Source organism: Croceibacterium ferulae (genome assembly GCF_003660445.1).
Classification (GTDB): Bacteria; Pseudomonadota; Alphaproteobacteria; order Sphingomonadales; family Sphingomonadaceae; genus Croceibacterium; species Croceibacterium ferulae.
The window spans coordinates 225,437-275,863 of the sequence record NZ_QZVQ01000008.1 but is presented as its reverse complement, the minus strand read 5'-3'; the positions used below and the strand labels follow the sequence as shown (position 1 = coordinate 275,863).

Sequence of the window (50,427 nt, the reverse complement as noted above, 5' to 3'; positions counted from 1 at the left end):
GCACCGCGTCCGATCGGCTGGATGTCGACGGTGAGCGCCGGGGGCGTACGCAATCTGGCCCAGCAGCTTTGGGGAGTCTACGTCAGGTAAGCGGACCCTCGCTCAGTCGGACCATGGCGTTTCTGATCATCTCATCCTGGCCCTTAAAGGCCCGTTTTGCTGATCGTAGGAGACGCTGGGCTTCTACGATGGGCCGGGCTAAGATCACCGGATGCGTCGTGTATTCCGTCTCCTGCTTGCCGTGGCAGTGCTCTGGTGCGGGCTACACCTGTCACCGGCGGAGGCAGACGGCGGGGTTTGGACCGGCGCGGATGCCGTCGCACATATCCACCCAGCGGATCATGGCTCGGATAGTCACTCCCAGAGCGATGTCGTGCATGGATGCCATAACCACTGCCCGGTCTCGCCCGAGATTGGTCAGAGTCCGGCAATTGGCGGCCAGGGTGATGGACCTGCATTGCTGTTCACATTGCCCAGCAGGCCGCTGACACCCGCGGAACAAGCCCCACCGCCCGAGCCACCTGCCGCCTGAGCACTGCATGCCGCAGGCCCGCGCCTGCTTGCTGACCATTGTGCTCAGGAGTTCCAGAATTGCCTATCAGCTTACGCTACGCCCTGCTTGCGGGCGTTGCAGCGCTCATGCCCGCTGCCGCTTTCGCGCAAGTGGCTCAACCGGATCCGACCACGCCTGAAGAGGGCGAGGACGAGATCATCGTCCAGGCGACCCGCTCCGGTCGACGGGTCCAGGACGAACCCGTCCGCGTCGAGGTACTCGGCCGGGAGGAGATCGAGGAGAAGATCCTCATGCGTCCCGGCAACATCGCGCTGATCCTCAGCGAAACTGGCGGCCTGCGCGTGCAGATCACCTCCCCCGCGCTCGGTTCGGCCAATATCCGCATCCAGGGCATGGAAGGGCGCTACACGCAGCTGCTGGCGGACGGGCTGCCTCTGTATGGCGGCCAGGCATCGTCGCTCGGTCTGCTGCAGATCCCCCCGACCGACCTCGGCCAGGTCGAGGTCATCAAGGGGGCGGCCTCTGCCCTCTACGGTCCATCGGCGCTCGCCGGGGTGATCAACCTCGTGTCCCGTCGGCCGGGCGACACGTTCGAGGCAGAGACCCTGCTCAATGCCACCTCGCGCAATGGTCAGGACGCCACCGCCTATGCCGCGGCGCCGCTGGGTGGCGGTCTGGGCGGCTCAGTCACGGGCGGCTACCATCGCCAGAGCCGGCAGGATCTGGATGGTGACGGCTGGGTGGACATGCCGGGCTATGAGCGGTGGACGGTCCGACCGCGTCTGTTCTGGGAAGGCGATGGCGGCGCGGAAGTCTTCCTGACCGCCGGTGCCATGACCGAGAAGCGGACCGGCGGCACGCTCAGGGGGCGGGCGACGCCCGATGGCACGGCCTTTCGCCAGGCGCAGGATACCGAACGCTTCGACGTCGGGCTGGTCGCGGAGGTTCCGCTCAGCGACACGATGAGCGTGCATCTGCGCGGTTCGGGCATGACCCAAGGGCACCGGCACCAGTTCGGGGAGGTTGTGGAGAACGACCGGCACGGCACGGTCTTTGCGGAAGCATCGCTTTCGGGCGCCGCGGGCGGCACCTCCTGGATCGGCGGGCTGGCCTATCAGCGCGACACTTTCCGGTCGCGGACCTTCCCGATCTTCGACTACGCCTACGAAGTGCCGGGTGTCTTCGGCCAGCTGGAACAGGATCTGTCGCCGGATCTGACGCTCGCGAGCAGTGCTCGGATCGACTTTCACAATGAGTTCGGCACCCGGTTCAGCCCGCGTCTGTCGCTGCTCTACCGGCCGGGCTTCTGGACTGTTCGCTTGTCCGGCGGACGCGGGTTCTACGCGCCCACGCCGTTCGTGGAGGAGATCGAGGCGGCGGGTCTGTCGCGCCTTGCACCGATCGAGGGTCTGGAGGTGGAAACGGCCACAAACGCGTCGGTCGATCTCGGCTACAGGCGCGGACCGCTGGAAGCGAACGTCACGCTGTTCGGCGCCAATATGCGCAACACGACCGAACTGGTGCCGCTCGACGCTGTCAGTGGAGCAAGCCGGGTGCGCCTGATCAACCTGCCCAGCACCACGAAGACACGGGGGACGGAGCTGCTACTGCGCTATCGCTGGGCGGATCTGAGCCTGACCGGCAGCTATGTCTTTGTCGATGCCGACGAGGAAAGACCGGATGGATCAGGCCGACGGCGGGTACCGCTTACACCCAGGCACACGGCCGGGCTGGTCGCCATGTGGGAGCAGCACGACAAGGGGCGCCTTGGCCTGGAGGTCTATTATACGGGTCGCCAATCGCTTGACGACAATCCGTACAGGACGCGATCCCGGCCCTATTTCGAGGTCGGCCTGATGGGTGAGATCGCCGTCGGGAACGCCCGTCTGTTCCTCAATGCCGAGAACATCTTCGGCACCCGGCAGACGAAGTACGAGCCGCTGCTCCGGCCTGCCCGAGCAGCCGATGGGCGCTGGACAGTAGACGCCTGGGCACCGCTTGAAGGCTTCGTGCTGAACGGCGGCGTGCGCCTCAAATTCGGCGGTTCCGAGTAGCAAAGCAGCCTGAACGAAGGGCTGGTTCCGGAGAACAGGAACCAGCTGCGGATGGCGAGAAGCAAGCAACTGTCCATGACAGGTCCACCCCGCCGGTGCAGCGCTCACCCCGGCGGGGAGGCACCACGCAGCAGCGCACGGCTGTTCTCCAGCCCGGCGACCAGCGCCTCCTGCACGGCGACGATGCGCGGCGCACTGCGCGTGTCGCGGTGCACGCCCATCCAGATTTCCCGCACGATCGACGGTTCGGCGTCGAGCCGGACCAGCCCCGGCTGACCCTGCGCCAGGTAACAGGGTAGGTGCTCGAGACCGACTTCGGCCATGACGCCGCGCAGTTGCACCTCCCGGCTGTTGGCGAGCAGCGCCGGCCCCGCCTGGCGGGTGCGTTCGGCCAGCCATTGTCCGTCCGGCGTCGCCAGCAGATCGTCCTGCACGCGCACCACCCGTTGGCCGGGGCGCCTGCCGCCCAGTCAGGCCGGCCATGGCTGGCGAGGTATCCGGCGGAGGCGTAGGGGGCGAACGCCATCTCGCCGACCTCGCGGACCACGATCTCGTGCGCTTCGAACCGGCCAAGCCGCACGGCGATGTCCGCCTCCCGCCGCGCCAGGCTGAGCGACCGGTCGTCCGTGATGAGCTCGATCACGATGCCGGGATGGTCGGACTGCAGGGCGGCGAATGCGGGTGTCAGCACATGCCCTGCCAGCGCCTCCGCCGATGTCACCCGCACCAGCCCTTACACGGCGGCGGGGCGGGGCGCATCGCCTATGAGATGGGCATGGTGGAAGGGCTGAAGCGCGGCTTCACGGTCGCCAACCCCGACCTCGGCACCGCGCCCGACATCAGCACCACCACAGAGGCGACAAACCAGAATTCCTGCATGCGAACAGGAGCGCCCGAGTTGCGGCACCAGCGCCTGTCGAGCCCCGGGGACCTGTTCCGCGATGCCGTGTCGCCTGGTTCGGTGTAGCTCGCCTTCTGGCGCCGAAGCGCCATGTCGCCGCCATCCGCGGCCTGCCAATCGCAGCGCGCCCGAAACATGCCGCAACCAAATAACTCCGTATAGCGGAGGTTTGCCATGATCGGCGCAGGAACATGTTGCAGCCCACATGCTAGTTCATCGATCATGCGGCGAACCGTGGAGGAGGACCGCACGCAATGGTTGATCGACGAAGCCTTCTGGCCATCTCCCTTGCCGGGGCAGCGGTTCATTCACTCGCTCCTGTGCTGGCCGCAGATCGAAGCCGACTGACCGCACCCTTCCCCTCCGGTTTTCTGTGGGGGGCCGCGACGGCCGCCTACCAGGTCGAGGGCAACAACGTGAACTCGGACGTGTGGGCGCTCGAACACATGGAGCCGACCAGCTTCGCCGAGGTATCCGGGGATGCGGCCAACAGCTTCGCCTTGTGGCGGGTGGACCTGGAACTGGTGAAGGCGCTGGGGCTAAACACCTACCGCTTCAGCCTGGAATGGAGCCGCATCGAACCTGCGCCCGGCCAGTTCTCGGTCGCAATGCTGGATCATTACAGGGCGATGATCGCAGGCTGCCGCGCCCTGGGGCTGGTGCCGGTTGTCACGTTCAACCACTTCACCACGCCGATCTGGTTCGCATCTCAGGGGGGATGGGCCAACCCGGAGGCTCCGGCCCTGTTCGCCCGTTACTGTCGCCGTGCGGCGGAGCATCTGGCCGAGCATATCGGCCATGCGCTGACGCTGAACGAGCCGAACCTCGTAGGCATGCTGGAGGTCGCGCTGCCGGGCGGCAGGGGGGAACGGTTGATCGTCGCCGACCGGGCGATGGCCGCAGCGGCGGCGCGGCTTTATGGCGTGCCGTTGTTCCTGTCCGGCAACCCGGTCTATGTGCCGGATCGGGTGGCGGTGCAGACCCATCTGCTTGCCGGCCATGCTGCGGGCCGGGAGGCGATCAAGGCGGTTCGCCCCGACCTTGCGGTGGGCGTCAGCCTGGCGATGAGTGACGATCATGCGGCGGAAGGGGGCAGCGAGATGCGCGACACCATCCGCGCGCAGCTCTACGATCCCTGGCTGCAGGCCGCGCGGGGCGACGATTTCCTGGGTGTCCAAAACTATTACCGCGCGATCTGGGGCGCCGGCGGCAAGCTGCCGGCGCCGGAGGGCGCGGTGTTGAATGCCGGAGGCGCGGAGATCTACCCGTCGTCGCTGGCCAACGCCGTGCGCTATGCCCATTCCCGCTGCCCGCAGCCGATCTTCGTCACGGAGCATGGCACTGACGTGACCGATGATGCCCAGCGTGCCTGGTTGATCCCGGCGGCCCTGCGTGAACTGCAGGCAGTGCTGGCAGAGGGTATCCCCCTGCTGGGCTACATCCACTGGTCGCTGATAGATAATTTCGAGTGGTTCCAGGGGTACAAGCCGCATTACGGACTGTGCAGCGTGGATCGAACCACCTTTGCCCGCACCCCGCGTCCCAGCGCCGGGGTGCTTGGGGCGATCGCGCGGGCCAACGCCGTCTGATCGCCCCTGATCCCGCCGATCAGTCGCGCGGCGGCAGCGTGTCCAGATAGGACAGCACCGCCGCTTCGCTCACCACGTCGGCATATTTCGCGTTCATGTCGAACAGGTTCGCGCGGTGCGGATCGGGGTGGCGGTCACCGCAGGCATCTTCCACCACCAGCGTGCGGAACCCGTGCTGCATCGCATCGACGCAGCTCGCCCGGACGCAGCCGCTGGTAGTCAGCCCCGTCAGGATGACGCTGTCGGCGCCAAGCGCGGTCAGTGTCGCGGCAAGCGAGGTGCCGAAGAAGGCGCTGGCATATTGCTTGGAGACGACCAGATCGCCTTCGCCCGGGTCCAGTCCCTGCGGCCAGGCGGCCATCGGATTGCCGCGGATGAAGTAGCGCATCGGTTTGGACTTCTCCAGGAACCGGCCGCCATCCAGTCCGCTGGGGTCGAGCACGACATTGGTCAGGATGACCGGCACGCCCGCCTGCTTGGCGGCGCTACGCAGCCGGAGGGCCGAGGCTAGGGCATCCTCCACCCCGGCGTAAAGGTCGCATCCGGGATCGAAGTAACCCTGCACGAAATCGATCAGCAGCAGGGCCGGCCGGCGGCCGAAGCCGACCTTGCGGCCATAGGCGCGCGCATAATTGGTGGAAAGGTCTTCAGGCGTGCTCACCTTGTATTCCCCTTGGCTTGTTTCAGAGCTCTGACATCAACCGCCCGAAATGGGGCACATGATCGTTGATCCCGCAGGTCCGCAGGGCATGCCAGTATGTCGCCGTATTGATGGCGATCACGGGCTTGCCCAGCCATTGCTCCGCCGCGGCGCAGAAGCGGATGGCGGAGACATTGGTCCCGACCTGGATCAAGGCATCCACGTCGTCCCCGTCCAGCGCCTGGAATGTTTCGCGGATGCGCGCATCGTCGATCTCGGCGATCGCGGTCCAGGAAGGGGCCTGCAGCGGAATGTCGCGCACCGTTTCATAGCCATAGTCCGACAGGAAATTGCGCACCTCCGCATTGGCGGTCGGATAGTAGGGAGAGAAGAACGCGACCCGTCGGATGCCGCCATAGGCGGCCAGTGCGGCGGCGAGTGCCTCGGACCCGGTGCTGACCTTGAGGCCGGAACCCTCCTCGACATTGCGGCGCCACTTCAACGCGCCTTCCGCGCCACCGAAGAACGTCACCGCCGACATACCCATCACCAGGTAGTCCGGCGCGCAGGTCAGCACGCCACGCACGGCGCCGATCGTGTTGTGGCTGATCTCCCACGCGCCTGCCATGAACGTCTCGTTCGATACGGCTTTGGCATTGTCCACCACGATGCGGCTGTAATGGTTGGTCACGCCGTGGGGGCGCAGATCGTCGAAGTCGGGCTGCACGATCGTGTTGGTGGACGGGCCCAGGACGCCGAACTTGTAGCGGTAGCCCTGCACGTCGCGGTTGCGGCGCGCCAGTGCGACGGGCGGCGTGGCGGCGATGTCCGTCATACGATGGCCCTTTCTTCCTGCAGACTGGCGAACATGGACTGACGCAGCAGATGTTCGCGCCGGGCGACCGGATCGGCATGGATGCGGCGCATCTTCTCCTGCTTGGCGCGCAGCACCTCGCCTTCCGCCATTCCCATGTTCTGCATGTTCTCGATCGTCTGGGCCTGGATGAAGGAGCGGGTGACGGCCTGGCGCTGCCGCTCGAACAGGTCCAGCGCCTCCTTTCCGGCACCCTTGCGCAGGACCTGCCACAGCTTGTCCGCCAGGTTCCAGCCATCATGGATGCCGCTGTTCATGCCGAAGCCGCCCAGCGGATTATTGAGGTGCGCGGCGTCGCCCACGATGATCGCGCGGCCGTGCACGAATTGCTGCGCCACGCGCTGGTGCACCTTGTAGATGGTGCGATGCGTGGTCTCGACGTGCCGATCGCCCACGATGCGGCCGAACAGCGCATCCTTGTTCGCATCGCTGATCAGCTCTTCGTCCGAAAGCGCGCCGTCCGCCGGGACCAGCACGCGCCAGACGCTGGGCACCTTCAGCAGCACCAGCCATTCTTCCGGATCGGAGATGTAGTTCACATAGGCGAGATCAGTGATGACCTCGTGAATAGGAAAGTCTGTCGACATGGACACGAACTTCTCCTCGTAGGTGAAGCCGTCGAACTGCGTGCCGATCTGCCTGCGCACGGCCGACCGCGCCCCGTCCGCCCCGATTATGAACCGGGCCGCGATCTCCCGCCGCTCGCCGTTCTCCTCGATAGTGGCGACGGTGCCCTCGCCATTCTCCTGCATCGAGACGAAGCGGCAGCCGAAGCGCAGGTCGACGTTCGGGTGCGCGGCCAGACGGCTGGTGAGCAGGCGCGCCATGTTGAACTGTTCGCACTGCAGGCGGAACGGGAACTTGGTAAAGTTGTCCAACTCCGTCAGGTCGAACGCGAAGAATTCACCGCTGCGCCGATCGCGCATCTGGTAGACAGGCGCCTTCAAGCCGATGGCGATGAGCGGGTCGGCCGCATCGATCTCGTCAAGCATCTCCAGCGTGGAAGCATGGATGGTGGTGGCGCGCAGATCGTGGGTGTAATCGGTTTCCGCCTCGATGATGGTGACCCGGATGCCCATGCTGGCCAGGCGCGAGGCGCAGGTGGTGCCGACAGGCCCCGCCCCAACGACGAGGACTTCACAACTGTTCATATCCGGGGAACTCTCCGTGGTATCTTATGGAACAGGAGCCCGCGATCGGGGCGCCCTTCTTTTGCTCCGGAGGCAACGGACGCGAAATGGCAGACGAGATGTTCCTCCGCCATGCGGAGGTATCGTTCCGGATAGCGGAACGTCGCTCCTTGACTTGGGATCGTTCCGGCCTTCTGCTGCGTGCTTCGGCACCCTTTCTGGAGAAGCATGTATGAGCGGCGGCGAGGGTGTGGCGGGCGAGGGCGACGGCGACCGCAAGGACGTCATTCGGTCGCTCATCAAATCCATTCACGTGATCCAGGCGATCAACCTGCATGGCGCATTGAGCCTGACGGATATTGCGCGCGGGGTCGGGGTGCCGTTTCCGACCGCCTACCGCATTGTCAACACACTGCTGCGAGAAGGGCTGATCGAACGCGAGGAAGGGCGCAAACGGTATCGGCCCACGGCGCTGATCCAGACGCTTGCCTGCGGGTTCCAGAACCACGACCATCTGGTGAACGTGGCGCGCCCCGCCGCCATTGCGTTCACCGACCGGTATCACTGGCCCCTGACTGTGGTGACCCGCGTGGGCGACAAGATGGTCGTGCGCTATTCCACCAACGACCGCACCACGCTGACCTTCAACAATTACTATCCCGGCTGGCAGGTCCCACTGCTCGCATCCGCATCGGGCCAGGTCTATCTTTCCTATGCGTCGGAGACGGTGCAGCAGAGCTTGCTGGATCAGTCCCAGGCACAGGGCGGGGAGGACAACTACCTGCTCCGTCAGTTCCGCGACGGATCGGCCGGGCAACGCATCCGCACCGCGGGCCATGCAGCGGTCGCGAAGACGCTTTATTCCGCCAACCCGGGCAGGACATCGTCCATCGCCGTGCCGCTCTTCAACGGGGAGGAACTGGTCGGATCACTGGCCATGGTGTTCTTCGCCAGCGCCATGAGCCTGGACAAGGCGGTGGCGGACTATCTGGCGCCGCTGAAGGAAGTGGCGGAGCATATCGACGCAGGGCTGCGCGGAGACGCCGTCCACCCGTGATCATCGCGGCAGGCGAACCCCTGCAAGCCGGCCGCGTCCCAAAGCCGCAAGATTGATCCTGTCGCAGACATTCCGCCATGCGGACGTTTGTTGCGTCTGCGCTCGTCAGCAGGACCATTGTTGATAGCTTGCCTGCCAAGCCGCGGAATGTTGCCGGGGCATGACAGGCCAAGATTTCTCGGGGCGATCACGGATGAAACAGCAGGCAGCCGGTGCTTCCGGCCTTCAGGAGTTCCGGCGCGCCTGGCGGCCGCTGATCGCATCCTCCGTCGGGTTGGGCCTGGGCCTGTCGCCGATCCCGCCATATGCCTCCGGCATCATGGCCAGCGCGCTGGAAGCGCAGTTCGCCTGGCCCCGCGCCGACATCCTGGGCACCCTGATGATCGTGCCGGTCGCACTTGTGCTGCTCGGCCGCTTCGTCGGGCGGCTGGTGGACCGGGTCGGCGCGCGCAAGGTGGCGATCGTCTCGACGGCCGGGCTGGGCCTCGCGCAATCGCTGATCGCGCTGATCGGGACCACCCTGCCCGGCTTCTATATCGCCTGGGCCATCATGGCGGTCGTTGCGCTGGGCACCCTGCCCATGACCTACGCGAAGGTGATTAACGGGTGGTTCGTGCAGGCGCGCGGCATGGCGCTGGGCATCTCGCTGGCGGCGACCGGACTGACGGGAGCGTTCCTGCCCTTTGCTCTCACGGAGGCTGTCGCGCAGATCGGCTGGCGTGGCGGGTACCTCGTGCTGGCGGCCTTGCCGCTGCTGGTGGCGCTGCCGCTGCTGCTTGCCTGGCTGCGCGAGGCGCCCGCGGCCGCCGCCGGCGATGCCGCCGCGGCCGGCGGGGGCGCCGGGCTGAGTGTGGCCGCGGCGCTGCGGGGTTATCGTTTCTGGACCTTGGCGGCGGCGTCGATGGCGCTGGCCTTCGGCGTCAGCGGCTTGCTGCCCAACCTGTATCCGCTGCTGCTGGAGCGCGGGCTAGACCAGGGACTGGTCACCCGCGCGCTCGCCGCGCTGGCCCTGAGCGTGACGGGCGGACGCATCCTTTCGGGTTTTCTCCTGGACAGGCTGTGGGCGCCGATCGTCTGCGCCATTCTGGTACTGCCGGCCGTGGTGGCATTGGCGCTGCTGGCCAGCCCGGGCATCAGCCCGGCGATCATCGTGGCGGCCGTGGTTACCCTGGGTCTGGTGGCCGGGGCGGAGTTCGACCTAATCGCCTTCATGACCAGCCGCTATTTCGGGCAGCGTCATTTCAGCGAGATCTACGGCATGCAATATGCCGCCTTCGGCCTGGGGGCGGGGTTCGCTCCTTCGACCTTCGGCGCGCTGCGTGACCGCCTGGGAAGCTACGACCCCACGCTCTGGCTGTCCATCTGCCTGCTGCTGACGGGTACGGCGCTGAACTTCACCCTGGGCCGTTATCCCCGCCGCTTCGATGCGCAGGGGGAGAGCGGCGCGCCAGCCAATGCGGGTCTGACCCGCGCGGAGGCGGCATGATCTCGCACCGCATCGAAGGGCCTTCGAGGGCCGATACTGTCGGACAGACGCCGCGGCGACCACGCGCGCTGCGCCGCCTCCTGCTCGCCGCCGCCGCGCTGTCCACGACTGCGAACGCCGGCCCGCCCGAACAACCGGAGATCGGGGCTCGCAGCAAGCCGGTGATTACGGTGGACGGACTGCGGTTCCACGATCTGTCCGGCGATGGTGCGCTGACCCCGTACGAGGATTGGCGCCTCGCTCCCGATGATCGGGCCCGGGACCTGCTGGCCCGCATGACCTTGCGTGAAAAAGCCGGGCTGATGATGCACGGTACCCCGCCGACCGCGGATGGCAGCTTTCGCGGCGACTGGGATGTCGAAGGCATGCGCGCGCCGATCGAGCAGGCCCAGATACGTTTCTTCATCCACCGCATGACCGGCGAGGCAGGCCGCATGGCGCAGCTCAACAATGCGGCGCAGGAGATAGCGGAGGGCACGCGGCTGGGCATCCCCCTCACCTTCAGCAGCGACACCCGCAATACATTGCGGGAGGTGAACGGCGTCAGCGTGGCGCCGGCCGGCTTCACGCGCTGGCCCGAGGCCATGGGTCTGGCGGCGATCGGCGACCTGGATCTGATCCGCAGCCTGTCGGACATCGCCCGGCGCGAATACCGGGCCATCGGCATCCGGATGGCGCTGTCGCCGCAGGCGGACCTGTTCACCGAACCGCGCTGGTTTCGCGGGAATGCCAGCTTCGGAGACGATGCCGCGACAGTCTCCCCCATGGTGGCCGCCTTTATCGAAGGATATCAGGGTAGCCGGGACGGGCTGCAGCCAGACGGCGTGGCGACCGTCGTCAAGCACTGGATCGGCTATGGCGCACAGGTGGACGGGCTCGATTCCCACAACCCGTATGGCAAGGAAATGGCCCTTACCGAAACGACGCTGGCGGAGCATGTCCGGGCGTTCGAGGGGGCCTTCGAGGTCCGTGCCGCGGCCGTCATGCCGACCTATTCGGTGCCGGCGCCTGGCCTGACCATCGACGGACAGCCGGTGGAGCCGGTGGCCGTCGGCTTCAACCGCCAGCTGCTGGAAGGATTGCTGCGCGACCGGTACGGTTTTGCAGGTGCGGTGATCAGCGACTGGCTGATCACCAGCGACTGCGCCGCCGATTGCCTGGCCGGCACTTTCGATACGAGCAGGCTGGGGATGCCGTGGGGGGTGGAGCACCTTTCCGGCCCGGAACGCTTCGCCAAGGCGATCGCCGCGGGGGAAGACCAGTTCGGCGGGGTAATGGACACCGACGTGGTCGTCGGCATTGTGGAGGAAGGTCTGGTCACGGAAGAACGGATCGATCAATCGGTCCTGCGCTTGCTGACCATAGTGTTCCAACTGGGTCTGTTCGAGAACGCCTATCTCGATCCTGCGAACTCGCGCGCGGCGGTAGGCGCGCCGGAATCGCTCGTGTTGGGAATGGCAGCGCAGCAGCGCTCCATGGTGCTGCTGGAAAACCGCGCAGCGCTGCTGCCGCTGGCGCATTCGCGGGGCATGAAGGCGTGGCTGCACGGGGTGGAGCCGTCGGCTGCTCGGGAAAAGGGCTTCGTGCCGGTGGACGATCTGGCAAAGGCGCAGGTCGCGTTGATCCGGATAGCGGCTCCGTTCACCTCCCATCCCGCATACTTTTTCGGTGCCTCCGCACATGAAGGGCCGCTGGCAATCACGCCTGATAGCCAGGACTACCGTATCATCGCGCAGGCGAAGGCGGCCGGGGTGCCGGTGGTGGTCAACGTCTATCTCGATCGACCGGCTGTGCTGTCGGCAATCCGGCCGATGGCCGACGTCCTTCTTGGCGATTTCGGTGTCACGGATGCGGCCTTCCTCGACATCGTCACTGGCCGGGCAGCGCCCGAAGGGCGCCTGCCGGTCGAGCTGCCGGCTTCCGACCAGGCGGTGGAACAGCAGCGTCCCGATCTCCCCTCCGACACGGAGCGGCCGCTTTATGCCCGGGGCTACGGCCTCCGGTTCACCAGATAAGCAGCCCCGCCAGGATCGTCGAACCCGGACGAGAATGGCGCAGGATGCACGACGCAGACGAAAACAGAACAAGCCAGTCAACCTGCTCAATCAACTCACCATGGGGGTCTTATGCGTAGACTAGGTTCTATACTCGCCGTTTCGAGTGCCGTCGCCCTTTCGACCACCGCTGCCGCACAGACCATGGCGACCGCGGAACCGGCGGCATCCGCCGAAGATGTCAGCACCGGCGGCGATATCATCGTCACCGGCACGCGCCGCAGCAGCAGACTGCAGGACGTGCCCGTGTCCATCACCGCCGTTTCGGCCGAGACGCTGCGGCAGCAAGGCTACAAGTCGCCCAACGAACTCCAGTACGCAGTGCCGGGCCTTACCTACAATCCGCAGCTGGGCGCCGGCTTCCTGATCAGAGGGATCGGCACGCAAGGCTTCGACTACAGCCTGGAACGAGCTGTCGGCGTGGTCATCGACGATGTGGTGCAGGGGCAGCCGCGCAACTTGGGGTTCAACACCTTCGGCGATGTTGACCGGGTGGAGGTGCTGAAGGGGCCGCAGGGCACGCTGTTCGGCAAGAACGCTTCGGCCGGCGTGGTCTATGTGGTCACCCGCCGGCCCGAGCCGGGCATCGCCTCGACCGAAGGCAGCCTGCGTTACGGCGAGCGGAACGAACTGCGCATCGACAACACGGTGAACGTGCCGCTGTCCGACACGCTGACGGCGCGGGTGACCGGCGTGTACCAGCAACAGGACGGCTATCTGACGAACCTGTACGATAATTCGTCCGCCGGCGACTACCGCGACTATGCCGTGCGGGCCAAGCTGCTGTGGCAGCCGACCGCGGATCTGGAGCTCTACCTGATCGGCGCGATCCAGAACCACAAGGATGACGGTCTGGGCGGGCTGGCCACATTCCGTTCGCTGATGCCGTATACCAGCGTGGGCTGGCCGACCGATCCCAACAACCACTCGCTGATGGATTTTCCCGCCCTGCTGGACGAATACGGGATCGAGCTGGGGCCGGACAACACCGAATTCGCGCACAATTCGCGTGACGAGGTCTTCGTGCGTCAGCGCGACATTCAGGCCAACATCCAGGCGAGCCTGGGCGATTTCACCCTGACCTCCGTCACCGCGTACAGCGAATCCGACACGGGATCATGGTTCGACCAGGATTACACCCAGAGCGATTTCTACGACATCAACAACAGCGTGCTGAAAGCGCATCAGCTGTCGCAGGAATTGCGGGTGAATTCACCGGTCGGCGGCTTTCTCGATTACGTCGTCGGCGCGTTCTTCTGGGAACAAGAAACGACCGCCTACGAGCGTTCCGCGGGCAAGCGCGGCTATGATTATCCGGCGGACACCTATTTCAGCTTTAACGGCGCGATGTCCAATTACGAGGCGCGCATCCGCAGCTTTGCCCTGTTCGGAGAAGCGAACTTCCACCTGAGCGACCGCCTGACGGCGATCGGCGGCCTGCGTTTTACCCATGACAACGTATATGGCAGCTACTTCCCCTCGGAAGACATCCGCTACACCATCCTGGGCACGCCGGCGCCGGCGACGGACGGCACGGTGAAGAAGAGCAACCTGTCGGGCAAGGCGACGCTGCGCTACGAACCGACTAGCGAGCTGATGCTCTACGCCACCTATTCGCGCGGCTACAAGGCGCCGGCGGTCGGCACGTCGGGCGGCAATCTGCGGATGGTCGATGCGGAGAGCGTCGACAATTTCGAACTAGGCGCCCGCACGCAACTGTTCGACCGGCTGATGACGGTGAACGTCACCGCGTTCTACGAGAAGTTCAAGAACTTCCAAAGCACTGTCATTGAGCTTGGGGACGATGGCATTTCCCGGTCCGTCCTGTCCAATGCGCCAGGATTGGTGACCAAGGGCGTGGAACTTGATGTGGCAATCCGGCCCGCCGCCGACCTCTCGTTTGGCGGCAGCCTCTCCTATGCCCCCACGGAGTACGAGGACTTCCTGGCCCCGTGTTATTCCGGCCAGGTAGTGGTAGCGGCCGATCAACGCGCCCCGGGCCAGTGCTTCCGCTATGGTTCGGGCTCAGCGCTGGATGTGGACGGGTTCGATTCAATCCAGGCACCCGACACCACGTGGACGTTGAACGCGGCGTACAACCCGCTGATCAGTGACAACCTGCGCCTGTTCAGCAACGCGAGCTACTATCACCGGTCCTCCACCTACGGACAGGCGGGCAATCCGAACTCGATCGTGCCCGGCTATGGTCTCGTCAACGCCAATCTCGGGATCGGCAACGAGGACGGTTCGATGAAGCTGTCGGTCTATGCCCGCAATCTGTTCGACGAGAACTTCGTGTCGCGCATCCACGTCATCACCTTCGCCCCTGCAGGCAGCTACCAGCAGTACTTCTCCGGCGAGGGAAAGCGCACCCTGGGCGTCCGGTTCGACTACGCCTTCTGACCTATCCCGAACGGCGGTCCGGACGGGTCGCCGTTCCTACCTGGAGACTTCCATGGATATCGGACTATTCATTCCCATCGGCAACAATGGGTGGCTGATTTCGAACAGCGCACCGCAGTACAAGCCGAGCTTCGAACTTAACAAGAAGCTGGTGCAGACCGCTGAGGGCTATGGCTTCGACTTTGCACTGTCGATGATAAAGCTGCGCGGCTTCGGCGGCGAGACGCAGTTCTGGGACTACAACCTGGAAAGCTTCACCTTGATGAGTGCGCTTGCCGCGGTCACCAGCAAGATCAAACTATTCGCCTCCACCGCGATCCTGACCCTGCCCCCCGCTCTGGTCGCCCGCATGGCCGTGACGATCGACTCCGTCGCGCCGGGCCGGTTCGGCATCAATATCGTGACCGGCTGGGCCAAGGGCGAATATGAGCAGATGGGCCTGTGGCCTGGGGATGCCTATTTCGGATATCGCTACGATTACGCCAGCGAATATGTGCAGGTCCTGCAGGACCTGTGGGCCAAGGGTCGCTCCGACTTCAAGGGCACGCACTTCCAGATGGAGGATTGCCACCTGCTGCCGGGGCCAAGCAGCACGATCGAGATTGTCGGCGCCGGACAGTCGGCCCGCGGCATGGAATTCGTCTCGAACTACGGCGATTACAACTTCGTCACCGCCGGCGGTTTGAACAGGCCGACCAAGCATGCGCCGACCGTCGCCGCGCTGGTGGAAGCGACCGAGAAGACCGGCAGGGACGTGGGCGCCTACATCCTGTGCATGGTGATCTCGGACGAGACGGACGAGGGCGCGATGGCCAAGTGGGAAAGCTACCGCGCGGGCGCCGATGTGGATGCGTTGGCATGGATGAGCGACCAGGGCGCCGCGGACAAGAACGCGGGGGCAGGCTCCACCGCGCGCCACATCAACCTGCCGGAAGGCGCGGTCAACATGGGGATCGGCACGTTCGTCGGATCCTATGCCACGGTCGCCGCCCTGTTGGACGAGGCCGCGGCCGTGCCCGGCACGAAGGGGATCATGCTGACCTTTGACGATTTCGAGGAAGGCCTGGTTGCCTTCGGAGAGAAGATCCAGCCGCTGATGGCCTGCCGGACAGACCGGATGGCAATCGCCTGACACATCATGCGGGCAGCGCGGTCCTGTGCACGGCCGCGCTGCCCGCAGGTTTCCGGCCATCGCCGGCGAGCCGGTTGGTCTCTTGCGCGGCCTGATACGCGGCAGCCGTCGCGCCGGCGTTAGTATAAGGGACAGATGCGCATCGCGTACGGGGCAACGCGCGCGGTAACCGCCGCTATTTGCCGACGGATCGCCGCCGCGCCATGCGCCCGGCCAGAAGCGCCCCCAGCCCGGCAATCCAGCTGACTGCCAGGAAAGTGGTGCCATAGTCACCGCATGCCTCGTACAACAGTGCCAGGGCTGCCGGGCCGATCATGACGCCAAGGAAGGTGTAGACCAGTACACCGCCGATCACACGACCGGAATCCTGCGGCCCGACATGGCGGGTGCATTCCGCCAGCAGCACGCCGTTCCATCCGGTCATGCAGAAGCCGAACAGACACAGCACCGACACCTGCAGCGCAACCGGCAGATCGTCGAGCCGCCAGATCGCCACCATGCAGCCGGTAGCGATCAACCCGATCAGCGACAGGACACGGAACCCGCCCAGCCGATCACCAATCGCGCCCCAAGAGATGCGCCCGACCGCACCCCATCCCTGCACCGCGCCGGCGACGAACCCTGCGGCGACCAGTGTCCAGCCATGATCGACCAGCATGGAGACGGTGAAGGCGGAGATCGAAAGTTGCAGCGAGGAGTAGAGCATGCCCAGCATGGCCAGCACGCGCAGCGAAGGATTCCCCCACACCAGCCGCTGTTCCGACAGGAAGTTGGCCACCAGATTGCCGCGCACATGCCGGTCCGGTGCCGGCGGATCAGGATGTCGGGCTAGGACCGCGATCATTGCGAGACAAGGGATGGCGGTCAGCGCCAGCGCCAAGCGCCAGCCGATTTCGGGTGCCAGTGCCGGATAGGCCAGGCTGGCTATCACTCCGCCCAGCGGCACGCCGGCCTGCTTGATGGAAAAGATCAGCGATCGCCGGTGACGCGGCGTCACCTTGCCCAAGATCTGCGCGGATGCGGGGTTCTGCACCCCATATCCTATACCGATCACGAGTGATGCAATCGCCGCAATCCACGGGTTCGCGCTGATCAGCATCACCAGCGCGATCGCATAGCAGACGAGCGCCAGCTGTTCGATCCGCACCGGCCCGTAGCGGGCGATCAGCGTCCCGGCAGAAGCCGAAGCGAACATGCCGGAGGCGTATATGGCGCTGATCTGATAGCCGACCCAATGGGCGTCGAGCCCGAAATCAGGTGCAACAAGCGGGGCGATCCCGGTCAGCACAAGCGCGGTGGTCGTGGACAGGATCTGGATCGTGGTCGTGGTGGCGAGCGCATGCGCCACACTGTCGGCCCTTGCTGGCGCCGCTGACGAACTGGTATCCACGTCGCTGTTGGTTTGCATGCCGCTCGGCTCGTCGATTGGTGAACGCCGGGCGGACGGCCATTGCGAGGCCCGGTGCGCAGGTGCGCGCACCGGCCATTACCGCTTCCGGGTGCAGCCACAAACGGCTCGGCACCGTACCTTCGCATCGCGGAACTGACCGGATCGGAAATCCCCGGTCACCCGCAAGCCGGCGCAGCGAACACTTCGTCATTGACGGAGCTGATCCGGGGGTCGGGCTCGCCCGTGGTCGGCCATCCCGCCTGGCAGCAGACGCTTGCGCCAGTCGACGAACCGCACCCGAGCGGCGACTGGCTGCCCGAGCATGGATCACCAGCGCCCAGGTCGCGTTTACAGCCCGATGGCCCCGCCGAAATTGACATAGATCAGTGATCGCCCGGGCGCCGCGAGTGAGTTGAGCACATCGTTCGGGGGGTACGAGAAATATGCGCGCCCGGAAGCCGGTTCGAGGCTGTCGACGGACAGGCCGCCCTCCATCACGAATAGTTCGAGGTAGCATGGCAGCGCTTCGCTGGTGCTCGCCCATCCTGCGGGCAATTCCACCAGCGCCGATCCCTCGCCACTTTGGGGATGGGCGCTCAGCACGCATGCGCGCGCCGGGGCGCCAAGGAAGGTTGCCGGCGCCAGCGCGGCCAGATTGCTCTGCGCGGGGCGCTTGCACTCGGTTCGCGCGGAAGGCGTTTCCGCCACCGAATAGAGGTCGTCCGCGATCGGCTGCTCGACGAAGTTGAAATCCAGGTCGCGCCCTACGCGGGAAATGAAGGTCGATTCCTCCCGAATTGCGCTCTTGAAGCCATGCACCGTTTCCGGCGGGTGGAAGACATAGGTATAGGGTGTCACCCACAGTCGGCTGTCGAAGCTGAAATGACCCGAGACACCGATGATCTCCTCATAGGTGTGATGGTAATGGGCGGTAGCGGGCGGCGTGTAGCCCCGGTCCATCGAAAGCCATTGCAGGGCTGTGCGCGCCCCGGTTTCCGGATCCCGGCTCAGCTCGCGCGAGTACAGCCCGCTCGGCCCAAGCGCCTTCCACGGCATCTGGTCCACGTCGAGATTGACGATGCGAGGCCTCATGCAATGCTCCTGCAGTGACGATTGGAAACTCTGGCGCTTGTAGGGGGAATGAACGGCTATACCAGACGACAGCCACCGTCTTTCCGCTTGGCGGAGATGTCCGGGAAACGCCGTCATTGTCGCCCGCAAGGGCGCCTTGATCGCTGACCGGCGGAGGCCCGCGCTCTGTGGCCCGGGCCATCCTCGCGCCTGGTAAGGTGCGCCTCAGCGCGCCGCCATCCGGACGAACTCACCTTGGTGGAACAACAGCGGCCTACCGGCGTGATGGGTGTCCAGCGTCTCCACCGCCCCCAGCACCAGCAGGTGATCGCCCGCATCCACTACGTCGTGCAGCTTGCAGTCGAACCAGGCGATCGCTCCATCCAGGAGCGGCGCTCCGCCCGGTGATTTGCCATGCGCGATACCGGCAAACCGATCCGGCAACTTGCTTGCGAGAATCTTGCAAAGCTCCTCCTGCGTATCCGCCAGCACGTTGACGCAAAACCGGCCCGTCGCCGCTATCTGCGGCCACGTGCTTGAGCTACGCGCCGGGAAGAAGCCCACCAGAACAGGATCGAGCGAGACCGAGGCGAAGGAGCCCACGATCATACCCAGTGGCATGCCGGCTGCGGTACACGCGGTGATCGCGCAGACGCCGGTCGGGTAGTGGCCCATGATGTGGCGGAAGGTAAGCGCATCGACGGGTTCGGCAGCCATGATCGCAGGTGTTCCTCGGGAAGTGCTTGGATCGCTTCCGGGCATAGGGCCGCCGGCCGGCAGCAACAGGGTGCCAGGTGTGCCGTATTCGCATGGCGGAAAAGGGGGAACGATCGGCATTGGAGCATCCGCCAAGCCCTTGTAGGCGCGAGCGCAGACACTTTTCCCCAGGAGGATACCCGTCATGCACCAGCGCCGCAGTGACCTGCCTGTAAGTCCCACCGTCCTGAAACGCTGGTCGACTCGCGCCTTTGACGGTCGCGAGATGCCGCACGAGGATCTTCTGACCATGCTGGAGGCCGGGCGCTGGGCGCCCTCGGCGTTCAATGCCCAGCCATGGACATTCTTGTACGCCATGCGCGACGACGATCACTGGGCCGATTTCCTCTCGCTGCTGATCCCGTTCAATGCCATGTGGGCCAGCACCGCCTCCGCGCTCGTGTTCGTGGTTTCGGACACGATGCCCGACGTCGGGAAAGGGCCGGCCCCGTCACACAGCCACAGTTTCGATAGCGGAGCGGCTTGGGCGATGGTCGCTTGGCAAGCCGCGGAAATGGGCTACATGACCCATGCGATGACGGGATTGGACTTCGAGCGCGCAAGCGTCCAGCTGGGTCTGTCGCCCACCGTCCGGCTGGAAGCCGCCTTTGTCGTGGGCCGGCAGGGCGATGGTGCCCAGCTCCCCGACTATCTGCTCGCACGGGAGGAGCCAAGCGATCGCAAGCCTCTTGTCGAGATCGCGTTGCGAGGCCCCTTCCCGAACGGGATATAGCCGCGGCTTGCGGCTCGGGATCCGGCCCGGAGGCTTCCGGGGCCGTCCCTCCCTTCCCTCGCCGAGTTGCCGGATTGTGATCTCCATTCGCGAAGTGGTGAGAAGCCAGACGGATCATCGCCTCACCTGCGGGCCCTTACTCTTTCTTCCGTTGATGGGAGGGAAGATGCGCATGTACCTGCGAAGGCTGACGTTGCTCGCGGGATTGATGCTGGCCGTCTCCGCATCGGCGCAGAACGCTCGGCAGGATCGGTTGCCATTGCTTTGCGGAGCCCACGATCAGATGGGTGCGGCCAATCTGCTGGCGCCATAGGCCTCGAGCGCTGGACTCGCGGGTCGGGAAAAAACAGCGTGTGTTCGCCGGAATCCTGGCCTCCGCATCCGGCGCCAGCCAGAACTCCGCCTCTAGCGCCGCCGCCCTGATGGTCGCCTTGGAAACACCGCCAGGCCGCCTGCAGTTAACCCGCCGAGATGATCTTCGTGCGTATGCGTCCATATAGAACGAGCGGGCTGCTCCCATCGGGCGTCCGATCAGCATATCCCAGCCGTTCCCCTTTATAACGATGTGGCGGAAAGAGTGCGTTGCCTGCCCTGATTTCAGGAACGGCAAGGCACTTGCGATCTTGGTCCAGATGATCTTGTAGTAGGCATCGCCCATGGTGCCCTTGCCACTTTCGGAAAACAGTTCCGGGACAGCATGGTCTCACCCGCTCCTCGCAGAGCCTCGTCAGCGGGCGGTGCTTCGATCTTCTCGCCCTTACCTTTGCGCTTGGCGGCCTGCTCGGCACCTCGTTTGGCGCTCTCCACGCGCTTCTCGGTCTCGGCGACGATCTCCCGGATCGTCATGTCGCGGTACTTGGGCGACTTCCGGAACGACATCGTCATCGTCAGGATCGACCCGGGCGACGAGGAATCCGCAACCTTGCCCTGCTTGACCCCCCCCCGCCGCCGGAGCCTTCGCCGGGCCCTCTCTCCCGCCCCCTCAGGCCCGTCCCTCTTCTGGTGAGAAGCGCCTGATGGGATGTGCCGCGCCGCACAAGCTGTGTCCGTAACCGGACGCACCGCGCACGCCTGTTGCAAGTGGGTCAGGCTACTGCTTCCGTCCTGAAAGTTCTTCTCCGTTGTTCATGGGGTGGACGGTCTACCGGGGCTGACGCGAACGCATCAACGCGATCGGGCTGCCCTTTCTCGTAGCTCTCTCCGCCAGTCACCAAAGGCTATGTCACCCGTTTCCGCCATTCTCCCTCGCGATCTGCAAGCGCGGCTCAGGTCGCAGGATCTGTTGCATCTTCAGAACATGATCCTTGAGATGGTCGCGAAGGGGGAGCCGCTGCCCATGACGACCGACAGATTGTGCCGGGAGGTCGAGTCGCGGATCCCGGACGTGATCTGTTCCGTGCTTGTGGTGGACGAAAACGGCATCATCCACCCGCTGTCGGCCCCCAGTCTGCCGGACGACTACTCTGCGCGGCTGGATGGCATCCCGGTCGGCCCGCTGGTCGGCTCCTGCGGTGCCTCAGCCTATCTGCATGAGCCGGTGACGGTGACCGACATCGCGTCGGACCCGCGCTGGGCGGATTTCAAGCACTTCGCGCTGCCGCTGGGGCTGAGGGCGTGCTGGTCGAGCCCGATCTTCGATGCCGACGACCGGGTGATCGGCACATTCGCGTTCTATTACCGGGAGAGCCGCGAGCCGGGGCAGCCGGAACAGGCCATCGTCGACACCTGCGTGCATCTCTGCGCGATCGCGATCGAACGGGACCAGCGCGTGCTCGAGCGGGAGCGCAAGGCCTATGTCGATGATCTGACGCAACTGCATAACCGCGCGGCCTTCAACGCCGCCCTTGCCCAGCTGTCATGCGAGGAGCCCGGATCCTGGGCCCTGCTCGTCAGCGACATGGACAATCTCAAGATCGTCAATGACACCTTCGGTCACCGGGCCGGTGACCGGATGCTGCAGACCGTCGCGCAGAGGATATCGGCGGCGCTGGCGCCGGACCGGGTGTACCGGCTGGGCGGAGACGAATTCGCAGTGCTGCTGGAGCGGCCGGAAGGGTTGGGGGACCTGGACAAGGCCGCATCCAGGATCATGGAGGCCCTGCAGCCCGAGGTGGATGTCGGCGGGCATCTGATCGCGCCGCATGTAACGATCGGCGGCGCGATGCTCACCAGCGCCGATGGCAGCGCGGATGCCGTCCGGCAGAATGCCGACTTTGCGCTGTACCATGGCAAGGAAACCGTCCGCGGCGGCTTTGTGCGCTACTCGCCCGAGATCGGCACAACCATGGCGCGGCGGCTTGCCTCGATCCGCGATGTCGATGCGGCACTGCGCGAAGACCGCATGGTCGTGCACTACCAGCCGGTCGTGAACCTCGACACGCGCGAGATCATCGGCGTGGAAGCGCTGTGCCGCTTGCGATCCGGCGACAGGGTGGTGGCGGCCGGCGAGTTCTTCGATGCCTTGTCGGATGGCCGGATCGCGTCGGAGATCACGACGCGCATGCTTGCCCAGGTCGCTGCGGACATCCGCTACTGGCTCGATCTCGGCATTCCGTTCCAGCATGTCGGCATCAATGTCTCCTCTGCCGACTTCCATGGCGGCAAGCTCGCCCGTGAGGTGAAGGCGGCGTTCGGACTGCATGGAGTGCCTCTCAGGCACGCGATCCTGGAGGTGACGGAGTCGGTATATATGGGCGAACGCGAGAGTGACGTCCGCGAGGCCATTGCAGCGTTGCGCGCCGAAGGGCTGCGCATCGCGCTCGACGATTTCGGTACCGGCTTTGCATCGCTGACGCACCTGCTGACGGTGCCGGTCGACATCCTGAAAATCGACAGGTCGTTCGTCGCCCAGCTCGCGGGCGGAGTGCCGAGCGAGGTCATTGTCGAAGCCATCCTGTCCATTTCGCGGAAACTGGGCATGCGCGTGGTTGCCGAAGGCATCGAGCGCGAAGATCAGGTCGAACAGCTGCGCGCCTATGGCTGTACGATGGGGCAAGGGTTCCTGTTCTCCAAGGCGGTGGACCGCAAAGCCGCAACCGGGTTGCTGGAACGCTTCGCGCAGAAACGCAGCTGGGACAGGCGCGGGCGACAAGGCTGAGGCGCCGCCAGCAGCCTGCCCTGCCCCCTCGCCAGTCGCCCCGAGTGCAGCCTGACCGCCAGCTTCGATCATTGCGGCACCGAAAGACGCGGCGGTCGTTCCCCGGTCATGAATGATCCGCTCGACTGCCTCATCATAGGCGCCGGCCCTGCCGGCCTTACCGCCGCGATCTATCTGGCCCGGTTTCACCTGAAGATCCGCATCGTGGACGCCGGACGAAGCCGCGCCGCCATGATCCCCCGCACGCACAATCACGCGGGCTATCCCGGCGGCATCACCGGGCCGGAACTGCTCGCCCTGATGCGGCAGCAGGCAGGCGAGTTCGGCGTGGAGGTCACCAACGGCGTGGTCGAGCAGCTCGAGCGGACAGGCGACACCTTCGTGGCCGAGATGCAGGAGGGAAGCCTGCGTGCCCGGTCCGTCCTTCTGGCGACGGGCGTCGTGAACAACCTGCCCCCGATCGCGCCCGAGATCCATGATCTCGCGCTGGCACGAGGGCTGCTGCGATATTGCCCGATCTGCGACGGTTACGAGGTGACCGACAAGCGGGTGGCCGTTATCGGGACCGAGACGCATGGCTACAACGAGGCTGTGTTCCTGCGCATGTACACCAGGGACGTCACCCTCATCGCCCCGCATGCCGAACATTCGCTGAGCGACGAGGAGCGGGACAAGCTGGAGGCTCTGGGCATTGCGACGGTGGACGGTCCCTGCCGGTCCTTGCGGATCCATGGCGACGAGATCCTTGTGCCGACCCCAAAGGGCGAGCTGTCGTTCGACACCGCCTACCCGGCGCTGGGATCGGTGATCCGCTCCGAACTCGCCGTCTCCCTCGGCGCGGAGGCGAATGCCGAGGGATGCCTGCTGATCGACGATCACCAGCGGACGACCCTGCCCGGCCTTTACGCAGCCGGCGACGTCGCGAAGGGGCTGGACCAGATCAGCCACGCCATGGGCGAAGCCGGCGTCGCCGCCACGACGATCAGGAACGATCTTGCGCAGACGGCGCCGCTCGTGCGGTGAATGTGAGGGCAGTGCATCAATCTTGCGCAGGAGAAGCATCGGGTCGGGACGAATGAGCCGTTCGCGACCACGTTCTCCAGGCGCAGGCCGCGCATGCCGGACACCTCGGGCGCGCATTACAGCACCGCACCTTCCGCTGCGTAATCCGGGACAAGGCCGCGGCCACCATGCGCTGAGCGGGCCGATCAACTGGCAGGCGGCGATCCCGTCCGGGTTGTCCTGCGCCGCTGCCGTGCGGGCGCGATGACCATGCCGGCCATCACCCCGCCACCAGCAACGTCCGACAGCGGCGCACCGTCCTGCGTGGCATCATGCTCTCTCCGGCCGGCACACTCATGCGCGCTCTTGCGAGGCGGATCATAGCACGGGCGATCCTCCCGCGAAAGCTCAGGCGCGGCGCTGCATTGCTTCCAGCTGCTTCTGGTCGTGGGAGCAGAAGATCGTCACCTCCCCGCCATGCTGCCGCTTCAGCTCACGCAGCCGACCCTGGTTCTCCAGCCGCTTCGCGCGGTCCACTTCCATCATGGTCTGGTAGAACCGCAGGCCCGGCGTGCAGCGATGCCGGTGGGTGTCCATTTCCCCGCGATAGAAGTATGCGTCGCCCGCATTCAGCACCCAGCCTTCGCCGGTCTGCAACGCCACGCCGGCATGGCCCCACGTGTGACCGGGCAGCGGCACCATCAGGATTTCCGGCGGCAGGCCGTCCAGCGCGCGCACGCTGTCGAAGCCGAACCAGCTTTCACCTTTGCCGGCATAGGTGCGCCAGTCGCGCACATCGTCCCACTGCACCGGGCGGTATCGCCGCCGGGCGATGAAGCCGCGCCGCTGGCGCTCGGCCGCGTCGCGCTCCGCCTCCATCACATGGACGCGGGCCTGCGGGAAATCCTCCAGCCCGCCGGCATGATCGAAATCCAGATGCGTCAGCACGATGTGCCGCACGTCCTCCGGCTTGTAGCCCAGCGCGCGCACTTGGTGGATCGCCGTATCCTCCTCGCGGAACTGGATGTTCAGCAGCGCGTGGAAGAACTTGCTCAGCCGCGGATGCGGGCGCCGCACGTCCTGCATGCCATAACCGGTGTCGATCAGCACCAGCCCGTCACTGGTCTCCACCAGCTGCGCGGCACAGGGGATCAGGCCGAGCGGCCCCTTGCTGAACCCGTCGAACAGGGCACCGCCCACGGGACAATCCGTGCCGCAGCGAAGATAATGAACACGCATCGGGGCTGACCCTCCGGTTGAGCACGCCCATCAATCGAAGCGTCAGGCCGGAAGTTCCGCCCTTGCCTTATGTTGGCCCGGCAGGTGGTGGACCTGCAGCCCGTATCCGCCGACCGCGATCGTGCCTTCGCGCAGCAGTCTTACCAGCTCGGACCCGTCGCGATGGCCGGCATCCCAGCGGAAGCGGACCGATGCGGGGGAGAAGTCCATCGCCTTGCCGACCACTTCAGCCTGCTGGTCCGCATAGGTGAGGCAGGCCAGCGTGACCGGCTGCTGCCGGTCCGGCGCCCCGGTGGCATAAAGGTCCTGCCACCGCGCGATCGTGCGTCGGGACTGGATCGCGAAGACGAGATCCTGCACCCGCTCCGTCATCATGCTCAAGGTGTCGGGCCGCTGCCCCTTGCCCGGCAGGAGGTCGACGGCAATGCACAGGGTTGGCCGTTCGGGCGGATTGGACAGGACGGGATCCAGCGGCAGGTTCTCCGCCAAACCGCCATCCACGAACAGGCGACCATCTATCTCGATCGGCGGAAAGGATGGCGGCAGGGCGCCGCTGGCGCGGATATGGTCGATACCAATCCGGCATGTGCGGTTGTCGAAGGTGACCTCCTCCGCCGTTTCCAGATCCACCGCCGTCGCGACATAATGGACCGCGTCGCTGTTCAGCCGGTCCAGGTCGATCAGCCGGGCCAGCTGCGCTGCCAGTGGCCGCGTGTCGTAGATCGCCGGCGGGGCGGGGGAGAAGCTGTTGCTGCCCAGCGGCGCAAACATGCCCGGCCGTCCGGCCAGCAGTGTGCCGAACGTGTCCCAGCTGCGACGCCAGGTGTCGGGCAGGCTGCCCATCCAGTCACCTGCTCCGCCCACAGGCCCCGGTCGCCAGAACTCGGCCAGCCGGGCCAGGCGCTGATCGGGCGCGTTGCCGGCGATGATCGCGCCATTGAACGCGCCGATCGACGCACCCACGATCCGGTCCAGCCGGATGCCGCCTTCGTGCAGCGCCTGGTAGACGCCTGCCTGGTAAGCCCCCAGCGCATTGCCGCCTGCCAGCACCAGCACGACATCGTGGTCGCCCATCGTTTCGGCCAACGTCCCGGAACCGGCTTCGGCATCGTTCATCCGTGCGACTCCCGCGGCAATGTGGAAATTGGCGCGCCCGGCAGGACTCGAACCTGCAACTCCAAGCTTAGAAGGCTCGTGCTCTATCCAGTTGAACTACGGGCGCGCGCTGACCCGGCATTAGCCACGCTTTGCGCCCGCCGCAATTGCGGGCTAAGACCCCCAGTCATGCAGGGGGCACCGCAGCGGCTGGACGGGCAGGCAGGCGCACGCGCCTCGTTCCGCTATTACGACCTGGTGATGGCCGCCTTCGTTGCCATCCTGCTGCTGTCCAACATCATCGGTGCGGCCAAGCCCAGCTATGTCACGCTGCCCGGCGGCACGGTCTGGTCGTTCGGGGCGGGCGTGCTGTTCTTCCCCGTCAGCTACATCATCGGTGATGTGCTGACGGAAGTGTACGGCTTTGCTCGCGCGCGGCGGGTGATCTGGACCGGCACGGCCGCGCTGCTGTTCATGGCGATGATGGCGGCGGTGGTGGTGGCCCTGCCGGCGGCGCCGGGCTGGCCCGGGCAGGCGGCCTACGAATTCGTGTTCGGCAGCACCTGGCGCATCGTCGGCGCCTCGATCGTGGCCTTCTGGTGTGGGGAGTTCGTCAACAGCCTGGTGCTCGCGAAGCTGAAGCTCGCCACCGGCGGCCGGCTGCTGTGGTTGCGCACGATCGGGTCGACGCTGGTGGGACAGGGGGTGGACAGCCTGCTGTTCTACCCGCTCGCCTTCTGGGGCCTGGCCGGCTGGCCGCCCGAGCAGCTGTGGCAGGTGGTGCTGTCGCAATGGCTGATCAAATCGGGGTGGGAGGCGTTGCTGACGCCGGTCACCTATGCCGTCGTGGGCTTCCTGAAGCGGCGCGAAGGGGTGGAGGTGTTCGACACCGGCACCGATTTCTCCCCCTTCGCCCGAGGCTGATGGCGGCTCTGATCGCGGCTCATTTGGCGAGCAGCGCGATCAGCAGGTAGATCAGGATGAAACTGCCGAAGCCGACCAGCGTGCCGGCCACGAACAGCAGGCGGACCCAGATCGCGTCGACTTCGAACCGGCTGGCAAGGCCGGCGCACACGCCCAGCAGCTTGCCATTGGCCTTGTCGAGCCGCAGGCCGGCGCCATGCTGGCGGGGGCCGAGGTCGCTCATGCCTGCACCTCGATGCTGGCGGCCTCGGTGGCATCCTGCGCCGGCGGGGCGAAGCTGCCGAACAGCAGCGTGGCGGTGATCGCCAGCGCGCCGATGGCGGCGAGGGACTGGCGGGCGATATCGGACATCTGCGTCATGGTGGGGTCTTTCCTGTTAGAGGTTCGGGGAGGTCGGTCGGCCGATCAGGCCAGCACTTCGGTGGTGGCGATGCCCTGCGTGGCGTCGGTAGCGGGCGGGGCGAAGCTGCCGAACAGCAGCGCGGCGGTGATGGCGAAGGCGCCCAGGGCGGCGAAGGTCTGCTGGGCGATGGTGGGGCTCTGGCTCATTTTCCGTGGTCCTTGTCTGATCGGCAGCGGGTCATCCGTGCCATGCCAGGGACTTTGCATGGGGCGTGCCAGTTTTGCTTTCGCCAGTATTAACAGCCACTTGCCTTTTCCGGCTCTTCTTGCCCATAGTGCAGTTCGCTCAGCCTTGGTAGAATTCGCCAAGAAGTGGCATCGGCACCTTTGCCCTGTTGCTCCAGCGTGCCAGCCTCTACCGCGGCAAGGTTCATGCTCGACCGCATCGCCCTGACCGGTTTCCGCAATCACCGCAGCACCACGCTGGCGGAGACGCGCCGCATCAACCTGCTGGTGGGCGAGAATGGCGCGGGCAAGACCAACGTGCTGGAAGGGCTGTCGCTGCTCGCCCCAGGCCGGGGCCTGCGCCGCGCCGCCCTGCCGGAGATGGCGGCGGAGGGATCGGGCGCCGGTTTCACCGTCAGCGCGCGGCTGATCCATCCGGCGGGCGAGCCCGTGCAGCTTGGCACCGGCACCAGCCCGGACCAGCCGGGCCGGCGGGTGGTGCAGGTGAATGGCGCCGGGTCCACCGCGGCGCAGCTGGGCGAATGGCTGGCGCTCGCCTGGCTGACCCCGGCGATGGACCGGCTATTCGCCGACAGCGCCGGCGCCCGCCGCCGCTACATGGACCGGCTGGCCGTGGCGCTGCATCCCGGCCATGCCGCCACCGCCACCCGTTACGACCGCGCCCTGCGCGAACGCAATCGCCTGCTATCAGGCCCGGACATGCCCGAAGCCCGCTGGCTGGATGCGGTGGAGGCGCAACTGGCGCAGGCCGGCGCGATGCTGGCTGCGACGCGCGCCCTGCTTGTCGATCAGCTGGACAAGGCGCTCGCCGCTATGCCGGCCACGCCGTTCGCCCGTCCGGAACTCGCCTATGCGCCCGGTGGCGCGCTGGAGGCCGATGCGCTGGCGGGGGAACTTGCGCGCCATCGCCCGCGCGACCGCGCGGCGCAGCGCACCCTGACAGGTCCGCACCGCGATGATCTGCAGGTAATGCATGCGGCCAAGGGGATGCCGGCGGCGCTCAGTTCCACGGGGGAGCAGAAGGCGATGCTGATCGCATTGACCCTGGCGCATGCCGGCCTGCTGACGGCGGAAGCGTCAGGCGGTCGCCCGGGCGTGCTGCTGCTGGACGAGGTCGCCGCGCATCTCGATCCGCTGCGGCGGGAGGCCCTGTTCGACCTGCTGCGCGATTTCGCGGGTCAGGTCTGGCTCACGGGCACGGAGCCGGCGCCGTTCGAAGGCGTGCTGGCGGAAGCGGCCGGCTGGCAGGTCACTGCCGGCGCAGCCGTTCCACTGTAGAGCGGGGCGGTCACCAGAAGGCGACCGCCCTGCCCGATCGATCAGGCGTCGGCCATCGCCGGGGCGCCAACCAGACCCTTGATGTAGTCGACGATGCCCTGGTCGGTGGCATTGGCGAAGAAGTGCTGCTGGAACTTCTCGCCGGCCACAGCAGCCTTCAGCAGGTCCTGGTCGACCTCCTTCAGCACGGTCAGCATGTCCTTGCAGGTGACGTCCTTCAGCTGCTTCAGGATGCCGCGGTTCTTGGCCATGATCTCGGCCCGCTCCTTGGGGTAGCCCAGGCCGCGCTCGCCTTCGAACAGCTTGCGGTACACATCCTGCAGGTTCAGCTCGGCCGCCCAGCCGAAGCCCTTGGCGTAGGGCATGGAGATGGCGTTGCCGTCATTGATCTGGCCGAACAGGAACGCGTCGGTTGGATCGATCACCAGGCCGCAGAACACGCCGGGCATGGAGTTGCAGGCCAGCATCGAACCCATGCCGGTGCCGCAGCCCGTGACGACGAAATCGGCGGCGCCGGAATTCAGCAGGATGCCGGTCAGCAGGCCGTTCATGACATAGGTCAGCGACGCCTTGTCCTCGGCCGCGTACATTCCGTAATGGAACACTTCGTGGCCCATCGGCTCGGCAACGCTGGTCAGCGCATCATGGATGGTGCTGCTCTTGGCGGCCTGGCTGTTCTCGACGATGAGAGCGATCTTCATAGGAAATCCCCTTGGCAGGATGGTTTAGGGCTGTCCGGCGCAGATCGGGCGCATGCGCGTCCATTCAAGGAAACCGGTGTCTAAGGCGCTGATGCACTTTTTCGCGCCATTTCGCAATGCCGCAGGTCGGTGGGCGTGACAGCCCGTGGCCGATGTCAGCCCGTCCGTCAGTCGGGCTGTGGCACTGCCGCCGCGACCTCGTCCACCGTTGCCGCGACCATCGCCTCGATCCCGTCAGCGGTGGGATGCACCCGGTCCTGCTGGATCAGCTGCGGCCGGTTCCAGACCGATTCCAGGAAGAACGGCACCAGTTCCGCGTCATATTCGCGCGCCAGATCGGGGTAGATCGCGTCGAATGCCCCCTGGTACTGCGCGCCCAGATTGGGCGGCGCGCGCAGGCCCATCAGCAGCACGGGGATGTCCCGCTCCTGCAGCTCATCCAAGATCGCCCGCAGATTGGCGCGGGTCTGCGCCGGCGGCAGCTGCCGCAGCAGGTCGTTACCGCCCAGCTCCACGATGGCGAGGTCGTAATCGCCGCCATTGTCCAGCGTGAAGGGCAGGCGCTGCAGCCCGGCCTGCGTGGTGTCGCCCGACACGCCGGCATTGGTCACCCGCGCATTGACGCCCCGCGCCCGCAACGCGATCTCCAGCCGCGCCGGATAGCTCTCCCCCTCCTGTAGCCCGTAACCTGCGAACAGACTGTCGCCAAAGGCGAGGATGCGCCGCTCCGGCCCGGTGATCGCCGGCATCGGGTCGTCGGGGGAGACGCTGGTGGTGGGGCTTGGGGCCGGGGCCGGCTCCCCGCCGCACGCCGCCAGGCCGCTCGCCGCCGCCATGCTCGCCATCCATGCCGTAACCTGCTTCACCATCTGCTGCTCCGCGCGCGCCCGGGGTCTTGGCGAGTTCACCTTGCCCGTGTCCCTTAGCTATGCCATCGCCGGGCCGTGGCAAGTCCTGCACCGCAATCCCCCGCCATTCACGCCCGCGACCTGCGCCTGACCCTGGGCAGCGGGTCCGCCGCGGTGGAGATCCTGCGCGGCATCGACCTGACCGTCGAAGCCGGCACCACGCTGGCGCTGCTGGGGCCGTCGGGTTCGGGCAAGAGCAGCCTGATGAGCGTGCTGACCGGCCTGGAACGCGCCAGCGAGGGCGCGCTGGACGTGGCCGGGGCCGACTTCACCGCCATGAGCGAGGACGGCCTCACCCGTGCCCGACGGGGCCGCATCGGCATCGTGCTGCAGGCCTTCCACCTGCTACCGACCATGAACGCGCAGGAGAATGTCGCCACGCCGATGGAACTGGCCGGCGCAGCCGATGCCTGGGACCGGGCGGCGGCCGAGCTGTCTGCCGTGGGCTTGGGTCATCGGCTGGACCATTATCCCGCGCAGCTTTCCGGCGGGGAGCAGCAGCGCGTCGCCATCGCCCGCGCCCTCGCCCCGCGCCCGCCCCTGGTCTTCGCGGACGAGCCGACCGGCAATCTGGACGCCACCACCGGCGCCGGCATCGTCGAACTGCTGTTCGCCCGCCGGGCCGAGACCGGCGCCACGCTGGTCATCATCACCCATGACGAGGCGCTGGCTGCGCGCTGCGACCGGATCGTGACGCTGGCGGACGGACGCATCGCGGCCGACACTGCCCGGACCACCGCACACCCATGAACGAAGCCGCCGTGCTCCCCTGGGCGGCGGCATGGCGCATCGCCCGGCGCGACCTGCATCGCCGCTTCCGCGGCCTGCGGCTGCTGCTGGTGTGCCTGTTCCTGGGCGTCGGCGCGCTGGCCGCGATCGGCACGCTGACCGCCGCGATCGACGGGCAGCTGTCGTCACAAGGGCAGACCCTGCTGGGCGGTGATCTGGAGGTGGAGGTGTGGCAACGCCTCCTCTCGCCGGAGGAGACCGCCTTCCTGCAGCGCTACGGCACGCTGTCCCCCGGCCTCCGGCTGCAGGCGATGGCCAGTGCCGGCGATGCGACCATCCCGGTCGAACTGAAGGCCGTTGACCGCAACTGGCCGCTTTATGGCGCGCTGACGCTGGATGGCGGGCACCGGGTCGGCGCACCGCCGGCCGGGCAGGCCTGGCTGGCGCCCGGCGCGGCGGAGCGGTTGAATGTCGGCCCGGGCGCAATCCTGCAGATCGGCACCGCCACCGTGCGCGTCGGCGGCATCATCGCGGAGGAGCCGGACCGCCTGTCCGAAGGGTTCCAGCTGGGCCAGGCGGTGATCGTCCCGCTCGACCTGCCGCAGCAGGCTGGCCTCGTCGCCCCCGGCTCGCTGTACGAGAGCAAGACCCGCCTGCGCTTCGACCGTCCGGCCGATCCCACCGAGGTGGAGGAGGCGCTGATCGCGCGCTTCCCCGAGGCCGGGCTCGACACCCGCACACGCGACCGCGCCTCCCCCGGTGCGGAGCGGTTCGTCGGGCGGATGGGCGAGTTCCTGTCGCTGGTCGGTCTGGCCGCGCTGGTGATCGCGGGCATCGGTATCGGGGGCGGGGTCTCCGCCTATCTGGAAGGGCGCCGCGCCGGCATCGCCACGCTGAAGATCCTGGGCGCGACCAGCGCCGACATTGCCCGCATCTACACGCTGCAGCTGGGCGCCGCCGCGCTGGCCGGGGCGCTCGCCGGCCTGCTGGCGGGCGTGCTGGTGACGCCGCTGCTGGCACGGGCGCTGGGCGCGCTGCTGCCGGTCGACACCGGCCTGGTCGTCGCCCCGCTGGCACTGCTGCGCGCCGCCGGCTTCGGCCTGCTGGTGGCGCTGGTCTTTGCCGCGCCGCCGCTTATCGCCGCGCGCGACTTCCCGGCCATGGCGCTGATGCGCGCGCGGATCGATCCGCTGGGCGGGGGACGCTGGCGGGCGGCATTGCGCCCGGTCGGGCTGGGCCTGCTCGGCATTGTCGCCCTGGCGGTGCTGGGATCGCGCCAGCCCGGCCTCAACGCCATCTTCCTGGCCGGGGCGGCCGTGCTGCTGGGGCTGCTGGCGGCACTCGGCTTCGGCATCCGCCGCCTGGCCGGACGCATGCCGCGACCGCGTGACCCGATCCTGCGAGCGGCGCTGGCCAATCTGCACCGGCCCGGCTCCGCCACCGCATCGCTGGTCACGGCGCTGGGCTTCGGCCTGTCCGCCTTTGTCCTGCTGGCCGCGGTGCAGACCGCGCTGGATGCCAATATCAGCCGCTCCGTGCCCGAACGCGCGCCCGACTACTTCGTGCTCGACATACCGCGCGACCGCGTGGCCGAGTTCCGCACCACCGTGGCGGCCAGCGCGCCCGGCTCCGTCATCGAGGCGGTGCCCACCCTGCGCGGCGCGATCCTGGCCTATGGCCCCGCCGGGCGGCAGACCCGCGTGGTCGACATGGAGGAGATCCCCGAAGGCGCCTGGGCGCTGAATGGGGAGCGCGGGCTGACCTATGCGGAGACCCTGCCCGCCGGCAATGTGCTGACACAAGGCGAATGGTGGCCGGCCGGCTACACGGGTGAGCCGCTCGTCTCCGTCGACGCCGATCTGGCGGAAGCGGCGGGCATGCGCGTGGGTGACGTGCTGACGATCGGCCTGCTGGGCGTGGAGCGGCAGGCGCGCATCGCCAGCATCCGCCGGATCGACTGGGAAAGCCTGGGCTTCAACTATGTGCTGGTCTTCTCCCCCAACACGCTGGCCGATGCCCCGCACAACATCGCCGCGACGGTCGACCTGCCCGAAGGTGCCGCCACCGGGCCGCTGCTGCGCCAGCTGGTGCGTGCCTTTCCGACCAGTTCGGTGATCGAGGTGGGCCCGTTGCTGACCCAGGCGCGCGAGATCCTTTCGCAGGTCTCGCTCGCCATCCTGGCCGCCGCCGGCGTGGCGGTGCTGGCGGGTATCGCCGTGCTGCTGGGCGCGATCGCCGCCGCCCGGGCGCAGCGCACCTATGACAGCGTGATCCTGCGCGTGCTGGGCGCCAGCAGCCGGCAGGTGCTGGCGCTGCAGCTGGCGGAGTTCGGTCTGCTGGCCGCGCTGCTGGCGCTGGTGGCGCTGGCACTGGGCAGCGGCCTGGGCTGGCTGGTGATCGTGTGGCAGTTCGAATTTGACTGGCTGCCGAACTGGCCGCGCGTGCTGCTGACGCTGGCCGCGGGTCTGGCGCTGGTGCTGCTGTTCGCGCTCGCGGCCAGCCTGCAGGTGCTGCGCGCCCGTCCCGCGGCGACACTGCGCACGTTGTAGGGGCACATTGTGGAGCGGCACGGCTTTGCCTAAGGCCGCCCGCATGGACATGGCAGCCCTGCGGGTCGCGCTCTTCAGCGGCAATTACAATTACGTGCGTGATGGCGCCAACCAGGCGCTGAACCGGCTGGTGGACTACCTGCTGCGGCAGGGCGCCGCGGTGCGCGTCTATGCCCCCACCATTCCGCAGCCCGCCTTCGAGCCGAAGGGCGATCTGGTCAGCGTGCCGTCCATCGCCTTTCCCGGACGCGGCGAATACCGCTTCCCGCTGGGCCTGTCCGCATCGGTGAAGCGCGATCTTGCCGCATTCGGCCCCACGATCGTCCATGTCGCATCGCCCGACATCGCCTGCCAGCAGGCGGCAGGCTGGGCGCGACGGCACGACCTGCCCCTTCTGGCCTCCGTCCACACGCGGTTCGAAACCTACCCGCGCTACTATCACCTGGGCTTCATCGAACCGCTGGTGGAATCGCTGCTGCGCCGCTTCTACAGCCGGTGCGACGCGCTGGTCGCCCCGTCGGAGGGGATGGCGCAGGTGTTGCGCGACCAGGCCATGAACGGCGACATCGCCCTGTGGCAGCGCGGCGTGGATCGCGCCATCTTCCACCCGGCCGCGCGCGACCTTGGCTGGCGGCGCGCACAGGGCCTTGCCGATGGCGAGGTGGCGATCGGTTTCCTTGGCCGGCTGGTCATGGAAAAGGGGCTGGACGTGTTCGCCGGCACGCTGGCGGAATTGAAGCATCGCGGCATCGCGGCCCGCGTGCTGGTGGTGGGCGAAGGGCCGGCGCATGAATGGCTGACGCAGAATTTGCCGGCCGATACCATCTTCGCCGGGTTCCAGAAGGGCGCGGATCTGGGCCGCGCGGTGGCCGCGATGGACCTGCTGCTGAACCCGTCGATTACCGAAACCTTCGGCAATGTCACGCTGGAGGCGATGGCCTGCGGCGTGCCGGTGGTGGGCGCCGATGCGACGGGCAGCAACAGCCTGATCGTGGCCGGGGAGACTGGTTTGCTGGTGCAACCGGGCGACATCGCCGGCTTTGCCGATGCGGTGGGCCGGCTGGTGACCGATCGCCAGCTGCGCAGCCGGATGGGCGCGGCGGGGGAACGGCGCAGCGCCGCCTTTGGCTGGGATGCGATCAACGGGACGGTGGTCGACACCTATGCCCGGCTGATCGGCGCGCGCGGCGGCCCGGTGCGTCGGGCCGCCTGACTTCCATCACCGCCAGGCGGTGATGCGCCCGCTATCGTCCATGATGTACATCGTGCCGCCGGCCGCGATCGGGTTCAGCGTGACCGCCTTCTCCAGGTCCGTGAACGGCGTCGCTTCGCCGGTGGCGGGATCGACCGAGCTGACCTCCCCACGCGAACTCGCCACCCACAGCTTTCCGCCGGCCGCCAGCGGTCCGGTCCAGAACACCGGCCCCTCGCGGTCCTCCTCGTCACGCCAGCGGCGCAGCTGCGTGATCCACTTCACCCGGCCGGTCGCCTTGGCGATCGCCAGCAGGCGCGAATCGTCGGTCAGGGTGAAGATCCAGTCGCCCGCGACCGTGGGGGTGGAGATGCCCGCCAGGTTCAGCTCCCACACGCGCTGCCCGGTCAGCAGCTCGTAAGCGGCCATGCGCCCGCCCTGCCCCAGCGCGTAGACGCGCCCGGCATCGATGATTGGATCGGCATCCACATCGGTCAGCGACCCGACCGAGGTGGACAGCGAAGTGCGCGCCAGCGCGTCGGACCACAGGGTACGGCCGTTCTCGTAACGATAGGCGACCAGTTCGCCGCTGGAATAACCGGCGATCACCGTGCCCTGCCCGGCGGCAGGAGCCGCCACGCCGAACACGCCCGATTGCCCGCTGGCGGCGACATCGCGCCAGACCGGCGCACCATCGGCGATGTTCAGCGCGTGGATCTGGTTGTCCTGCGTCATCACATAGACGGCGTTGAAGGCCACGGTCGGCGCACCGCGCAACGGCCCGGCCGGCTTCACCCGCCACAATTCGGCGCCATCCCCCGCATTCAGCGCGATCACGTCGCCCGCGCCATTCGTCACGAACAGGCGCCCGTCGAAATAGCTGGCCCCGCCACCATAGGTGACGCCCGCCAGGTTCTGCGGCACCTCGATCCGGTTGGTCCAGCGGACCGCGCCGGTTGCGGCATCGAAGGCATGGACCACGCCGGCCGTGTCTGCCACGAACAGCAGGCCCTGACCTACCACCGGGCTGGAGGCGAGGCGGCGGCGGTTGGTCGAGCCGGCGACCTGCACGCTCCACACCCGGGCGGGCGCGGCGGACAGGGCGGCATGGCCCGCGGCCTTGGCCGCATTGCCGCCGGGCTGCGGCCATTCGGCGGTCGGCGCCTGCGCGGGCAGCACCACCGGCGTGTTGGCAAGCGATTCGTCCGCCTCCACCACCTGGCTCACGCGCGACAGGATCGGGGTACGGTTGCCCACGGTGGGCGTACGCGGACCGTCATCGCCGCCGCCGAAGATGCCGCAGGCAGCCAGCAGCGAGAGCAGCGGCAGGGTCAGGAGAATGCGGGGCTTGCGCAGCATGGGTCAGTCCTGTTGGGGGCGGGGAGCAGCGCCTGCGGCCGGCGGAGTTCCGCCGAGCGACAGGTCGCTGTCATCCACCGCATCGAAGCCGAGCAGCCCGGCGAGCTGCCGGGTGCGGGATCGCAAGGTGGGCGGCACCGCCTCGTCCCGGGCGATCTGCACCAGCAGCGGCCCGGCCAGATCGGTGCGGTTCTGTTTCAGATAGGCCATCGCGACCATTTCGCCCGCGCTGCCGAACCACGGATTGCCGGGCACGGCCAGCGGCTTCAGCCGGTCGATGATGGTCTGCGGGGGCACGTCCTCGAACTCCGCGGCGGCCAGGCGGATGGTCGCGACATCGCGGTATGGCTTGGGCGCGCTGTCATCCGCGCTGATCTCGCGGAAGATGGTCAGGGCTTCGGGCCGCCGCTCGCCACGCAAGGCGAGACCAGCCTGGGCAAGGCGGGCGGACAGTGCCGCGATGCCGTCGCCCTCTTCCGCGATGACGGCCAGTTCCTTGGCGGCCTGCTCGGGCGATCCGCCTTCCAGTTCGTCCAGGGCGGAGACCAGCTGTTCGGACCGGGTCTCCTGCTCCGCCGCCTGGCGGTCCTGCCAGAACAGCCAGCCACCCAGCGCCAGCAGCACCGCCAGCACGCCCAGGCCGACCGGCACGGCATAGCGCCGGGCGATCTCCCCGAACTCTTCCTTGCGGACCGCTTCGTCCACTTCGCGCACCATTACGGATTCTTCCGCCTGCCGGCGTGCGGCCAGCCGTTCGGCGCGGGCGGTGTCGATGTCGGAAGGGAGGGCCAAGGTCGCTCGATCTGCTGCAAGAAGGGAAGCCGGCGCTTTAGCGCAAGGCCGCTGCAATTCAATTCCCGGCGTGAACCGGTGATTAAGCCGGTCCGCTGCGGGACGAACGGCTCAGCGCCGCATCAGCCCGCGATACAGCGCCCGATGCCGTTCGACCATCACGGTCACATCATGCTCCGCCACCGCTTGCGCGCGGTTCGCCTGCCCGATGCTGCCGCGTCGGCCCGCATCGGGTGCCAGCACCGCCACCGCCTCGATCAGGCCGGCCGCATCCGGCGCCAGCAACGGGCCATTGGCGCTGGCTGGCAGGCCATGCACCCCGCCGCGCGGGGCCACCACCGGCAATCCGGCCGCCATTGCCTGCAACACGGTGACCGGCGACAGCGGCCCCGCCGTGGCGAACAGATCGCACAGCGGCAGCATCTGCTGCGCCGGCGCATCCCCGGCGAACAGCACGCGGTGGTCCTGCCCCACCGCCTCTGCCGCCGCCAGCAGCGCCGCCCGGTCCGCGCCGGGGCCCCACACCACCATCTGCCATTGTTCCGGCAGGCGGGGCAGCACGGCGATCAGTGCCGCCGCATCCCCGTCCGCCGGCACGCCCAGCCACAACTCGTCCCGTCGCTTGACCAGGCCGGGCAGCGCATCGCGCTTTGGCTGGCGGCCGAACGGCGCCAGTTCGATGCCGTCGGCGATCATCCGCACGCGGCCGCGTGGCTGCTGCCAACGCTCCAGCGCCAGCTTCTCGGTCGCCGCATCCGGCACCACGATCGCCGCGCTGCGCCCCAGCGCGATGCGCCGGTACAGCGTGCTGCGCCCCGCGCCCGCACCTTCATGGTGAACCAGCGGCGCCAGGCGATAGAAATCGGCGAACAGCGTATGCGCCAGCACCGCGTCCAGCGCTCCCCCGCCCCAGGTACACAGCAGGTCGAAGCCTGCCATCGCCGCCGCCAGCTCCTTCAACCGCCTGGGCCGGGGCCGACCCGCCAGCGGCGGAAGCGTGGTCACCTGCACGCCGCGCATGGTCGGCACCGGCCCATCGCCCGCCAGCACCTGCGGCACCTTCCCGGTCATGGTGGCGACCGCTGTTGCGCAGCGGTCTGGCAGCGCATCGGCGCCCGGCGCCACCCAGTGCAGGATACCGCCCATCAACCCGCCTCCACCACACGGGTGAGCAGCCGGGCGATCGCTGCCTGGACCTCCGGTTCCTCCAGCGTGGGTGCATGGCCGGTGCGCGGCACGGTGACGCTATCCAGACCTGGCACCTCCCGCTCCATCCGCGTCAGGGTAGCGGCGGACAGGATGTCCGACAGCTCGCCCCGGATCGCCAGCACGGGCCGCCCGGCCAGGGCATGCAGCAACGGCCACATGTCGGGCGCCGGCGCCTCATCGGGCAGCGGGGCGGAGAACGGCTCGGCAATCTTCATGTCGTAATCGAAGGCAATCCGCCCGCCGGCGCCCACGCACATCAGCCGCTTGGCCATGCGCAGCCAGTCTGCGATGGCATAATCCGGATGGGTTGCTTCCGACTGTTCGCGCAAGGCCCGGGCGGCATGCATCCAGGTGGGGAAACTGCGCCCCTGCCCGACATATTCGCGGATGCGCGCCAGGCCCACTGCCTCGATATCAGGGCCGATATCGTTCAGCACCGCCCCGGCGATCCGTTCAGGCATCTGCGCCGCCAGCAGCATGGTGACGATGCCGCCCAGCGAAGTGCCGACCGCCACCACCCGGGACAGCCCCGCCTGATCCAGCAGCGCGGCGACATCCGCGACATAGCGCAGCGGCATGTAGCTGGCGGGATCCCGCGCATAATCGCTCTGCCCGCGGCCGCGCAGATCGGCGCACAGCACCCGCCACTCGCCGGCAAAGGCTTCGGCGACCGGTTCAAAATCTCTGGCATTGCGGGTCAGGCCGGGGATGCACAGGATCGGCGGGCGATCTTCCCGCCCCGGATAGTCGCGATAGCGCAGCACCAGCCCGTCATCGCTGGTCCACTCGCCCGTCTGGTAGCCCGCTTCCTGCATCCGACCCGTCCTGTTCCGGCACCGCTTGGTTGCGCGCCGGCCTGCCCGTTCCCACTATTGAAAGCATGCGCGCCGAACCGCAACCCGCCCCCTACCGCCCCGATCCGCGGATCGGCACAATCGCAGCGTGGCTGGGGGACGAGGTCGCCGCGGCCGATTTCCCCCGGGCGACCCTACGCTTCCGCAACCAGCGATGGGCTGCCACCGTCGGTCTTGCCGGCCTGAGCGACAGCGAATGGACCGGCCATTTCGGCCGCTTCACCGCGTTGCCGGGCAATCTGCCCGTGCCGCTGGCCCTGCGTTATCACGGGCACCAGTTCCAGGTGTACAATCCCGACCTTGGCGACGGGCGCGGTTTCCTGTTCGCGCAGCTGCGCGACGGGGCGGACCGCCTGCTCGACCTTGGCACCAAGGGCAGCGGGACCACCCCGTGGAGCCGCGCGGGCGATGGCCGGCTGACGCTGAAGGGCGCCGTGCGGGAGATCTTGGCGACCGAGATGCTGGAAGCGCTGGGCGCCAATACCAGCAAGACCTTCAGCGTGGTGGAAACGGGCGAGGAACTGTGGCGCGGGGACGAGCCCAGCCCCACCCGCTCCGCCGTGCTGGTGCGGCTGAGCCACGGCCATCTCCGCTTCGGCAGCTTTCAGCGCCTCGCCGCGCTGGAGGAGGACGAGCATCTGGCGCAGCTGGTCGACTATGCCCTGCGCCTCTATCCCGGCCCCCCGCCCCCGGAGGACGCGCCGGGATGGGACGAGCCGGCGGTGATCCTGCTGCACCAGGTCGTGACGCGCATGGCGGACCTTGCCGCCAGCTACATGGTGGCCGGCTTCGTGCATGGCGTGCTCAACACCGACAACATGAACATCTCGGGCGAAAGCTTCGATTACGGTCCGTGGCGCTGGCTGCCACAATGGGACTCCACCTTCACCGCCGCCTATTTCGACCATGCGGGCCTGTATGCCTTCGGCCGCCAGCCGGAGGCGATCCGCTGGAACCTGATGCAGCTGGCGATCGCGCTGCGCCGGCTGGCCGACAGCGCCCCGCTGATCGCCGCGCTGGAGCGCTTCCCGCAGGCGTACAACGCCGCCATGGCGCGCCGCTTCTGCTGGCGGCTGGGCGTGGCGAGCCGGGGCGTGGAGGCAGACTTCGCGCTGATCGCCGCGGCGGAGCGGACGATGAAAGCAGGCGCGATCGGCCCCGACGCCTTCTTCTTCGCCCATCGCGGCGGGCGGCGGGCAGAGGGCGACCTCGCCACCGCGCTGTCCGGTTACGAGCCGGTGGCCGGCGATCATCCGCTCTGGTCCGACGCCCCGCCCAGCCTGCTGATCGAGGAGGTGGAGGCGCTGTGGCAGCCGATCGCCGAGAATGATGACTGGCAGCCCTTGCAGGCCAAGATCGCCGCCATCCGTGCGCTGGGCGACGCGCTGGGCGAGCCGCCGCAGCCGGCCGGCCACCTGCCGGTTTGACGGATGCCTGCCCCACGTTAGAACCGCCAACCCCTTCAGCTGCCAAGGTGCCCCGCTTGTCCCACGCCGAAATCGTCTCGTTCGAACCTGCCACCGGGGCGGAGCTGTGGCGCGGGGCCGTGGGTGACGTGGACGCGGCAGTGGAGCGGGCACGGCAGGCGTGGCCGCAATGGGCCGCCCGCCCGCTGGCCAACCGGATCGAACTGCTACGCCGCTTCGCCAACGAGGTGCGTGCGGTGCAGGATGCCTTTGCCGATCTGATCGCACGGGAAACCGGCAAGCCGCGCTGGGAATCGCTGACGGAGGTCGAGGCGGTGATCGCCAAGGTCGAGATCAGCGTAAAGGCCTATGCCGAGCGGACCGGGCAGCGCAAGCTGGACGGGGTGATGGGCGCCACCGCCGCCGTCCGCCACAAGCCGCACGGGGTGATGGCGGTGCTCGGCCCCTACAACTTCCCCGCGCACCTGCCCAACGGCCACATCGTGCCGGCGCTGATCGCGGGCAATGCGGTGGTGCTGAAGCCCAGCGAGAAGACGCCGGCCACTGCCGCCTTCCTGATCGGCTGCCTGCACCGCGCCGGCGTGCCGGAAGATGTCGCGCAGCTGCTGGTCGGCGGGCCGGACGAGGGGCGCGCGCTGGTGGCGCATCCCGATGTCGGCGGCGTGCTGTTCACCGGATCCGCCCGCGCGGGCGTCGCCATCAACAGGGCGCTGGCGGAAGATCCGGGCAAGATCGTGGCGCTGGAGATGGGCGGCAACAATCCGCTGATGGTGTGGAACACGCCGCTGGTCGCCGATGCCGCCGCGCTGATCGTGCAGTCGGCCTTCACCACCGCCGGCCAGCGCTGCACCGCGGCGCGCCGGCTGATCGTGCAGGACAGCCTGTATGACGCGGTGGTGGGCGAGGTCGCGGCGCTGACGGAGCGGATGTTGATCGGCGCCCCATTCGACGATCCGCAGCCCTTCATCGGGCCGGTGATCGACAATGCGGCGGCCGAGCAGCTGACCGAAGGCTTCGTGGACCTGCTGTCGCGCGGTGGCCGGGCGATCGTGCCGATGCGGCGGCCGATGGGCAATGACCTGCCCTTCGTCACGCCGGCGCTGATCGACATGAGCCAGGCCGGCAAGCGCCCGGACGAGGAGCTGTTCGGTCCGTTGCTGCAGGTGTTCCGGGTGGGCGATTTCGACGAGGCGATCGCGGTAGCCAATGATACCCGCTTCGGCCTGGCGGCCAGCCTGGTCGGCGGCAGCCCGCAGGAATATAATCGGTTCTGGGCGAATGTGCGGGCGGGGATCGTCAACTGGAACCGGCCGACCAATGGCGCCAGTTCCGCGGCGCCGTTCGGCGGGGTGGGCCTGTCGGGCAATCACCGCCCGGCGGCATTCTACGCGGCCGATTATTGCGCCTATCCCGTGGCCAGCACCGAAGTGCCGCAGCCACGGGCCAGTGTCGGAGTGGGCTTCCGCGCCGGGTAGAAACCGGCGCGGCAACCCAATCAGTTTAGCGGCACTTCACGCCGGTGCCTTCGATCTCGCGGCCCAGCAGCGCGCCGCCGGCAGCACCCAGCACGGTACCGAGAGTGCGGTCACGGCCGCCGTCGATCTCGCGACCCAGCAGGGCGCCCGCTGCGCCGCCGACGATCAGGCCCGTGGTGCCGCTCTTGCGCTCGCACTGCGGGCGGTAGTCGCGGTCACGGTCATAGCGGCGGTCGTTCCGGTCGCGGCCATAACGGCGACGATCGCGATCCCGGCGACCCTGGTTCCACTCGTCGGCAGCAGAAGCTTCCGTTGCCGTCTCGAAGGTGGAGAACGTGGTCGTGCGCGCCACCGGCAGCTCGGCAGCCATGGCCGGCATCACGGTGAAGATCGCGCCGGAAGCAGCCAGGGAGAGGATGGAGGTCTTCAGCAGGTTGCTCATGTTAGGTCTCCTTCGAACCAGAAGTGTCGTTGGTTCATGTTTAGACCCGGTCAGCTGAACGTTCGGCAACCATCCTGCAAGAAAACCACTTTTCCACTCAGTTCATCGACAAAATCTTCCAGCCTATCGTTTCACCGGCATGAAACGGCACGATCGTGGTGCCTGCGGCGTCCAGAACCTGCGGAACTGGCTGTTCCGACCGCACCAGCGTGATCGTGCCTTCGTTCACCGGCAGGCGGTAGAAGGCCGGGCCTGCCAGGCTGGCGAATCGCTCGAACCGGTCCAGTGCATCTTCCTGATCGAAAACAGTCAGATAGCTTTCCAGCGCGTGCGGCGCGTTGAAGATGCCGGCGCAGCCGCAGCCCGATTCCTTCATGTGCTTCGCATGCGGCGCCGAATCGGTGCCCAGGAAGAACTTGCCCGATCCGCCGGTCGCCGCGCGGCGCAGCGCCTGCCGGTGCTCTTCCCGCTTGGCGACCGGCAGGCAATAGGCATGCGGGCGGATGCCGCCGACCAGCATGGCGTTGCGGTTGATGTGCAGGTGCTGCGGCGTGATGGTGGCGGCGATGTTGTCGCCGGCGCCTTCCACGAACTGCACCGCCTGTGACGTGGTGGCATGCTCCATCACCACACGCAGGCCCGGCATGTCGCGCAGCAGCGGGGCCAGCACGCGGTCGATGAACACCGCTTCCCGATCGAAGATGTCGATCTCGGGGTCGGTCACCTCGCCATGGACGCACAGCACCATGCCGATGCGCTGCATCACTTCCAGCACGGGATAGATGTTGCGGATGGCCGTCACGCCGCTGGCCGAGTTGGTGGTGGCGCCGGCCGGGTACAGCTTGGCGGCGGTGAAGATGCCGGCCGCATGGCCATCGGCCACGTCGACCGGACTGGTCGAATCGGTGAGGTAGCAGGTCATCAGCGGGGTGAAGCCGCTGCCCGCCGGCACCGCCGCCATGATCCGGCGGCGGTAATCATCGGCCATCGCGGCCGTGGTCACCGGGGGCACCAGGTTGGGCATGACGATCGCCCGCCCGAACACCCGTGCGGTGTAGGGGGTGACGCCGGTCAGCACATCGCCGTCGCGCAGATGGACATGCCAGTCATCGGGCCGGCGGATGGTGATCGTGTTCATGACAGCACGCTTTCAAGGCAGAGGGGGGTGACAGGGTGACAGTGTGCAGGGCGCTGTTTCGCCGTTTCCGGAACCTTGCGGGCGAAAGCCGCCAACTTGCGGGCAGAAGGCGTCACCATGGCGGGCAACGCCGTCACCATGGTGCCGTTCACCTGTCGCCTTGCCGGCCCTGCCGGGTGTCGCCGGAAGGACAAGGGTGTCACCTTGCGGGCGGCACCGACACCATGCCCGGCGGAGCGTCGCGACGACGGCCGGAGCATCACCGTGTCACACATGGGCTGACCGGCAGGGAGAGCGAGGCGAAGCGGCATGGCGCCCCCATGACACAGCCGGGCGGGTGTAGGAAATGGCCAAGGCGGCGATCAGGCGAGGGCGGCGAGCCCCGGCACGGTGACGCTGCGCTCCCCGCCATAATCCTCCCGCACGACGATCAGCCCGCGCTTTTCCAGATGTTCCAGCAGGCGGCGGATGCGGCTGGGGCTGCTGGTGCCATAGACACGCGCCAGCTGATCCTCGTCCGGCGTGCCGTGGCCGGTTGCGGCCAGCCGGGCGATCAGCAGGAAGGGGGCGAGCAGATCGTCCTCCAGCGGCGCGGCCAGCTGCAGGATCGCGGCGCGCGTCTCCTCGTCCAGCCGGTCCATGCCCGCCTGTGCCAGCGCGAAGCGGCGGCGGAAGCCGGCCATGTCGATCCCGGCGGATTGCACCTGATATTGCCGGCACTGCATCAGGAAGGTCTGGAACAGAGCGGAGGTCGGCTGGAACGCGGCCTTGGGATCGGCGGCCAGATCGCGCAGCACCATTTCCACCCGCTCGGCAGCATCGGAGGCCGGCAGCGCGGCGGCATCGGCCTCGGCCGCCTGCGCATCCAGCTCAGCCATGCGTTCTGCCAGCCGTTCCGACCCCGAAGGCTGGTCCATCACGAAGGCCGCCGGCGGCGGCGCGGGCATGTCGCCGCGCGCGGCGGCCGCCTCCGCCAGTTCCGAATGCAGCAGATCCTTCATTTCGGCCGGCGCGGCGGAGGGCAGCGGCAGCAGCCCGCTGCCGGTGCTGGTGCGCGGGCCGGACTGGACGGAGCCGATCTTCACCTTCAGCGGCACGCGGGTGATGGCCGGGCCAAGGCCCAGGAACATGCCGCGGTCCAGGTCGCGGATCTGTTCCGCCTGCCGCCGTTCCATGCCCAGCAGGTCCGCCGCGCGGATCATGTCGATATCCAGAAAGGTGCGGCCCATCAGGAAGTTGGACGCTTCCGCCGCGACATTCTTGGCCAGCTTGGCCAGCCGCTGCGTCGCGACGATCCCCGCCAGGCCGCGCTTGCGCCCGCGGCACATCAGGTTGGTCATCGCATTCAGGCTGATCCGGCGCGTCTCCTCGCTGATCTCGCCGCCGGCGGCGGGCGCGAACATCTGCGCCTCGTCCACCACGACCAGCACGGGAAACCAGTGTTCGCGCGGGGCGTCGAACAGGGCGGTCAGGAAATGGGCGGCGCAGCGGATCTGCTGCTCCACATCCAGCCCTTCCAGCGACAGGACCACGGATGCGCGATGCTGCCGGGTGCGGGCGGCCAGTGCCTCGATCTCCGCCACCGAATGGCCGGCACCGTCGATCACCACATGGTCGAAATGATCGGCCAAAGTGACGAAATCGCCCTCCGGGTCGATCACGATCTGCTGCACGATGCCGGCGGATTCCTCCAGCAGGCGGCGCAGCAGGTGCGATTTGCCGGAGCCGGAATTGCCCTGCACCAGCAGGCGGGTGGCCAGCAGCTCCTCTATGTCGACGTGGACTGCAGCGCCGCCCTGCTGCTCCCCGATGATGACCCGCGACTCCATGCGCCAGCATGTAGCCGCCGCAGGCCCTGCCCCCAAGCTCGGGAGCGGCCGAGGCGGCGGCTTTTCAACATCTTCGGCGATTCAGCCGTCGGCGGGGTCGCGTCGTGATACCTTCAGGTCGAACCTGTCGCTCCCCTTGGCCGCGCTATCGTCCTGGTGATGCACGCGGATGGTGTAGGCGCCGGCATCGGACACCGTGCCGCGCCAGGCCTGTCCGCCGGATCCGGTGCCGATCGCGCGGTCGCTGCCGGGGGCCAGCACGTCGAAGCCGACCTGCGGCGATCCGGCCAGCGCCACCTCCAGCAGCTGGCCGGCCTCTGCCTTCACCCGGTAATCATGCGCGGCATCACCCGTCACCGCACCGGCGACCGACGCCGTGTCCGTGCCGCGCAGGAACCTGACATCGGTGGAGCTCATCTGCCCCAGCCAGTACCCGCCCGCCGGCACCGCCAGCGCCAGCGCGCCCACCACCACACCCTGCATAATCGTCAGCGACATAGGCTGCCTTCTCCCATTTGTTCGCGGGTCTTTGGCGCCCGCATCGGGAAGGCTAATGGACAGGATTTGAAATGGCCAGCACTGTCACGCCGCAAGCGCCCGCCCGGCGGAACCCTCGCAGATCATGCGACCGCTTTCGGGGTGCGCTACAAGCCGCTTCTATGTCGATGTTTGGGTGGATTCCTGCCGTCAGGTAGTAAGGCCGCTCCAGATGCCATCTGTTAAGTCGGGCTGATCGCCTGCAAACTCCGGATCGAAATCTGACTGCCATGGGAAGTGGCCCTCGCGGTCTGGCCAAATAAGCTGAAGGCAGGGGAAATTATCACCGCGGTAGAACCAGCAGCTTCGGCCGAGATGCTCAGCATAGAAATCGCGAGAGACAGGAAGGAGCACGGCCTGATGGTTTCCAAAGACCCCTGACAACCTTGCTCCGGGTTCCGGAACCTTCCCCTCGCGAATGTCACGGTAGAGATCCCAGAGGATATCGTGGGACACCTGCTTAGGCAAAGAGAATACGATGATTTCTGGATGGCCTAAGCCGTGGAAGAAACCGGTTGAGTAAGTGAAGTCGGGTTCCTGTTTGTCAGGGTCGAAGACGCGCGTGCTGAACCAGCCATGCTCTTGGAGTTTGAAAAGGAAGTCGCTGTCTGCGGAGTTGAGTTCAGCTTCATCGAGATCAAGCGCGGTCTTCATGTGGCTGTGTTTGGCTGGGAATCTCGCTGATCGCAATGACTGAGATGGGGGCGTTGGCTGCCTGACGGCTTTTGGGGCGACACCACAGGAAAGCGGACATTGCATCCGCTGCCGGCTCGACGTCCCCACTTCCTGAAGGGAAGAGGGCTGCGGCCGTGGGCGGACGCTTGCGTCACAACAACCAGGCGATCGGCAGGCGCTGGCCGATGGCGACCAGCAGGTGGGCGCGCCAGCCCATGCCGGGCTCCTCCGCGCACACCTCCCCTTCGCGCTCCCACTCCATCGCGCCATCAGCCGCGAGGCGCACCCGCCAGGCATGTCCGGGGATGGTGCCTTCGAACGAATCCGCCACCTTGGCCGCCAGCTCCGGCGAGCGGATCATAAAGCCCATTTCCGTATTGAGGTCGATCGAGCGCTGGTCGAAATTGAAGGAGCCGATGAACAGGCGGTCCCGGTCCACCGTGAAGGTCTTGGCATGCAGGGTGGAGGCGCCCCCGCGATAGGCGGCGGCCCGCCCGGTCCCGCTGCCCGCCAGGTTGCTGCCGATGCCCAGCCGCACGCCGCGGCGGCGTTCCTTGCGCGACGGATGGCCCTCGCTCCGCCGGGCGATCTCCCACAGATGCACGCCGGCCTCCAGCAATTGCCGCCGCCACGGGGCATAGCCGGCATGCACCAGCGGCACGTCGCTGGCGGAATAGCCATTGGTCAGGATGCACACGGTCACGCCCTGCCGCGCCAGTTCGCAGATCTCCGTCACGCCCTGTTGGCCGGGCACGAAGTAGCCGGAGATGATGCCGAGCTGCTGCTGCGGCTCGCCGATGGCCTTCGCCAGCTGCCCGGCCAGCAGCCCTTCCCGCTTCGCGCCACCCCATGCCTTGGCGGGATCGTCGCTGATCATGTCCACTTCCGCCCAGTGCAGCGGCAGCGTGCCATCGCCCAGCTGGTCGACCAGCGGCAACGTCTCCACCCGCTCGACATAGGCGCGGGCAGAGGGATCGCGCTCCACCACGGAGGCGCGCTTCTCCAGCTTGCGGCGCTGCGGGCGGCCGATCTGGTGCAGGATCTGCGCGGCGGGGAAGGCGGCGGCGCAGGTCCAGTACCGCTCGAAATCCTCGGTCACCTCGTCCACCACGGGGCCGATCGCCAGCACGTCCAGGTCGGCGAACAGCGCGCCGTCATGGGCGCTGTAATATTCGTCCCCCACATTGCGGCCGCCCACGATGGTGGCGGCGCAATCCGCGGTCAGGCTCTTGTTGTGCATCCGGCGGTTCAGGCGGGGGAAGTCGGTAAGGTAGCCGATCGCCTTGGGCCAGCGGATGCGGAACGGGTTGAACAGCCGCACCTCGATCCGCGGATGCCCGTCCAGCGCGCCGAGCGCGCGGTCCAGCCCGGCGATGCCGTTGTCGTCCAGCAGCAGGCGGATGCGCACGCCGCGCTCCGCCGCCTTGTGCAGTTCCTCCAGCAGCAGGGTGCCGGTGCGATCGCCGTGCCAGATGTAATATTGCAGATCCAGCGTCCGCTCCGCCTGGCGGATCAGCAGCAGGCGGGCGGCGAAGGCGTCCAGCCCGTCCTCCAGCAAATGCAGCCCGGACAGGCCGGGATGGTCGGCGCATTGCCGTTGCGCCCCCTTCGCCAGCCGCGTTTCCCCCACGGGCGGCGCGTCCTGCGGGATCGGCTCGCTGCCCGCCCGGTTGCGGCGCGGCAGGCGGCTGGCGAGCGCCAGCCCGGCAAAGATCGTGGCCAGCGCGGCGGCGCCGGCGGCCAGCGGATGGGTCCTGATCCAGTGTGTCACACGCATGGCCGTGTGGTGCCGGGCCGTGGGGCCGGACGCAAGCGCTGCTTGAAAAGGGTCACGGTCCTGCCATCTGCACAACATGGATCAGGGATGCTTGTTCGATCGCGCGGTGGTCAGCCTGACGGGGGCGGCCGGGGATGATCCCGCCACCTTCCTGCAGGGGCTGGTGACCAATGATGTCAGCGGGCCGCTGCCCGTCTGGGCCGCGCTGCTGAGCGCACAGGGCAAGGCGCTGTTCGACTTTCTGGTGTGGCCCAGGATGCCTGGGAGCGCGGATGGCGCGCTGCTGCTGGATTGCGAGGCGGCGTTCGCGGACGATCTGGTCCGACGCCTGTCGCTGTACCGCCTGCGCAAGCGGATCGCGATCGTGCGGGAGGATGGGCTGGCGGTGTACTGGCAGGCGGATGGCGCGGCGGGCACCCCCGATCCGCGCCTGCCCGCACTGGGTCGCCGGTGGATCGCGCCGGCCGACCCCGCCGCCGCGCCGGCCGATGCCGCATGGCTGCGCCACCGGCTGTCGCTGGGCGTGGCGGAAGGCCGCGCGGAGCTGGGCGACACGCTGTGGCTGGAGGCGAACGCCGTGGAGCTGAACGGCGTCAGCTTCACCAAGGGCTGCTATGTCGGGCAGGAGAACACCGCGCGCATGAACTGGCGGCAGAAGGTCAATCGCCGGCTGCTGGTGGTGCCGCTGGATCGCGGCGATGCGGCACGGCGGCGGGCGGAATATCCCGAACTGGGCTTCGCGGTGGATCACCTGCGGGTGGCCGACATCCCGAACGATCTGCGACCCGGCTGGATGGCCGCTCAGGACTGAGCCAGCGCCGCCGCGACCAGCGTCTCGGCCTCTGCCCTCGCGGCGGAGGGGGGCAGCGCCATTGCGCCGGCCAGCCGCTGGCCCAGCAGCGCATCGCCCAGCGCCAGCAGCACCAGCGCCAGCGCGGTCTGGTGCAGGCGCGCCGGGGCGGTGCCGCCTTGCCCGAACAATCCATCCACCACCTGGCCGATCGCGGCGGCGAAGGGGTCCAGCGCGCCGTGCTGGTTGGTGGCGAGCATCCATTGCGCCAGAGCGCCACCGCCGCCGGTGTCGAAGGCATCGAACACCAGATCGACAATTGCGCGAGGGGTGGCGACCCCGCCCAGCACCGATGCCGCGATGGAGGCGCTGACCTGCGCCGTCAGGTGCTGCACCAGCGCCTGCTGCAATCCCGCCGCGCTGCCGAAATGGTGCAGCAGATTGGCATGGGTCCGCCCGATCCGGCCCGCCACCGCCTTCAGCGTGACCGCGGCGGGCCCGTCCGCCAGCAGCAGATCATGCGCGGCCTGCAGCGCCTGCGCACGGCTCTGCTCTGAGGAGAGGCGTGTTCTTATTGACATTGGTGTCAGTTAATCCCATTTCCGGGTCATGAGCAAGACCATCGGCCTAGAAGGCAGCCCGCGCGCCGGCAAGCAGCCGGCTTCCGCAACCCCGCCCATCGTGGTGCGCAACCGCCGCTTCGGCCGTGCGCGCGATGGCCATGCGCCAGCCAGCCGCTGGTGGGCCGATGGCGACCCGGTCGGCACCGCCTGGCTGAACGGCCTGTCGATCACCTTCCCGCAGGGCGAGACCCTGTTCATCGATGCGGTGAAGGCGTTCCGCGATGGCGTGCCGCCGAAGCTGGCGGAAGAAATCCGCGACTTCGTGAAGCAGGAGGTCAATCACACGCGGGAGCACCTCGCCTTCAACCGTGCGGTCGAGGATGCCGGCTACGACCTGTCGGGCGTGCAGGCGCGGCTCGATGTGCAGATGGACGAGGTGCGCGCGGCGCCGCCGATCGTATGGCTGGGCGTCAC

46 protein-coding genes, 1 tRNA gene and 1 pseudogene (1 of these 48 running past the window's edge) are annotated in these 50,427 nt (G+C 67.5%); 20 read left to right on the top strand and 28 right to left on the bottom strand.

The window, feature by feature from the left end; genetic code table 11:
* Positions 1-663: 663 nt before the first annotated feature.
* Entirely contained in the window at positions 664-2,568 is a 1,905-nt protein-coding gene (locus D5S08_RS11475; RefSeq protein WP_241557365.1) for a TonB-dependent receptor plug domain-containing protein, read from the top strand.
* Between the two features lie 104 nt (positions 2,569-2,672).
* Here the strand turns inward: D5S08_RS11475 and D5S08_RS17160 are convergent, their stop codons facing one another.
* Together D5S08_RS17160 and D5S08_RS17490 are read right to left on the bottom strand one after the other, a co-directional pair.
* Entirely contained in the window at positions 2,673-3,002 is a 330-nt protein-coding gene (locus tag D5S08_RS17160) for a hypothetical protein (RefSeq protein ID WP_241557364.1), read from the bottom strand.
* An 89-nt stretch (positions 3,003-3,091) separates the two neighbouring features.
* Positions 3,092-3,259: pseudogene (locus D5S08_RS17490) on the bottom strand (LysR substrate-binding domain-containing protein); the annotation flags it as partial.
* On the opposite strand from D5S08_RS17490, the gene D5S08_RS17485 reads away from it, so the two are divergent.
* Complete coding sequence (locus D5S08_RS17485) at positions 3,260-3,535, top strand: hypothetical protein (RefSeq protein WP_175578928.1); 276 nt, start codon at positions 3,260-3,262, stop codon at positions 3,533-3,535.
* A gap of 188 nt (positions 3,536-3,723) precedes the next feature.
* Complete coding sequence (locus D5S08_RS11460; RefSeq protein WP_121118611.1) at positions 3,724-5,058, top strand: family 1 glycosylhydrolase; 1,335 nt, start codon at positions 3,724-3,726, stop codon at positions 5,056-5,058.
* A 19-nt stretch (positions 5,059-5,077) separates the two neighbouring features.
* Here D5S08_RS11460 and D5S08_RS11455 read toward each other — a convergent pair whose 3' ends face one another.
* The 3 genes from D5S08_RS11455 to D5S08_RS11445 are packed head-to-tail and all read right to left on the bottom strand — an operon-like array spanning position 5,078 to position 7,723.
* Positions 5,078-5,719: an isochorismatase family protein gene (locus tag D5S08_RS11455; protein WP_121118609.1), complete on the bottom strand. Its 642-nt coding sequence runs from the start codon at positions 5,717-5,719 to the stop codon at positions 5,078-5,080.
* A gap of 22 nt (positions 5,720-5,741) precedes the next feature.
* Positions 5,742-6,533, bottom strand: coding sequence for a maleate cis-trans isomerase family protein (locus tag D5S08_RS11450; RefSeq protein WP_121118607.1), 792 nt, complete (start codon positions 6,531-6,533; stop codon positions 5,742-5,744).
* The gene (locus D5S08_RS11445) at positions 6,530-7,723 is read right to left on the bottom strand and encodes an FAD-dependent oxidoreductase (protein ID WP_121118605.1); all 1,194 of its coding nucleotides are present in this window, start codon (positions 7,721-7,723) and stop codon (positions 6,530-6,532) included. Before D5S08_RS11445 ends, D5S08_RS11450 begins: the two co-directional genes overlap by 4 nt.
* 211 nt (positions 7,724-7,934) lie before the next feature.
* On the opposite strand from D5S08_RS11445, the gene D5S08_RS16455 reads away from it, so the two are divergent.
* The 5 genes from D5S08_RS16455 to rutA all read left to right on the top strand — a co-directional run bounded on the left by D5S08_RS16455 (position 7,935) and on the right by rutA (position 15,834).
* A complete protein-coding gene (locus D5S08_RS16455) occupies positions 7,935-8,759 on the top strand; it encodes a helix-turn-helix domain-containing protein (RefSeq protein ID WP_162301965.1) in 825 nt (274 codons plus the stop codon).
* Between the two features lie 193 nt (positions 8,760-8,952).
* On the top strand, positions 8,953-10,245 hold the full coding sequence (locus D5S08_RS11430; protein ID WP_162301964.1) for an MFS transporter: 1,293 nt from the start codon (positions 8,953-8,955) through the stop codon (positions 10,243-10,245).
* A complete protein-coding gene (locus D5S08_RS11425) occupies positions 10,242-12,260 on the top strand; it encodes a glycoside hydrolase family 3 protein (protein WP_121118601.1) in 2,019 nt (672 codons plus the stop codon). The genes D5S08_RS11430 and D5S08_RS11425 overlap by 4 nt, the downstream gene beginning before the upstream one ends.
* Positions 12,261-12,443: 183 nt before the next feature.
* The gene (locus D5S08_RS11420) at positions 12,444-14,702 is read left to right on the top strand and encodes a TonB-dependent receptor (RefSeq protein ID WP_162301963.1); all 2,259 of its coding nucleotides are present in this window, start codon (positions 12,444-12,446) and stop codon (positions 14,700-14,702) included.
* Between the two features lie 52 nt (positions 14,703-14,754).
* Entirely contained in the window at positions 14,755-15,834 is a 1,080-nt protein-coding gene (gene rutA, locus D5S08_RS11415) for a pyrimidine utilization protein A (RefSeq protein ID WP_121118597.1), read from the top strand.
* 175 nt (positions 15,835-16,009) lie between these two features.
* Here the strand turns inward: rutA and D5S08_RS11410 are convergent, their stop codons facing one another.
* From D5S08_RS11410 to D5S08_RS11400, 3 genes are all read right to left on the bottom strand, one after another.
* A complete protein-coding gene (locus D5S08_RS11410) occupies positions 16,010-17,242 on the bottom strand; it encodes an MFS transporter (protein WP_121118595.1) in 1,233 nt (410 codons plus the stop codon).
* Between the two features lie 330 nt (positions 17,243-17,572).
* Entirely contained in the window at positions 17,573-18,316 is a 744-nt protein-coding gene (locus tag D5S08_RS11405) for a cupin domain-containing protein (RefSeq protein ID WP_121118593.1), read from the bottom strand.
* A 204-nt stretch (positions 18,317-18,520) separates the two neighbouring features.
* The gene (locus tag D5S08_RS11400) at positions 18,521-19,012 is read right to left on the bottom strand and encodes a flavin reductase family protein (RefSeq protein WP_121118591.1); all 492 of its coding nucleotides are present in this window, start codon (positions 19,010-19,012) and stop codon (positions 18,521-18,523) included.
* A 184-nt stretch (positions 19,013-19,196) separates the two neighbouring features.
* Here D5S08_RS11400 and D5S08_RS11395 point away from each other — a divergent pair, with 184 nt between their 5' ends.
* Complete coding sequence (locus tag D5S08_RS11395; protein ID WP_121118589.1) at positions 19,197-19,784, top strand: nitroreductase family protein; 588 nt, start codon at positions 19,197-19,199, stop codon at positions 19,782-19,784.
* Positions 19,785-19,920: 136 nt separating this feature from the next.
* On the opposite strand, the gene D5S08_RS16925 is transcribed toward D5S08_RS11395, so the two are convergent.
* Positions 19,921-20,442, bottom strand: coding sequence for a hypothetical protein (locus D5S08_RS16925; protein WP_175578927.1), 522 nt, complete (start codon positions 20,440-20,442; stop codon positions 19,921-19,923).
* Between the two features lie 474 nt (positions 20,443-20,916).
* On the opposite strand from D5S08_RS16925, the gene D5S08_RS11385 reads away from it, so the two are divergent.
* Entirely contained in the window at positions 20,917-22,881 is a 1,965-nt protein-coding gene (locus D5S08_RS11385) for a putative bifunctional diguanylate cyclase/phosphodiesterase (protein WP_241557362.1), read from the top strand.
* Between the two features lie 108 nt (positions 22,882-22,989).
* Positions 22,990-23,904: an NAD(P)/FAD-dependent oxidoreductase gene (locus tag D5S08_RS11380; RefSeq protein ID WP_121118585.1), complete on the top strand. Its 915-nt coding sequence runs from the start codon at positions 22,990-22,992 to the stop codon at positions 23,902-23,904.
* A gap of 387 nt (positions 23,905-24,291) precedes the next feature.
* Here the strand turns inward: D5S08_RS11380 and D5S08_RS11375 are convergent, their stop codons facing one another.
* From D5S08_RS11375 to D5S08_RS11365, 3 genes are all read right to left on the bottom strand, one after another.
* Entirely contained in the window at positions 24,292-25,083 is a 792-nt protein-coding gene (locus D5S08_RS11375) for an MBL fold metallo-hydrolase (RefSeq protein ID WP_241557361.1), read from the bottom strand.
* An 81-nt stretch (positions 25,084-25,164) separates the two neighbouring features.
* Positions 25,165-26,238, bottom strand: a complete 1,074-nt coding sequence (locus tag D5S08_RS11370; RefSeq protein WP_121118581.1) for a patatin-like phospholipase family protein — start codon at positions 26,236-26,238, stop codon at positions 25,165-25,167.
* 29 nt (positions 26,239-26,267) lie between these two features.
* Positions 26,268-26,344 (bottom strand) — tRNA-Arg (locus D5S08_RS11365).
* A 62-nt stretch (positions 26,345-26,406) separates the two neighbouring features.
* Between D5S08_RS11365 and D5S08_RS11360 the strand changes: the two genes are divergently transcribed.
* Positions 26,407-27,141, top strand: a complete 735-nt coding sequence (locus tag D5S08_RS11360) for a queuosine precursor transporter (protein ID WP_121118579.1) — start codon at positions 26,407-26,409, stop codon at positions 27,139-27,141.
* Positions 27,142-27,160: 19 nt separating this feature from the next.
* Here the strand turns inward: D5S08_RS11360 and D5S08_RS11355 are convergent, their stop codons facing one another.
* Genes D5S08_RS11355 through D5S08_RS16700 form a run of 3 tightly spaced genes read right to left on the bottom strand, consistent with a single transcriptional unit; the run spans position 27,161 to position 27,690 of the window.
* Positions 27,161-27,364: a PspC domain-containing protein gene (locus D5S08_RS11355; RefSeq protein WP_121118577.1), complete on the bottom strand. Its 204-nt coding sequence runs from the start codon at positions 27,362-27,364 to the stop codon at positions 27,161-27,163.
* On the bottom strand, positions 27,361-27,501 hold the full coding sequence (locus D5S08_RS16705; RefSeq protein ID WP_155522972.1) for a hypothetical protein: 141 nt from the start codon (positions 27,499-27,501) through the stop codon (positions 27,361-27,363). The genes D5S08_RS11355 and D5S08_RS16705 overlap by 4 nt, the downstream gene beginning before the upstream one ends.
* Before the next feature lie 45 nt (positions 27,502-27,546).
* Positions 27,547-27,690 carry a hypothetical protein gene (locus D5S08_RS16700; protein WP_155522971.1) on the bottom strand — a complete coding sequence of 48 codons (144 nt, stop codon included), beginning with the start codon at positions 27,688-27,690 and terminating at the stop codon, positions 27,547-27,549.
* Positions 27,691-27,915: 225 nt separating this feature from the next.
* Between D5S08_RS16700 and recF the strand changes: the two genes are divergently transcribed.
* Complete coding sequence (recF, locus tag D5S08_RS11350) at positions 27,916-29,007, top strand: DNA replication/repair protein RecF (RefSeq protein WP_121118575.1); 1,092 nt, start codon at positions 27,916-27,918, stop codon at positions 29,005-29,007.
* A gap of 41 nt (positions 29,008-29,048) precedes the next feature.
* Here the strand turns inward: recF and D5S08_RS11345 are convergent, their stop codons facing one another.
* A complete protein-coding gene (locus D5S08_RS11345; RefSeq protein ID WP_121118573.1) occupies positions 29,049-29,708 on the bottom strand; it encodes an RpiB/LacA/LacB family sugar-phosphate isomerase in 660 nt (219 codons plus the stop codon).
* A gap of 167 nt (positions 29,709-29,875) precedes the next feature.
* Positions 29,876-30,577: an arylesterase gene (locus D5S08_RS11340; protein ID WP_241557360.1), complete on the bottom strand. Its 702-nt coding sequence runs from the start codon at positions 30,575-30,577 to the stop codon at positions 29,876-29,878.
* A gap of 75 nt (positions 30,578-30,652) precedes the next feature.
* On the opposite strand from D5S08_RS11340, the gene D5S08_RS11335 reads away from it, so the two are divergent.
* The 3 genes from D5S08_RS11335 to D5S08_RS11325 are packed head-to-tail and all read left to right on the top strand — an operon-like array spanning position 30,653 to position 35,107.
* A complete protein-coding gene (locus D5S08_RS11335; protein ID WP_121118569.1) occupies positions 30,653-31,366 on the top strand; it encodes an ABC transporter ATP-binding protein in 714 nt (237 codons plus the stop codon).
* A complete protein-coding gene (locus tag D5S08_RS11330; RefSeq protein ID WP_121118567.1) occupies positions 31,363-33,894 on the top strand; it encodes an ABC transporter permease in 2,532 nt (843 codons plus the stop codon). Before D5S08_RS11335 ends, D5S08_RS11330 begins: the two co-directional genes overlap by 4 nt.
* A 43-nt stretch (positions 33,895-33,937) precedes the next feature.
* Positions 33,938-35,107, top strand: coding sequence for a glycosyltransferase family 4 protein (locus tag D5S08_RS11325; protein ID WP_121118565.1), 1,170 nt, complete (start codon positions 33,938-33,940; stop codon positions 35,105-35,107).
* A gap of 6 nt (positions 35,108-35,113) precedes the next feature.
* Here D5S08_RS11325 and D5S08_RS11320 read toward each other — a convergent pair whose 3' ends face one another.
* From D5S08_RS11320 to D5S08_RS11305, 4 genes are all read right to left on the bottom strand, one after another.
* Positions 35,114-36,445 (bottom strand): outer membrane protein assembly factor BamB family protein, encoded by a 1,332-nt coding sequence (locus D5S08_RS11320; RefSeq protein ID WP_121118563.1) that lies wholly within the window; start codon positions 36,443-36,445, stop codon positions 35,114-35,116.
* A gap of 3 nt (positions 36,446-36,448) precedes the next feature.
* Complete coding sequence (locus D5S08_RS11315) at positions 36,449-37,237, bottom strand: tetratricopeptide repeat protein (protein ID WP_121118561.1); 789 nt, start codon at positions 37,235-37,237, stop codon at positions 36,449-36,451.
* Between the two features lie 111 nt (positions 37,238-37,348).
* Positions 37,349-38,383 carry a glycosyltransferase gene (locus tag D5S08_RS11310; RefSeq protein ID WP_121118559.1) on the bottom strand — a complete coding sequence of 345 codons (1,035 nt, stop codon included), beginning with the start codon at positions 38,381-38,383 and terminating at the stop codon, positions 37,349-37,351.
* Positions 38,383-39,261 (bottom strand): alpha/beta fold hydrolase, encoded by an 879-nt coding sequence (locus D5S08_RS11305; protein ID WP_121118557.1) that lies wholly within the window; start codon positions 39,259-39,261, stop codon positions 38,383-38,385. The genes D5S08_RS11310 and D5S08_RS11305 overlap by 1 nt, the downstream gene beginning before the upstream one ends.
* Positions 39,262-39,326: 65 nt before the next feature.
* Between D5S08_RS11305 and D5S08_RS11300 the strand changes: the two genes are divergently transcribed.
* Together D5S08_RS11300 and astD are read left to right on the top strand one after the other, a co-directional pair.
* Positions 39,327-40,727 (top strand): protein adenylyltransferase SelO family protein, encoded by a 1,401-nt coding sequence (locus tag D5S08_RS11300; protein WP_121118555.1) that lies wholly within the window; start codon positions 39,327-39,329, stop codon positions 40,725-40,727.
* 56 nt (positions 40,728-40,783) lie between these two features.
* The gene (gene astD / locus D5S08_RS11295) at positions 40,784-42,202 is read left to right on the top strand and encodes a succinylglutamate-semialdehyde dehydrogenase (protein WP_121118553.1); all 1,419 of its coding nucleotides are present in this window, start codon (positions 40,784-40,786) and stop codon (positions 42,200-42,202) included.
* Between the two features lie 25 nt (positions 42,203-42,227).
* Here astD and D5S08_RS11290 read toward each other — a convergent pair whose 3' ends face one another.
* From D5S08_RS11290 to D5S08_RS11265, 6 genes are all read right to left on the bottom strand, one after another.
* Positions 42,228-42,644, bottom strand: a complete 417-nt coding sequence (locus D5S08_RS11290) for a glycine zipper 2TM domain-containing protein (protein ID WP_241557359.1) — start codon at positions 42,642-42,644, stop codon at positions 42,228-42,230.
* A gap of 97 nt (positions 42,645-42,741) precedes the next feature.
* Complete coding sequence (gene pyrC, locus D5S08_RS11285) at positions 42,742-43,782, bottom strand: dihydroorotase (protein WP_121118551.1); 1,041 nt, start codon at positions 43,780-43,782, stop codon at positions 42,742-42,744.
* A 362-nt stretch (positions 43,783-44,144) separates the two neighbouring features.
* Entirely contained in the window at positions 44,145-45,611 is a 1,467-nt protein-coding gene (locus D5S08_RS11280; RefSeq protein WP_121118549.1) for a helicase HerA domain-containing protein, read from the bottom strand.
* 81 nt (positions 45,612-45,692) lie between these two features.
* Positions 45,693-46,109, bottom strand: a complete 417-nt coding sequence (locus tag D5S08_RS11275; RefSeq protein WP_121118547.1) for a hypothetical protein — start codon at positions 46,107-46,109, stop codon at positions 45,693-45,695.
* A gap of 189 nt (positions 46,110-46,298) precedes the next feature.
* Positions 46,299-46,802 carry a DUF4262 domain-containing protein gene (locus tag D5S08_RS11270; protein ID WP_121118545.1) on the bottom strand — a complete coding sequence of 168 codons (504 nt, stop codon included), beginning with the start codon at positions 46,800-46,802 and terminating at the stop codon, positions 46,299-46,301.
* 172 nt (positions 46,803-46,974) lie between these two features.
* Entirely contained in the window at positions 46,975-48,600 is a 1,626-nt protein-coding gene (locus tag D5S08_RS11265; RefSeq protein WP_206610325.1) for a phospholipase D family protein, read from the bottom strand.
* Between the two features lie 76 nt (positions 48,601-48,676).
* Between D5S08_RS11265 and ygfZ the strand changes: the two genes are divergently transcribed.
* On the top strand, positions 48,677-49,411 hold the full coding sequence (ygfZ, locus tag D5S08_RS11260; RefSeq protein ID WP_121118541.1) for a CAF17-like 4Fe-4S cluster assembly/insertion protein YgfZ: 735 nt from the start codon (positions 48,677-48,679) through the stop codon (positions 49,409-49,411).
* Here the strand turns inward: ygfZ and D5S08_RS11255 are convergent.
* Positions 49,402-49,971, bottom strand: coding sequence for a TetR/AcrR family transcriptional regulator (locus tag D5S08_RS11255; protein WP_121118539.1), 570 nt, complete (start codon positions 49,969-49,971; stop codon positions 49,402-49,404). The genes ygfZ and D5S08_RS11255 overlap by 10 nt on opposite strands.
* A gap of 28 nt (positions 49,972-49,999) precedes the next feature.
* Here D5S08_RS11255 and D5S08_RS11250 point away from each other — a divergent pair, with 28 nt between their 5' ends.
* Positions 50,000-50,427, top strand: partial view of a metal-dependent hydrolase gene (locus tag D5S08_RS11250; protein ID WP_121118537.1) — the beginning only. The gene runs 484 nt beyond the window's last position; the window shows 428 of its 912 coding nt (coding positions 1-428); the start codon lies at positions 50,000-50,002; its stop codon lies off the right edge, out of view.

What these genes read in the sequence shown, in the direction of transcription:
- D5S08_RS11380 (WP_121118585.1), top strand. Translation starts at nt 22,990, where the DNA reads ATGAATGATCCGCTCGACTGCCTCATCATAGGCGCCGGCCCTGCCGGC.
- D5S08_RS11425 (WP_121118601.1), top strand. Translation starts at nt 10,242, where the DNA reads ATGATCTCGCACCGCATCGAAGGGCCTTCGAGGGCCGATACTGTCGGA.
- D5S08_RS11430 (WP_162301964.1), top strand. Translation starts at nt 8,953, where the DNA reads ATGAAACAGCAGGCAGCCGGTGCTTCCGGCCTTCAGGAGTTCCGGCGC.
- D5S08_RS11450 (WP_121118607.1), bottom strand. Translation starts at nt 6,533, where the DNA reads ATGACGGACATCGCCGCCACGCCGCCCGTCGCACTGGCGCGCCGCAAC.
- D5S08_RS11325 (WP_121118565.1), top strand. Translation starts at nt 33,938, where the DNA reads ATGGACATGGCAGCCCTGCGGGTCGCGCTCTTCAGCGGCAATTACAAT.
- D5S08_RS11345 (WP_121118573.1), bottom strand. Translation starts at nt 29,708, where the DNA reads ATGAAGATCGCTCTCATCGTCGAGAACAGCCAGGCCGCCAAGAGCAGC.
- rutA (WP_121118597.1), top strand. Translation starts at nt 14,755, where the DNA reads ATGGATATCGGACTATTCATTCCCATCGGCAACAATGGGTGGCTGATT.
- D5S08_RS11265 (WP_206610325.1), bottom strand. Translation starts at nt 48,600, where the DNA reads ATGCGTGTGACACACTGGATCAGGACCCATCCGCTGGCCGCCGGCGCC.
- D5S08_RS11320 (WP_121118563.1), bottom strand. Translation starts at nt 36,445, where the DNA reads ATGCTGCGCAAGCCCCGCATTCTCCTGACCCTGCCGCTGCTCTCGCTG.
- D5S08_RS11395 (WP_121118589.1), top strand. Translation starts at nt 19,197, where the DNA reads ATGCACCAGCGCCGCAGTGACCTGCCTGTAAGTCCCACCGTCCTGAAA.
- D5S08_RS11310 (WP_121118559.1), bottom strand. Translation starts at nt 38,383, where the DNA reads ATGGGCGGTATCCTGCACTGGGTGGCGCCGGGCGCCGATGCGCTGCCA.
- D5S08_RS17485 (WP_175578928.1), top strand. Translation starts at nt 3,260, where the DNA reads ATGCCCTGCCAGCGCCTCCGCCGATGTCACCCGCACCAGCCCTTACAC.
- D5S08_RS11445 (WP_121118605.1), bottom strand. Translation starts at nt 7,723, where the DNA reads ATGAACAGTTGTGAAGTCCTCGTCGTTGGGGCGGGGCCTGTCGGCACC.
- D5S08_RS11330 (WP_121118567.1), top strand. Translation starts at nt 31,363, where the DNA reads ATGAACGAAGCCGCCGTGCTCCCCTGGGCGGCGGCATGGCGCATCGCC.
- D5S08_RS11255 (WP_121118539.1), bottom strand. Translation starts at nt 49,971, where the DNA reads ATGTCAATAAGAACACGCCTCTCCTCAGAGCAGAGCCGTGCGCAGGCG.
- D5S08_RS11305 (WP_121118557.1), bottom strand. Translation starts at nt 39,261, where the DNA reads ATGCAGGAAGCGGGCTACCAGACGGGCGAGTGGACCAGCGATGACGGG.
- D5S08_RS11410 (WP_121118595.1), bottom strand. Translation starts at nt 17,242, where the DNA reads ATGCAAACCAACAGCGACGTGGATACCAGTTCGTCAGCGGCGCCAGCA.
- recF (WP_121118575.1), top strand. Translation starts at nt 27,916, where the DNA reads ATGCTCGACCGCATCGCCCTGACCGGTTTCCGCAATCACCGCAGCACC.
- D5S08_RS11280 (WP_121118549.1), bottom strand. Translation starts at nt 45,611, where the DNA reads ATGGAGTCGCGGGTCATCATCGGGGAGCAGCAGGGCGGCGCTGCAGTC.
- D5S08_RS11460 (WP_121118611.1), top strand. Translation starts at nt 3,724, where the DNA reads ATGGTTGATCGACGAAGCCTTCTGGCCATCTCCCTTGCCGGGGCAGCG.
- D5S08_RS16700 (WP_155522971.1), bottom strand. Translation starts at nt 27,690, where the DNA reads ATGAGCCAGAGCCCCACCATCGCCCAGCAGACCTTCGCCGCCCTGGGC.
- D5S08_RS11355 (WP_121118577.1), bottom strand. Translation starts at nt 27,364, where the DNA reads ATGAGCGACCTCGGCCCCCGCCAGCATGGCGCCGGCCTGCGGCTCGAC.
- D5S08_RS11370 (WP_121118581.1), bottom strand. Translation starts at nt 26,238, where the DNA reads ATGAACGATGCCGAAGCCGGTTCCGGGACGTTGGCCGAAACGATGGGC.
- D5S08_RS11400 (WP_121118591.1), bottom strand. Translation starts at nt 19,012, where the DNA reads ATGGCTGCCGAACCCGTCGATGCGCTTACCTTCCGCCACATCATGGGC.
- D5S08_RS11270 (WP_121118545.1), bottom strand. Translation starts at nt 46,802, where the DNA reads ATGAAGACCGCGCTTGATCTCGATGAAGCTGAACTCAACTCCGCAGAC.
- D5S08_RS11340 (WP_241557360.1), bottom strand. Translation starts at nt 30,577, where the DNA reads ATGGTGAAGCAGGTTACGGCATGGATGGCGAGCATGGCGGCGGCGAGC.
- D5S08_RS11360 (WP_121118579.1), top strand. Translation starts at nt 26,407, where the DNA reads ATGCAGGGGGCACCGCAGCGGCTGGACGGGCAGGCAGGCGCACGCGCC.
- D5S08_RS11290 (WP_241557359.1), bottom strand. Translation starts at nt 42,644, where the DNA reads ATGAGCAACCTGCTGAAGACCTCCATCCTCTCCCTGGCTGCTTCCGGC.
- D5S08_RS11300 (WP_121118555.1), top strand. Translation starts at nt 39,327, where the DNA reads ATGCGCGCCGAACCGCAACCCGCCCCCTACCGCCCCGATCCGCGGATC.
- D5S08_RS16925 (WP_175578927.1), bottom strand. Translation starts at nt 20,442, where the DNA reads ATGGGCGATGCCTACTACAAGATCATCTGGACCAAGATCGCAAGTGCC.
- ygfZ (WP_121118541.1), top strand. Translation starts at nt 48,677, where the DNA reads ATGGATCAGGGATGCTTGTTCGATCGCGCGGTGGTCAGCCTGACGGGG.
- D5S08_RS11405 (WP_121118593.1), bottom strand. Translation starts at nt 18,316, where the DNA reads ATGAGGCCTCGCATCGTCAATCTCGACGTGGACCAGATGCCGTGGAAG.
- D5S08_RS11275 (WP_121118547.1), bottom strand. Translation starts at nt 46,109, where the DNA reads ATGTCGCTGACGATTATGCAGGGTGTGGTGGTGGGCGCGCTGGCGCTG.
- D5S08_RS11420 (WP_162301963.1), top strand. Translation starts at nt 12,444, where the DNA reads ATGGCGACCGCGGAACCGGCGGCATCCGCCGAAGATGTCAGCACCGGC.
- D5S08_RS16705 (WP_155522972.1), bottom strand. Translation starts at nt 27,501, where the DNA reads ATGACGCAGATGTCCGATATCGCCCGCCAGTCCCTCGCCGCCATCGGC.
- pyrC (WP_121118551.1), bottom strand. Translation starts at nt 43,782, where the DNA reads ATGAACACGATCACCATCCGCCGGCCCGATGACTGGCATGTCCATCTG.
- D5S08_RS16455 (WP_162301965.1), top strand. Translation starts at nt 7,935, where the DNA reads ATGAGCGGCGGCGAGGGTGTGGCGGGCGAGGGCGACGGCGACCGCAAG.